Below are 57,671 nucleotides of genomic sequence, written 5' to 3' on the forward strand. Positions count from 1 at the left end.
CTGGGTTGAGAACGGTGAAATTCAGTATCCGGTCAGTGAAATCACCATTGCAGGAAATCTGAAAGATATGTGGCGTAATATCGTGACCGTCGGTGACGATATCGAAACCCGCAGCAATATCCAGTGTGGTTCCGTGCTGCTGCCAGAGATGAAAATCGCCGGGCAGTAACGGTGTGATATACCGGATCATTCAAGATGCAGCTTGAAGTAGAACGGGTATAGAAGGGCGCCCATGAGGCGCCTTTTCCTTGTGCTTAAATAATAAAAAAGGAAGTGAGCAATGCGTAAAAAACTGTTAGCAATGCTGGCTGTCTCAGCGCTGGCGATGAGCTCCGTGTCGGCGTTCGCGGCGGACCTGGGCGAAGATATGGATACCCTTGCAGAAAACCTGCAGGTGGTGCAGAAAACCTCCGATGCTGGCGAACTGAAAGCCGCGCTGACCAAAATGCGCACTGCTGCCGTCGATGCGAAGCAAGACACGCCGCCGAAGCTGGAAGGTAAAGCCGCGGACAGCGCCGAAATGAACGATTACCGCCACGGTCTGGATATCCTGATTGGCCAGATCGACGGTGCGCTGAAGCTGGCGAACGAAGGGAAGGTGAAAGAGGCGCAGGCCGCCGCGGAAGAGTTTAAAACGACCCGCAACACCTACCATAAGAAGTACCGCTAAGTTCTGTTTCAGGAGGCATCCATCGATGTCTCCTGCACCTCTCTCGCTGTAAAACCCCATCGACCTCACACTTTTCCCTTTTTCTTTTATGGTTATCCCGGCCGCCGCTGCTTGTCGCGCTGGAATTTTCTTGTGATAGCCATCACGTGATTTCGCCGAAAACGCGCCGATAAGGGCAATTTTGTGCAATCGATCACGCTCTCCGTCCGCCTTTCCACTTCGAAGTGGAAAACAACTCGCTACAAACTCCAGCCCCTCGGCGCTAGTTTTATCCCCAGAGACATCAACGGGGTAACACAAGTGAATAACGGAGCGGTAATAAACGACGTAGGGGAGCAGGCGACGCAAACTGAGCTGCTGGCTGAGAAGATGCTGCAGCAGGTTTATGCACTGTTAAGTCGTCGCAATATCATCCCCAACGCCGTCCAGGAGCAGATGCTGACTTCCCACGTCCGGGCAATGGCCCACCGGTCGATTAGCGGCGAGCCGCTGCCGGAAGTGGATGCCAGTCTGTTTGAAGAGATTTCAGAAGATTCAATGATGCTTGCTCGCGAAGTGGTCGCGGAATTTGGCAACCTGCCAGAAGAAGAGTCCTGGCTGCTGTCAGTCCACTTCGAAGTCGCAAAAGACAACCTGTAAGGAGTAAAAAATGGAACAAATTACTATCGTAATCGGCGATCGTCTGGGAAAAGGACAAAAAGTCGCTGCAGGTGCAGAAAAAGCCGGCGCACGTGCCGTGGTGGTTCCGGGCGTTGCTGCGGATATGAAGCTGGGTGACGTGATGAAAGCCGAGAATGCCACCTTTGGCATCTCCTTCTGCGGCAGCGGTGGCGCAGGGGCGATTACCGCGCAAAACAAGCATGGCTATAAAGCGAAATATGGCATGCGTTCCGTGGATGAAGGCGTGACCGCCATCAACGAAGGCTACAACGTACTGGGTTTCGGCTTTATGGATAAAGAAGAGCTGGGCGAGCGCCTGGTAGAAGCCTGGAAAAAGAAATACGGCGCGTGAGCATGAAAGAACAATTCACCACCACGGTGAGCGTCAAGGGCAAAGGCGAAAGCAAAACGCGCGCCTTTGCCGATGCCCTGAACCATGTACAAGCAGCGGTGATGGGCACCTCACCGCAGATCTTACTGCGTATTGAGCCACAGGATGTGAAGGTTGTTCATGCGCGTGAAGCGGTGCGTAAAGAAGCATTTCTGTTCTTCTTTTTGCGCCGTGAACGACGGACCTACAGCGTGGAGCTGGAGGTCACCGTCACCGTGACGGCCATTAATGTTGATCAAGTGGATTTTGTCACGCAAACCTGAAACTCATCATAGGGTTAAACTATGTTCCTGATAATTTTAATAAAATCGCTCATTATCGGCGGCCTGGTCGGCGTCGGTGTGGGCGCCGGAGCGGCACGCATGTTTCATGCGCCTACCACGCAGGGGATGGGGGCGTTTCGTACCTTGGGCGAGCTGAATTCCTGTGAGGGCGATCCGGCTTCCCATTTCTCCTTTGGTCTGGGCTTCTTCTTTAACGCCTGGGCATCGTCCGTCGCAGCGGGTGCTTTCACCCAGGACGTTGACCACCGCATTATCCCGCACTGGGGCGCCTCAGCCCTGATGCTCAAAAATCGCAACGTGGCAGAAACTCTGCACGATCCGAAGAAAATGGCCATTGCCTGCGGCTTTATCGGCATGGTGGTGGTGGCATTCCTTAACTCCACGGCCTCCGCAGTACCGGAAGCGTTACAGGTTACGGCGGTAAAAGTGCTGGTGCCTGCGGCCAACCTGCTGGTGAACATCATCATGCCGGTTATCTTCTGGTTAGCCGCAATCGATGCCGGTAAGAAATCAGGCTTCTGGGCCACTATTTTCGGCGGCGCCGCGCAACTGATTATGGGTAACGCCGTACCGGGTCTGGTACTGGGCATTCTGATCGGTAAAGGCGTTGAAGACGCCGGCTGGAACCGCGTCACCAAAATCATGATGACGGCCATTATCGCCCTGTTCGTGCTGAGTGGCTTCTTCCGTGGATTCGACATGAAGATGATTGAGTCCTTCCACATGACCGTGCCGAACTGGCTGGATCTGCTGCATAGCGCGCTGAGCGGCAAATAAGGGGATAACGCATGGAACAGAATAAAGGTTTTTGGTACGCGGATTGGTCATTCCCGATCTTTGTCGGCCTGCTCTCTTCCGGCGTGTTCGCCGGGACCCACATGTACTACCTCTACGGTATCGGCGCGTTTAACGAAGTCGCCTTCGTGGCGATGCTGAAATCCGGGATCGACACCGGCGTGTACGGTGCGGTGGCGGCGTTTGGCGCGAGCTTCCTGTTCGCTCGTATCATCGAAGGTTCGCTGGTCGGTATTCTTGATATCGGCGGGGCGATCCAGACCGGGGTCGGCCTCGGCGTGCCGGCGCTGCTGCTGGGCGCGGGTATTATTTTCCCGGTAGCGAACTTCGCCGCTTCCCTGGCAACCGGCCTGATTATCGGCCTGGCGATTGGCTACATCATCATCCTGGCGCGTAAGTTCACGGTTAACCAGAGCAACTCGACCTACGGCGCCGACGTCATGATGGGCGCGGGTAACGCCTCTGGCCGCTTCCTCGGGCCGTTGATTATCCTCAGCGCGATGACCGCCTCTATTCCTATCGGCATCGGTTCTCTGCTCGGGGCGCTGCTGTTTTACATCTGGCAGAAGCCGATTACCGGCGGCGCGATCCTCGGGGCGATGATTTTAGGTTCCATCTTCCCGGTTGCGCTTTGATATTCACGGGCGCTCAGGCGCCCGCCTTAACAGGAGATACGTATGTTTGATTTACTCCTGCGCCGTGCGCGCCTCGTCGACGATACCCTGACCGATATTGCCATCCAGGACGGAAAAATTGCCGCGCTGGGCGAGATTAACGCGCCATCGCACAAAACCATCGAGCTGCAGGGGCGTTACTATGTCAGCGCCGGCTGGATTGATTCCCACGTCCACTGCTACCCGAACTCACCGATTTATCACGACCAGCCGGATAGCGTCGGCGTGGCCTGCGGCGTCACCACCGTGATCGATGCCGGCAGCACCGGCGCGGACGATGTTGATGACTTTTATCAGCTGACCCGCGAGGCGGCGACCGAGGTCTATGCGCTGCTCAATATCTCCCGTGTCGGACTGATTGCCCAGAATGAACTGGCCAACATGGCCAACATCGATGCCGAGGCGGTACAGCAGGCGGTCAAACGCCATCCGGATTTTATCGTTGGCCTGAAAGCGCGCATGAGCAGCAGCGTGGTCGGCGAAAACGGCATTACCCCGCTTGAGCGGGCGAAAACTATTCAGCAGGAAAACGGCGATCTGCCGCTGATGGTGCATATCGGCAATAACCCACCGAACCTCGATGAGATTGCCGACCTGCTGAGCGCAGGCGACATCATTACCCACTGCTATAACGGCAAACCGAACCGCATCCTGGCGCCTTCCGGCGAGCTGCGCGCTTCGATCACCCGCGCGCTACAGCGCGGCGTACGACTGGATGTCGGCCACGGTACCGCCAGCTTCAGCTTCGAGGTGGCGCGTCGGGCCATTGCGATGGGGATCCTGCCGCATACCATCAGTTCCGATATTTACTGTCGTAACCGCATCGACGGCCCGGTCCGCTCGCTGGCGCTGGTGATGTCGAAGTTTCTCGCCATCGGCATGTCGCTGCCGCAGGTCATTGACTGCGTGACCGCCGGGGCCGCAGACGGGCTGCGCCTGAAGCACAAAGGGCGGCTGGCAGTCGGTTTTGATGCCGATTTAACGCTGTTTACCGTCGAGCATGCGCCAACGCTGCTGGTCGACGCGGAAAAAGAGAGCCTGCAGGCTGACAATATTCTGGTGCCGCTTGCCGCGATTCGCGCAGGCAAGGGCTATCTGACCGAACAAGGGAGTGCGGAAAATGCCTTCAATTTTTGAGAAATACAATTTAAAACAAGTCATTAATACATCCGGTCGCATGACGGCGCTGGGCGTTTCCACGCCGCGCCCTGAGGTGGTGGATGCGGTGATGAGCGGCATGAATCACTACTTCGAAATGAAAGACCTGGTGAACAAGACCGGCGAATACATTGCGAATCTGCTGGAAGTGGAAGGCGCTACCGTCGTCTCCTGCGCCTCAGCGGGGATTGCCCAGTCGGTTGCGGCGGTGCTGGTGAAAAACAGCGCCTGGCTGCTGGAAAACCTGCACGTCACGCCGATCGAAAACAATGAAATCGTGCTGCCGAAAGGCCACAACGTTAACTTCGGCGCGCCGGTCGGCTCGATGGTGGCGCTGGGGGGCGGCAAGCTGGTGGAAGCGGGCTACGCCAACGAATGTTCCGCCGACCAGCTGGCGGCGGCGATCACTCCGCGCACGGCGGCGATTCTGTACATTAAATCGCACCACTGCGTACAGAAAAGCATGCTCAGCGTCGAACAGGCGGTAGTGGTGGCGCGTAAACATAACCTGCCGTTGATCGTCGATGCAGCCGCGGAAGAAGATCTGCAATGCTACTACCGCGCCGGCGCTGACCTGGTGATTTACAGCGGCGCGAAAGCGATTGAAGGGCCGACCAGCGGTCTGGTGGTCGGCAAAACCCAGTACGTCGAGTGGGTGAAACGCCAGTCGGCGGGCATTGGCCGGGCGATGAAAGTGGGTAAAGAGGGGATCCTCGGCCTGACCTGCGCCATCGAACACTACCTGACGGCGCGTAAAGAGAGCGGTGATGAGATGGTGGCCAAGATGACGCCGTTTATTAACCAGCTCAATACCCTTGAGGGGGTGACCGGCTGCGTGGTCTGGGACAGCGCCGGGCGTGACATCGCCCGTACCGAAATTAAATTTGATGAGGCCGTCACCGGCATCGCTACCGGCGAACTGGTGGAGGCATTAAAGCAGGGTGAATACGCTATCTACTTCCGTGGCTACAAAGCTAACGAAGGGATTATTGAAGCCGATGTCCGCAGCGTGAACGCGCAGCAGCTGGAGATTGTCGCTCGTCGCATCGCCGAGGTTCTGAACAAGGAGAAAAAAGCATGAAACTGACCCCAAATTTTTACCGTGACCGCGTCTGCCTGAACGTCCTGGCGGGCAGCAAAGAGAACGCACGTGAGATTTACGAGGCGGCAGAAGGTCACGTCCTGGTGGGGGTGCTCTCCAAGAACTATCCTGACGTGGCGAGTGCGGTGGCGGATATGCGCGAATATGCGCAGCTTATCGATAACGCGCTGTCGGTCGGTCTGGGGGCGGGAGATCCGAACCAGTCGGCGATGGTCAGTGAAATTTCACGCCAGGTGCAGCCGCAGCACGTGAACCAGGTCTTTACCGGGGTCGCAACCAGCCGTGCGCTGCTGGGGCAGAATGATACCGTGGTCAACGGTCTGGTCTCGCCGACCGGCACGCCGGGTATGGTTAAGATCTCAACCGGCCCGCTGAGCAGCAAGGCGCCAGACGGTATCGTGCCGCTGGAAACCGCCATCGCGCTGTTGAAAGATATGGGCGGCAGCTCGATCAAATACTTCCCGATGGGCGGCCTGAAGCATCGCGATGAGTTTCTGGCAGTGGCGCAGGCCTGTGCCCGCCATGATTTCTGGCTGGAGCCGACCGGCGGGATCGACCTAGAGAACTACAGCGAAATTCTGCAGATTGCGCTGGACGCCGGGGTCAGTAAAATTATCCCGCACATTTATAGCTCTATTATTGATAAAGAAAGCGGTCATACCCGCCCGGCGGACGTTCGCCAGCTGCTGGAGATGACTAAAGCGCTCGTTAAGTAGGATTGTCATCCTCGCCGCGCGCACGTACCGATCGCAAAACGTGCGCGTGGAAACAGCTTATTGCACCCTCAAGGAGTCGTTATGCCAACCGCTCGTCACCTGCTTGCTGCATCACTTTCCCTGCTGGCTACCACCGCCTGTGCGCAAACCCATTATGCCTGGGTAGGTACCTATAATCCCAACGGGGAGGGGCTGTACCGGTTTACCGTCGACAGTAAAACCGGCGCGCTCCGTGATAAAGCGCTGGTCAGTTCGTTGCAGAACGTCGCGCAGCTCGCCGTGTCGCGGGATGGTAAAACCCTGTATGCCGCCAGTGAAGTCGAAAAGGGCGTGGTGCAGGCGTGGCGAGTTGAATCCAATGGCGAACTGACCGATCTCAATCAGGTCTCTTCGGCGGGGGCCGGGCCGGTGTATCTGTCGCTGACGCCGGACGGTCGCCATCTGCTGGTGGCGAACTACGTTAGCGGCTCGGTTGCGGTGTTGCCGGTGAAAGACGATGGCAGCCTGGGCGAGGCGGTGGATAGCCACCAGGACGAAGGTCCGGCCGGAGCAGAAAGCCCGGCGGCGGCCGTTGAGGGCAGCTTCGCCATTAGCGATCATAACGGTCCTCACGCTCATATGATCGCCGCCGATCCGAGTGGGCAGTATGTGTTTTCCACCGATCTGGGGCTGGATCGTATCTATCAGTACCGGCTGGATAACCGCAGCGGCACTCTGACGCCGAACGATCCGCCGTTTATTGCCGCATCGTCGGAAGGCGCCGGACCACGTCACTTTGTCTTTACACCGAAGGGCGACGGCCTGTGGCTGATTAACGAAGAAGCCTCGACGCTGACCTTCTATCATCTTGATAAGAAAAGCGGGCTGCTGCGTGAGGGCAAAACCATCTCCGCGCTGCCGAAGGAGTACAAAGGCACCAGTTTCGCCGCGGGCCTGGTACTCAGCCCTGACGGTAAGCAGCTGTATGTCGCCAACCGTCTGCATAACAGTATTGCCCACTTTAGCGTGCTGGCCGACGGCAGCCTGAGCCATCAGGAAGATATCTGGACCCGTGGCGACTACCCCCGCACGTTGACGCTGGATAATCAGGGGCAATGGCTGTACGTCATGAACCAACGCAGTGATAATATTACCCGTTTTAGCGTTGCGGCCAGGAGCGGCAAACTGACTTTTGCCCCGGAATACACCCCGGTAGGCAGCCCGTCACAGATGGTGATATCCGCTCAACCGTGAGCCGTAAAGAGAAGGAACTGACATGCGATTTCCCAACCAACGTTTAGTGCAACTGTTTACCTTGCTGCAAAACGAAACGCTGCCCCAGGATGAACTGGCGCAGCGGCTGTCGGTTTCTACCCGTACCGTTCGCGCCGATATCACCGCGCTGAACGCGCTATTAGAGCATTACGGCGCGCAATTTATTTTGACCCGCGGCAGCGGCTATCAACTGAAAATCGACGATCCGTCGCGCTACCAGACCCTGGAGGCGAGCGCGCCAAAGCCGCAGCATATCCCGCGCACCGCCCAGGATCGCATCAACTTTCTGCTGGTGCGCTTTTTGACCTCGGCGTTCTCTATCAAGCTTGAAGACCTGGCGGACGAGTGGTTCGTCAGTCGCGCGACCCTGCAAAACGACATGGTCGAGGTGCGCGAGCGTTTTCAGCGCTATCAGCTGGCCCTGGAGACGCGCCCGCGTCACGGCATGCGCTTGTTCGGCAGCGAAGTGTCGATTCGCGCCTGCCTGACCGATCTGCTGTGGCAGCAGGTGCAGCAGGGCGGGTTGAATCCGCTGATGGGGGAAGAGGCGTTAAATTCGGATGTCCAGGAACAGCTGGGGGGCGTGTTGCAGGAGATCCTGACCCGCCACCATGTTCGCCTGACCGATGAAGGGGAGCGCTTTATCCGGCTGTACAGCGCGGTGGTAGTCCATCGCGTGAGCCAGGGCTATCCGTTGGCCGAGTTTAGCGCCGAAGACGTGGCGCAGAACGTGCGGGATGCCGCACGGGATCTGGCTGCGGTCCTGCAGCAGCAGGCGGGGAAAACCCTCTCGCTGGCGGAAGAAGAGTGGCTGTGCGTCCACCTCGCCGCCCGTCAGGTCCAGGACGTCGATCCGGGCACCATCAGCGCCGACGATGGCGAAGCGCTGGTGAACTACATCCTGAACTACATCAACAGCCAGTATAACTACAACCTGCTGGACGACGCCCAGCTGCATGCCGACCTGCTGACCCACATTAAGACCATGATCACCCGGGTGCGCTACCAGATAATGATCCCCAACCCGCTGCTCGATAACATTAAGCAGCACTATCCGATGTCGTGGGATATGACCCTCGCGGCGGTGAGCAGCTGGGGCAAATATACCCCCTATACCATTAGCGAAAACGAAATTGGCTTCCTGGTGCTGCACGTCGGCGTCGGGCTGGAGCGTCATTACAACATCGGTTATCAGCGCCAGCCGCGGGTGCTGCTGGTGTGTGATACCAGCAATGCGATGGTGCGGATGATCGAGGCGATTTTGCAGCGTAAGTATCCGCAGCTTGAGATTGCCGCCACGCTGTCGCAGCGGGAATATGAGCAGCTGGAGAGCATCGCGGAAGATTTCGTGGTCTCTACCGTGTGGATTGGCGAAAAAGATAAGCCGGTAGTGACGATTGCGCCGTTCCCGACGGATTATCAACTGGACCAAATCGGCAAGCTGGTGCTGGTGGACCGGACTCGCCCCTGGGTGCTGAATAAGTATTTCGATGAGGCTCATTTTCGGGTGATCGACGCGCCTGTCGACCAGCAGACGCTGTTTGCCGAACTGTGCCAACAGCTACAGCAAGAAGGTTTTGTCGATGCCGGGTTCCATGATTCGGTGGTGGAGCGTGAAGCGATCGTCAGCACCATGCTGGGGGACGGCATTGCGCTGCCTCACGCCCTTGGTCTGCTGGCGCAAAAAACCGTGGTCTATACCGTGATTGCGCCGAACGGCATCGCCTGGGGCGATGAAACCGCGCATATCGTCTTTTTGCTGGCGATCAGCAAGAGCGAGTATGAAGAGGCGATGGCGATCTATGATATTTTCGTGACCTTCCTGCGCGAACGCGCCATGGCCCGTCTTGCCACCACCCGCAGTTTTGACGAGTTTAAAACGGTGGCGATGGAGTGCGTCAGCCGCTTTTAACTCAGCGCAGGTGGTGAACCACCTGATTGCTGCTGCCGCGCCAGATCAGCGCCGGGTCTTTTAAATCCTGCACAAACTTGCCGTCGATCAGCACGTTAATTAAATCCACTACCGCCATCTGCGCGTCGTCCAGCTCCGCCAGTTTGTAGCCGGTCCAGATCCAGATATCTTTCCCTTTGCACTCCGCGTGAATGCGCTTCACCAGTTTCAGAATGTGCGGCACGTTCTGCGGGTGCAGCGGATCGCCGCCGGAGAGCGACAGGCCCTGGCGGGTGATACGAGTGTCGTTGAGGTCGGCGATGATTCGGTCTTCCATTTCCTGGGTGAAAGGCTGTCCGGAGTTCAGCCGCCAGGTGCTTTTGTTGTAGCAGCCGGGGCATTCATGGACGCAGCCGGAGACAAACAGGGTGCAGCGTGTTCCAGGCCCGTTGACGATATCTACGGGGTAGTACTGGTGATAATTCATTTTCGCTTCTCAATTAACGCCATTACTGCGTTGGCTGCGCTCACTCACCCGGGTCACTTACTACAGTAAGCTCCCCGGGACTCTTTCGTTTGCCGCCTTGTTCTGACGCCAATTGCTTTGCGAAAAACGTAGGCCTGTTCGTTTCTCATTTGACGCTGCAGCGGCGTTGGCTGCGCTCACTCGCCCGGGTCACTTACTATAGTAAGCTCCCGGGACTGACTCGTTTGCCGCCTTGCTACAACGCCAACTGATTTGAGGAAACCTGTGCTGGTGCGTTGTAGCCCGGACAGGCCGCTGGCGGCGCTATCCGGGGGGACGGTGGCGAGATTAGCCGAGTTGACCGTTGCCGAGGTGTTTGACGCGGCGTTTCACCTCTTCCTGCTTACCGGCGTTGAACGGACGGGCGTCCGGGCTGCCGAGGTAACCGCACACGCGACGGGTCACCGACACGCGGGCGGCGTCGTGGTTGCCGCATTTCGGGCAGGTAAAGCCTTTACTGGTACATTCGAACTCACCGGTAAAACCGCACTCGTAGCATTCGTCGATCGGCGTGTTGGTGCCGTAATACGGCACGTGTTGATAGCTGTAATCCCACACGTCTTCCAGCGCTTTCAGGTTGTGCTGAATGTTCGGGTACTCGCCGTAGCAGATGAAGCCGCCGTTGGCGATTGGCGGGTAGGCCGCTTCGAAGTCGATCTTATCGTACGGGTTCACCTTCTTCTCGACGTCGAGGTGGAAGCTGTTGGTGTAGTAGCCTTTGTCCGTTACGCCCGGGATCACGCCAAATTCGGCGGTATCCAGACGACAGAAGCGATCGCAGAGGTTTTCGCTCGGCGTGCTGTAGAGGCTGAAACCATACCCGGTTTCGTCTTTCCATTGGTCCACGGCATCACGCAGACGCTGTACGATGGCAACACCTTTGGCACGCAGCGCTTCGCTGTCGTACATGTGGGTGTCGCCCGCCAGCGCGTTAATGGTTTCGTGAATGCCGATGTAGCCCAGAGAGATCGACGCGCGGCCGTTTTTGAAGATTTCAGAGACGTCGTCATCGGCCTTCAGGCGCACGCCGCAGGCCCCTTCCATATACAGAATCGGTGCCACGCGCGCTTTGACGCCTTCGAGGCGCGCAATACGCGTCATCAGCGCTTTACGCGCCAGCTGCAGGCGCTCGTCCAGCAGCGTCCAGAATGCTGCTTCATCGCCTTTGGCTTCCAGGGCAATGCGCGGCAGGTTGAGGCTGATTACCCCGATGTTGTTACGCCCATCGTGAACTTCTTCGCCGTTTTCGTTTTCCCACACGCCGAGGAAGCTGCGGCAGCCCATCGGGGTTTTAAACGAACCGGTTACCTTCACCACCTGATCGTAGTTGAGGATATCCGGGTACATGCGCTTGCTTGCGCACTCCAGCGCCAGCTGCTTGATGTCATAGTTGGCATCGCCGAACTTGTGGTTCAGGCCGTCGCGAATCGCAAAGACCAGTTTCGGGAACACCGCCGTTTTGCGGTTTTTACCGAGGCCGGCGATACGATTACGCAGAATCGACTGCTGAATCAGGCGGGATTCCCAGCTGGTGCCCAGACCAAAGCCAAAGGTGACGAACGGCGTCTGCCCATTGGCGGTATGCAGGGTATTCACTTCGTATTCCAGCGACTGGAAGGCGTCGTAACACTCTTTTTCGGTGCGAGAATGGGCGTAACCTTCGGCATCCGGGATCTGCCACTCTTCGGCAATTTTACGATGCTTATTGAAGCTCTCGGCGACGAACGGCGCGAGCACTTCATCAATACGGTTAATGGTGGTGCCGCCATAAATATGGCTGGCGACCTGGGCAATAATCTGCGCCGTGACGGCGGTGGCGGTAGAGATAGACTTCGGCGGTTCGATCTCGGCGTTACCCATCTTAAAGCCGTGGGTCAGCATGCCTTTCAGGTCGATCAGCATACAGTTGAACATCGGGAAGAACGGCGAATAGTCGAGATCGTGATAGTGAATCACGCCACGCTCGTGAGCCATGACTACGTCGTGCGGCAGCAGGTGCTGACGGGCGTAATGTTTGGCGACGATACCGGCCAGCAGGTCGCGCTGGGTCGGGATGACTTTACTGTCTTTGTTCGCGTTTTCGTTGAGTAACGCCGAGTTGGTCTGCTCAACCAGTCCACGAATCTCCTGGTTCAGACGGCCGCGCTTTTCACGTTGGCTATCGCGGTCATGGCGATATTCAATGTAGGCGCGCGCCAGCTGCTTGTACGGACCGGCCATCAGCTGGTTCTCAACGGCGGTCTGGATCTCGTTGATATCAACCTGGGCGCGGCCCTGCATTTGCTGGCTAACGACTTCTGCGACGGTGGCGCAATAGTCTGCGTCATCGACTCCCGCTGCTTTAGCTGCACGCAGAATTGCTTCATTAATGCGCTCTGACTTGAACGGCACTTTACAGCCATCGCGTTTCATCACATGCGGTGTCATGATCACTCCATACTTTATAGAACAGGTTATCCACAGAGGCGGAAAGTTTGCCGAAGTCACTGGGGCTATACCTGCCGCCGTGTTGCTCCGGTTCCGGCCCTTTTTATCCACATCCCATCACCGCCAGAGTTCGATGGGCTATGGTGACATAATAGACGATTGATACCATATGTAGGGCCGGCACGCATTTTAAGTTCTATATGTAGTGATTTGCATCAAAGATGTTTGCTATTTTATTGATGCAGGACAAAGTAAAAAGACGAGAGTACGCAGGCTGGGCACCCGCGCGGAATGTAAATTTATCTGACTAAAAAATAAGCGGAAATTGGCGGGAAGAAGGCAAAAACGCTGGCACCGGCCAGCGTCATGTGATTCGCCCCTGTCCGGGCTGCGGGAACGGCCCCCGTAGCCCGGTTGAGCGCAGTGCAAGCCGGGGAAAGGTTACTCCTGCAACCACCAGATGGCTTCAAACGGACGTAGCGTCATGGCCGCAGGGCGGCTGGCTGCCTCCGGGTAGTTGCTCATCAGCACCTGCCAGTCGCCCTCCATCTCGCGGTGATGCCAGCTCTGGAATTCGCGACTCAGGTTGGCGGCGACGACCAGGGTTTTGCCCTGCCACTGGCGGCGATAGCACCACAGCGCAGGATGTTCCGCCAGGAGATCCTGATAATCTCCCCAGATCAGCACCGGCGTGGTCTTGCGTAACGTAATCAGCTGCTGGTAGGTGTAAAACACGGAGTCCGGGTCTGCCAGCGCCGCTTCGGCATTGATGGTCTGATAGTTATCGCACAGGGAAATCCACGGCTCGCCGGTGGTAAAGCCGCCCTGGGCGCGGCGATCCCACTGCATCGGCGTGCGGCTGTTATCGCGCGATTTACTGGCGAGGATCGCCAGCAGCTCGTCCGGCGCCTGTCCCTGCGCCGAGCGTTCAATAAACATGTTGTGGCTTTCCACGTCGCGATACGCGTTGATGTCCGAGAAGTGGGGGTTGGTCATGCCAATCTCTTCACCCTGATAGATATACGGGGTGCCCTGCATGCCGTGTAGTACCATCGCCAGCATTTTCGCCGCCGGAACCCGGTATTCACCTTCATCGCCGAAGCGCGACACGATGCGCGGCTGATCGTGGTTACACCAGAACAGCGCATTCCATGCCCGGTTGTGCATCCCCTGTTGCCAGTGGCTGAACAGCGCTTTGAGTGCCACGTAGTCAGGACGTGCCAGGGACCACTTTTCGCCGCCGGGATAATCGACCTTCAGGTGGTGGAAGTTAAAGGTCATCGACAGCTCGCGGCCGTCCTGCGCCGCATACTGCTGGCAATGTTCCAGCGAAGTGGAGGACATCTCGCCCACCGTCATCAACTGACGCGGGGTGAAGACATCGCGGCTCATCTCCTGCAGGAACTCATGAACCCGTGGGCCGTCGGTATAAAAACGGCGTCCGTCGCCCTGGTCATCCGTCGGGAAGGTCTGATCTTTTGAAATCAGGTTAACCACATCAAGGCGCAGGCCGTCGACGCCGCGGTCGGCCCAGAATTCGCACACCTTTTTGAGCTCTTCCCGTACCGCCGGGTTTTCCCAGTTGAGATCGGCCTGCTCCGTGGCGAACAGATGCAGATAGTACTGCCCGCTCTCGGCGTGCCACTGCCAGGCGTTGCCGCCAAATTTCGAGCGCCAGTTGTTAGGTGGGGCGGTGGGCTCGCCATCGCGCCAGATGTAAAACTGGCGGTAGGGGCTCTCTTTGTTTAACGACTCGCGAAACCAGGCGTGTGCGGTTGAGGTATGGTTGAGGACCATATCCAGCACGATGCGGATCCCGCGCGCTTTGGCCTCGGCCACCAGTTCGTCGAAATCATCCAGGGTGCCGTAGGTGGGATCGATGGCGGTGTAGTTCGCGACATCGTAGCCGTTATCCACCTGCGGTGAGACGTAGAATGGCGTCAGCCAGATAGCGTCCACGCCGAGGGTTTGCAGATAGTCGAGGCGAGAGGTGACCCCGCGCAGATCGCCGGTGCCGCTGCCGGTCGTGTCCTGGAAACTCTTCGGATAAATTTGGTAAATAACGCCGTTTTGCCACCAGTGGGGAAGGGTATTCATATCGCTTTCCTGCTACAACGAAGGGGCGCTAGCGCGCCCCGAAAGATAAAATCAGACAATCTGTAAGGTGCCCTGACGGAATTTACGCTGGTACACGATCGTGGTGAGCGTAATCGGCACCACCACCGCGATGACCATCGCTAACCCGAAGACCTGCCAGTAAGTTGGCTGGATGGAGAGGATCCCCGGCAGCCCGCCGACGCCGATACCGTTCGCCATCACGCCGTTCAGGCCACACAGCAGCCCGGCAAGGCCGGAGCCGATCATCGCGCAGAGCATCGGGAAGCGGTATTTCAGGTTGATCCCGTACATGGCCGGTTCCGTGACCCCAAGGTAGGCCGAGATAGCGGCCGGCACCGAAATTTCACGCTCGTTCTGTTTGCGGCTGGCGATGATAATGCCGACGACCGCCGATGCCTGGGCGATGTTAGACAGGGCAATCAACGGCCACACCGGGGTGCCGCCCATGCTCTGAATCATCTGCATATCGATAGCCAGCGTCGTCTGATGGACCCCGGTAATCACCAGCGGGGCATACAGGAAGCCGAACAGGGCGGCGCCAATCGGCGCAAAGCTGCCGGTCATCAGGTGACGCACCGCGAAGGCCACGCCGTCGCCGATCATGCGGCCAAACGGGCCGATAAAGGCATGGGCAAGGAAGACCGCCAGAATCAGCGAACATACCGGCACCACCACCAGATAGAGGTAGTCAGGGACGATACGTTTGAGGCGAGTTTCGATGAAGCCCAGCGCCAGGCCAGCCAGCAGCGCCGGGATAACCTGCGCCTGGTAGCCGACTTTCGCAATGGTAAACAGACCGAAGTTCCACACTTCCGGCACCTGCTGACCCAGCATATAGGCGTTCATCAACTGCGGAGAAACAAGGGTTACGCCGAGCACGATGCCGAGGATCGGCGTTCCGCCCATTTTCTTCACCGCTGACCAGCAGATACCGACCGGCAGGTAGAAGAAGATGGCTTCGCCAATCAGCCACAGGAAGTCATAAATGGTTTGCAGCGACGGGTGCATTTGCGCCAGCGTCTGCCCGTTGCTCATCGGCAGATCGCCGATCACGTTACGGAAGCCGAGGATCAGGCCGCCGCTGATCAGCGCCGGCAGCAGCGGGAAGAAGATCTCGGCAAAATGCGAGATCAGCTGCTCGTGCCACTTCATATTTTGTCGCGCAGCCTGTTTAGCCTGCTCTTTATCAGCAGATGCCTGGCCGGTGGTCGCCAGCAGCGCCTTGTAGTAATCGTCCACTTCCGTGCCAATCACCACCTGGAACTGCCCGGCGTTGGTGAAGCAGCCCTTCACCATGCGCAGCTGTTCGATCTCTTTGGGTTTGGCAATGGCCGGATTGTTCAGCACAAAGCGCAGACGGGTAATGCAGTGGCTGACGGTAGCAATGTTATCGCGCCCGCCCACCAGTTCGATCAATTTATCGATGTCCTGCTGATTTACTTTACTCATTATGAGGCCTCAAAACAGAGGGAAGAGATTGCGTAATGACCTGAGACGAATCCTAACGGGTCCGTGGGAATTTCAAAATGGGAACGTTCCCTAAACGCAGCAAGGATCACATAAATCCATCCTCAGGGCTTAAATAAGCGCGGCGGGAATCACGATCTGGCGGGGTTCTGTCTGGCCGGCGATCTGCGCGATCAACTGCTGGGCAGCCTGGCGCCCGGCTTCGGCGTAGCCTGGGTTGACGGTGACAATCTCCGGGTGAAGAAACTTCATCAGCGGCGTGCTGCCGACGCTGGCAACCTGCAGGTGGGCAATCTGCTGCTCCTGTAAATACTTACTGGCGCCAAGGGCGAGGGTGTCGGTGGCGCACAGCAGCGCGCTGGTCTCCGGCGTCAGCACGCTGGAGACATTGTCGTAGCCCTGTTTCATCGCCAGGCCCGGCAGGGCGGCGGACGGGGTGAGCTGGTGCTGCGCGCAGAAATCGAGATAAGCCTGATGGCGGCGCTGCCCGGTGGTGACGTCACTATGGGGCACCCCGAGAAAACTGATGTGGCGATGCCCGCTGTCGTACAGGCGCTGCATCAGCAGGTTGACCGCGCCGTTATCGTCGTAGCAGACCGAGGCGAAACCCGGCGCGTCGCGCGCCAGCAGCACCATCGATTCGCGCCAGGGCGTCAGCATCTCTTCGGTGATGCCGGTAAAACCAAACAGCACCACGCCATCGATATTGCGGCGGGCGAGGATCCTCAGATGCTCCCCGACCAGCGCCGGAGAAAACTGGCTTTCCATCATAATCGGATCGAAACCCTGCTCGTAGAAGGCCGGCAGCATGGTCTGTACGGCCAGGTTTTCCGACAGCGAATCAAGACGGGTGACGATAATGGCCACCACTTTGTCGCTTTGACCACGCATCGCCCGGGCGGAACGGGAAGGCGAGAAACCGTGCTGCAGCATCACCGCTTCGACCCGTTCACGGGTGCGTTCGTTTACGCCGCTTTCATTGTTGAGCACGCGGGATACCGTCGATTTCCCGACGCCGCTTAAGCGCGCGATATCTTTAATGGTCAGCCGGTTTTGCATGCAGGGTTCTCGTGGTCATCCGATTTAGTGAGCCTAATGCTACTCAACCAAACCGCAATGAGCAAAGTCTGGTTTACGTCTGGTTTAGTTACGCGGGGTTATTATTGGCGACAGCGGGTTCAACTTGCCCGCTGGTTGCGCTATAGTCTGCGCCGTTTTTCCTCACTTACCGGAGATTTTATGGACCCCGATCCCACTCCTCATCCTCGATGGAGTAACTCTCTTTTCCGGTAAGCCTGCTTAGCACTGCTTTACCGGAAGCGTAAAGCAGTGACGTCCTTGATGTCCCTGCCATAAAAAAATAATACCTGACAGGTAGCGTTTTGTTGCGCCTGTCAGTTGTGCTGCGTTCGCTTGTGCGAGCGCGGAGGGACTGTTTATGTTGAAAAATATGACCCGGCAGCTGTTTGCTCAGCTCAGCCGCCATTTGCCACGCCGACTGGTTCAGCGTGACCCGTTACCGGACGCTCGCCATCTGGCCAGTACGCCGATTCCTGACTCGCTAGGCAAGCACTGCCTGAACGTGGCGGCGATGGACGACAATGAACTCTGGCGCGCCTTCGACAGCCACCCGGAAGGGCTGAACGCTAGCGAAGTTGCAGAGAAAATAGCTCGCTTCGGCGACAACCAGATCCCGGCGCAGAAGCCGTCGCCATGGTGGGTGCATCTGTGGACCTGCTATCGCAACCCCTTCAACCTGCTGCTCACCGTGTTGGGGATCGTCTCTTATGCAACGGAAGATCTGTTTGCTGCCGGCGTGATTGCGCTGATGGTGGGGATCTCCACGTTACTCAACTTTGTTCAGGAAGCCCGCTCGACTAAAGCGGCGGATGCCCTCAAGGCGATGGTCAGCAATACCGCGACGGTGCTGCGGGTGGTCAACGAGCAGGGGGAAAGCCGCTGGTGCGAGCTGCCTATCGACCAGCTGGTGCCGGGCGATATCGTCAAGCTGTCGGCGGGAGATATGATCCCCGCGGACCTGCGTATCCTCCAGGCGCGGGATCTGTTCGTCGCCCAGGCCTCGCTGACCGGTGAATCGCTGCCGGTCGAAAAAGTGGTGCACAGCCGCGACCCACAGCAAAGCAACCCGCTGGAGTGCGACACCCTGTGCTTTATGGGCACCAACGTGGTGAGCGGCACGGCGCAGGCGATCGTCTTTGCGACCGGCGGCAACACCTGGTTTGGTCAGCTGGCCGGACGGGTCAGCGAGCAGGAGAGCGAGCCGAATGCCTTCCAGAAAGGCATCAGCCGCGTCAGCATGCTGCTGATCCGCTTTATGCTGGTGATGGCGCCGGTGGTGTTGCTGATTAACGGCTTTACCAAGGGCGACTGGTGGGAAGCGGCGCTGTTTGCGCTGTCGGTGGCGGTCGGCCTGACGCCGGAAATGCTGCCGATGATTGTCACCTCGACCCTGGCGCGCGGGGCGGTGAAGCTCTCGAAACAGAAAGTCATCGTCAAGCACCTCGATGCTATCCAGAATTTCGGCGCGATGGACATCCTGTGTACCGATAAAACCGGCACCCTGACGCAGGACAAAATCGTGCTGGAGAACCACACCGACGTCTCCGGCAAAGTCAGCGAGCGGGTACTGCACAGCGCCTGGCTGAATAGCCACTATCAGACCGGGTTGAAAAATCTGCTCGATACGGCGGTGCTGGAAGGGGTTGAACTCGACGCGGCGCGTCAGCTTTCCGAACGCTGGCAGAAAGTGGATGAGATCCCGTTCGACTTTGAGCGTCGCCGCATGTCGGTGGTCGTGAGTGAGCAGGAAGGGGTACATCAGCTGATTTGCAAAGGCGCGCTGCAGGAGATCCTTAATGTGTCGACCCAGGTGCGCTACAACGGCGATATCGTGCCGCTGGACGACACCATGCTGCGCCGCATCAAACGCGTGACCGATACGCTCAACCGCCAGGGGCTGCGAGTGGTGGCGGTAGCGACCCGCTATCTGCCGGCCCGCGAAGGCGACTACCAGCGGGCCGATGAGTCTGACCTGATTCTCGAAGGCTACATCGCCTTCCTCGATCCGCCGAAAGAGACCACCGCGCCGGCTCTGAAAGCGCTGAAGGCCAGCGGGATTACCGTCAAAATCCTCACCGGGGATAGCGAACTGGTCGCGGCGAAAGTGTGCCATGAAGTGGGGCTGGACCCCGGCGAAGTGGTCATCGGCAGCCAGATTGAAGCGCTGAGCGATGACGAGCTGGCCCAACTGGCAAAACGCACCACGCTGTTCGCCCGTCTTGCGCCATTGCATAAAGAGCGCATCGTGACGCTGTTGAAGCGCGAAGGGCATGTGGTCGGCTTTATGGGCGATGGCATCAACGATGCTCCGGCGCTGCGCGCGGCGGATATCGGCATCTCCGTGGATGGCGCGGTGGATATTGCCCGGGAAGCGGCGGATATTATTCTGCTGGAAAAAAGCCTGATGGTATTGGAAGAGGGGGTGATCGAAGGCCGCCGTACTTTCGCCAACATGCTGAAATACATCAAAATGACCGCCAGTTCGAACTTCGGTAACGTCTTCAGCGTGCTGGTGGCGAGCGCCTTTCTGCCGTTCCTGCCGATGCTGCCGTTGCACTTACTGATCCAGAACCTGCTGTACGATGTATCCCAGGTGGCGATCCCGTTTGATAACGTCGATGATGAGCAGATCCGCAAGCCGCAGCGCTGGAACCCTGCGGAACTGGGGCGCTTCATGGTCTTCTTCGGCCCGATCAGCTCGATTTTCGATATTCTGACCTTCTGCCTGATGTGGTGGGTGTTCCACGCCAACGTGCCGGAAGCGCAGACGCTGTTCCAGTCCGGCTGGTTTATTGAAGGGCTGCTGTCGCAAACGCTGATTGTGCATATGATCCGTACGCGGCGGATTCCGTTTATCCAGAGCCGCGCCGCGTGGCCGCTGTTTGCTATGACCCTGGTAGTGATGGTGGTGGGCATCGCGCTGCCGTTCTCACCGCTGGCGGGCTATTTACAGCTGCAGGCGCTGCCGCTGAGCTACTTCCCGTGGCTGATTGCTATTCTGGTTGGCTATATGACGTTGACCCAGATGGTGAAAGGTTTCTATAGCCGACGCTACGGCTGGCAATAATCTCAAATAATGGCTGCTGCGGCAGCCATTTCTCTTTTCGCTCCTGCAAAAATAATCTCCGCAACGCGTTGTGTTTTATTTTTTTTGAAATGATAAAGGTGTGAGAGATCACAACTATTGTTCTCTTTCAGACATTATTTTTTCCGTAAAATGACCTTCGTTGCAAAAATGAAACAGCGTGCTGAAAATCTCACGGTTATTCCTTCTTTTGTGAACATAATCATCGTAATAATTTGTTACAGGGGCTAACCTGCCCTGGCATCACCAATAACAAGATTCTTCCTGCTGCTTTTCATTCAGACCGTCATTGTTCCTGTAAACCGTTTGCTATTAGCGTTTATATATCTCTGGAGAAGGTAAATGAAACTGAGAAAAACTCTTTTAAGTCTGGGCGTGGGGTGTGGACTCCTGCTGACCTCGCAGATAACCGCGGCACAAACGCTGCGTGCGGCCGACGTTCATCCTGCTGATTATCCTAACGTCGTGGCGGTAAAACACATGGGGGAAAAACTCAGTGCCGCCACCGACGGACGGCTGGATATTAAAACGTTCCCCGGCGGCGTACTGGGCGATGAAAAGCAGATGATTGAGCAGGCGCAGCTCGGCGCGATCGATATTATTCGCGTGTCGATGGCGCCAGTAGCGGCGATTTTACCGGAAATCAACGTCTTCACCTTGCCGTATGTCTTCCGCGATGAAGACCATATGCACCACGTGCTGGACGGCATGATCGGCCAGGAAATTGGCGACCGACTGACCGCGAACAGCAAGTCACGGCTGGTGTTCCTTGGCTGGATGGACGCCGGGACGCGCAACCTGATTACCAAAGATCCGGTCGCCAAACCGGAAGATTTAAAAGGGATGAAAATCCGCGTACAGACCAGCCCGGTGGCGCTGGATACCTTAAAAGCGATGGGGGCCAACGCGGTGGCGATGGGGACCAGCGAGGTCTTCAGCGGCATGCAAACCGGGGTGATTGACGGCACGGAAAATAACCCGCCAACCTTTGTGGCGCATAACTACCTGCCGGTAGCCAAGAATTATACCTGGAGTAAGCATTTCATTATTCCTGAGCTTTTTCTGTTCTCTAAACCAAAGTGGGACAAGCTGAAGAAAGAGGATCAGGAATTAATTATCAAACTGGCGAAAGAAGCCCAGGCCGAGCAACGCAAGCTGTGGGAAGCCTATAACACCAAATCGCTGGAAACCATGAAACAGCAGGGCGTTAAGTTTTATGACATTGACACCGACTATTTCTATAAAGCAACACAATCAGTGCGGGATAAATACGGTAAAGACCATCAGGATTTGATCAAGCAAATTCAGGATGTGCAGTAATTAATCAGGCGGATGGATTATTCCATCCGCCCTGAACTGATTATTCAGTCGAGGTAATGGTGATGGGTGAATATTATTCATCGGTAATGGACATACTTTATCGAATTTCTATGTGGATTGCCGGGCTGGCGCTGCTGGTGATGGTGGCGGTGATCCCGGTTGGCATATTTGCGCGCTACGTGATGAACAGCGCGCTGTCATGGCCTGAACCGATAGCCATATTGTGCATGGTGACGTTCACCTTTATCGGTGCGGCTGTGAGCTACCGCGCCGGTTCACATATCGCCGTCAGCATGGTGACCGACCGCCTGGGCGATAGCGCCCGTCGTTTCTGCTCTGTCGTGGCCGATCTTATCCTGATGGCCATCTGTATTTTCATCCTCTGGTACGGCTCCTCACTGTGTATCGAACTGTGGGAACAACCGGTCGCGGAATTCCCGCTGCTCACCGCCGGAGAAAACTACCTGCCGCTCCCGATTGGCTCGGCGATCACGCTGCTGTTCATCATCGAAAAGATCTGCCGCGGCGACCAGTATCAACGTCCCATCGTCATGCTGGGTTCAACCAGTTGATCGTCGATCCGACTGCATAGAGGAATACAGATGGATGCCTTTATTCTCGTTTTTACGCTGGCGATCATGCTGGCGATTGGGGTGCCGGTAGCGTACGCCGTGGGGATCAGCGCGATCGTTGGCGCCTGGTATATTGATATCCCGCTGGAGGCGGTGATGATCCAGCTGACCAACGGCGTGAACAAGTTCTCGCTGCTGGCGATCCCGTTCTTTATCCTCGCCGGGGCGATCATGGCCGAAGGGGGGATTGCGCGGCGGCTGGTGAACTTTGCCTACATTTTTGTCGGGTTTATTCGCGGCGGCCTGTCGCTGGTGAATATTGTTGCCTCGACCTTTTTTGGCGCGATTTCCGGGTCATCGGTGGCGGATACCGCCTCTATCGGTTCGGTGATGATCCCGGAGATGGATAAAAAAGGCTACCCGCGCGACTTTGCGGCGGCGGTGACCGCCAGCGGTTCGGTCCAGGCGATCCTGACGCCGCCGAGCCATAACTCGGTGATTTACTCGCTGGCTACCGGGGGGACGGTGTCGATTGCCGCACTGTTTATCGCCGGGATCCTGCCGGGACTGTTGCTCAGTTTTGCCCTGATGGTGATGTGCGTCGGCTTTGCCCACAAGCGCGGCTACCCGAAAGGCGAGCGGGTGCCGTTTCGCCAGGCGTTGACGATCTTTGTCGATACGCTGTGGGGCCTGATGACGGTAGTGATCATCATGGGCGGGATCCTCTCCGGTATTTTCACCGCCACGGAATCGGCGGCGATTGCCTGCCTGTGGGCCTTCTTTGTCACCATGTTTATCTACCGTGACTACAAATGGTCCGAGCTGCCAAAGCTGATGTATCGCACGGTGAAGACCGTCACGATCGTGATGATCCTGATCGGTTTTGCCGCCGCCTTTGGCGCCATCATGACCTACATGCAGCTGCCGATGCGCATCACCGAAGCCTTTACCAGCATCTCGGATAACAAGTACGTCATTCTGATGTGCATTAACATTATGCTGCTGCTGGTCGGTACGCTGATGGACATGGCTCCGCTGATTCTGATCCTGACGCCGGTGCTGCTGCCGGTGACCAACGCGCTGGGTATCGACCCGGTCCACTTCGGGATGATCATGCTGGTCAACCTTGGGATTGGCCTGATCACGCCGCCGGTCGGTTCGGTGCTGTTTGTGGCCAGTGCGGTGAGTAAGCAGAAGATAGAGCAGGTGGTGAAGGCGATGCTGCCGTTTTATGCGGTGCTGTTCCTGGTGCTGCTGCTGGTGACCTATGTTCCGGCGATCTCGCTGTTCCTGCCGAAACTGTTTGGCGTGATGTAATGCGTGAGAAGGGGTAAATGTATCCGGCCTGAGCAAACAATGCAGGCCGGATAAGCCATCAGGCTATCCGGCTGTGATGCAGAGATTAGCGGCGAATAGCGATCGCTTCGATCTCGATTTTCACGTCTTTCGGCAGACGAGCAACTTCAACGCAGGAACGGGCCGGGAAGGTGGCCTGGTGTTCGGTGAAGAACGCTTCATACGCAGCATTCACGGTGGCAAAGTCGTTCAGATCTTTAACGAAGACGGTAGTTTTCACAATATCGCCCACTTTCAGGCCCGCGGCTTCAACGATAGCCTTCACGTTGTCCAGAGACTGACGCGCCTGAGCAGCGACATCTTCCGGCACGCTACCGGTTTTCGGGTCGACGGGGATCTGGCCGGAAGTGATAATCATGCTTCCCAGATCAACACCCTGAACGTATGGGCCGATTGCTGCTGGTGCATTTTCCGTCGCGATAGTTTTAGACATGAGTTCTCCTTAATAACAGCATTATATACCCTTCATCCTGCGAGTTGCCTCGTCGCGGCAGGGGCGAATGGTCCGTGCTGCCGGCAAAGACGCAGCTTGCAGCATTGCGCGTATGGAACCCGGCCATTATAGGGAGCCGGGTAGCCAATACCAACCTCAATTAGTTGGCCAGAACCACATAATGTGAAAACTCTTTTTCACAATATTTGCACTTCAGCGCGATATCATTTTCACGTTTTTTGACCGCGAAGCTTGAGGATACCGGCTCGGCGTGGCTGATGCAGTTGCTGTTGGGGCAGACCAGCACGTTGTTAATCCGGTCCGGCAGGTTAGGGCGTAATTTGCCTACCACTTCATAATCATCGATACGGTTAACCGTGGCATGCGGGGCATACAGCGCCAGCTGGTTTACCTGCTCTTCGGTCAGGAAGGTATTCTCGATTTTCACCAGGTCTTTGCGGCCCATTTCGCCTGACGGCAGATTCAGGCCGATGGTGATGCGCTGATCCGTTTCGGTCAGCTTAAACAGCGTCAGCAGCTTAAAACCAACCTGCGCAGGGATGTGGTCGATAACGGTGCCACGTTTGATGGCTTCTACTTGCAGTTTATTATCGTGTGTCATGGTCGTTTCCCCTTACAGAGCCAGCTCGCTATTGAGTACCAGTGCCAGTAATGCCTGGCGGGCGAAGATGCCATTCCCGGCCTGCTGGAAGTACCAGGCGTGCGGCGTTTTATCAACATCGGTGGTGATTTCATCAATGCGCGGCAGCGGGTGCAGCACTTTCATATTTTCGCGGGCGTCTTCGAGGTCGGCGGCGCGCAGGACAAACTGCGCCTTCACGTTGGCGTATTCGGACGGGTCGAGACGCTCTTTCTGTACGCGGGTCATGTAGAGAATATCCACGTCCTCCATCACTTCATCAATGGCGCTATGCACGCTCCAGGCAATCCCTTTCTCATCCAGCATATCGAGGATGTACTGCGGCATGGCTAACGCATCCGGAGCGATAAAGTAGAAGCGGTTGCCGTTAAACTTCGCCAGCGCCTGGGTCAGGGAGTGGACGGTGCGGCCATATTTGAGGTCGCCGACCATCGCGACGTTGAGATTTTCCAGGCGGCCCTGGGTTTCCTGAATGGTGAACAGATCGAGCAGGGTTTGCGTCGGGTGCTGGTTGGCGCCATCGCCGGCGTTGAGGACCGGAATGCCGCCGGAAAACTCGGTCGCCAGCCGTGAGGCCCCTTCCTGCGGATGTCGCATCACGATGGCGTCGACATAGGTGCTGATGACCGAAATGGTGTCGGCCAGGGTTTCCCCTTTTTTGCCCAGCGAGGTGTTGCTGCTGTCAGAGAACCCTACCACGCTGGCGCCCAGGCGGTGCATCGAGGTTTCAAACGACAGGCGGGTACGGGTGGAGGCTTCAAAGAAGCAGCTGGCGATAACCTTATGCTTCAGCAGTTCCGGCTGTGGGTTTGCTTTGAGTTTTGCAGCGGTCGCCAGCACCAGTTCGAGGTCTTCTCGGCTGAGATCGTTTATGGAAATGATATGTTTTTGATATAGCGGGTTAGCCATGTTTATCTCCTGACGCCTGGGCAAAAAAAAAGCCCCTTAAATAAGGGGCTTCGAGAATTCATTGAGCAACGGAAAGAAAAACGCTACGCCAGCGCCTGTGTACAGACGCGGTAAGACAGAATGTCGTACGCAGTAGACCATGCTTCCTCCCGGCAAATCGACCGACATTATATGCAGCTCAAATTTCGGATCAAGTGATTAGTCCACAAACAAGAAAACGATTGCCTCAGGAAGCCTGCGCCAGCGCAAAAAACCATAAAAAAGAAGTGGTATGGCAGTGCGAAGGGGCGTATAAAAACAAAAATGAAAAGCTGTTTTATATTTTGGGGAATATTATGATCGTTGGTCACATCCATCATTTGCAAACCTGGCTGCCGGACGCGCTGCGTCAGGCGATTGAGCATGTTAAAGCGCACGTCAGCGAGGAGACGCTGCCGGGAAAATACGATATTGACGGCAACAATGTGTTTTACCTGGTCTCGGAAGACACCACCGAGCCATTTGCTGCCCGCCGGGCGGAGTACCATGCTCGCTATCTGGATATCCAGATTGTCCTGCGTGGTCAGGAGGCGATGACCTTCAGCACGCAGCCTGCCGGCACGCCGGACACCGACTGGCTGGAAGGGAAAGACATTGCGTTTCTCGCCGCCGGCGAGCAGGAGAAAACCGTGATTCTCAGCGAGGGTGACTTTGTGGTGTTTTACCCGGGCGAAGTTCACAAACCACTGTGCGCCGCGGGCGAACCGGCCAAAGTGCGTAAAGTGGTTGTGAAGGTGCGGATGGCGTAACGGCGCAGTCCGGGATCTCCCCGGTGGCGCTACGCTGACCGGGCTACAGTTCGTGCGGTTTGGTAGCCCGGACAGGTGCGTCAGCACCGCCTCCGGGTTCTCCCCGGTGGCGCTTCGCGCCGCCATCCGGGGATATGTTTCGTTATTTACTCAGCGTTGCCACCATCACCGCTTTAATGGTGTGCATGCGGTTTTCCGCCTGATCGAAGACGATACTGGCGGGCGATTCAAAGACCTCGTCGGTCACTTCCATGCCGCCATGCAGGCCGTACTCTTCGGCCATCTGTTGGCCCAGGGTGGTTTGATCGTCATGGAACGCCGGCAGACAATGCAGGAACTTAACCTGCGGGTTGCCGGTCAGTGCCATCATTTCGCTATTCACCTGATAGGCACGCAGCAGCGCGATGCGCTCCGCCCACTTCTCTTTGGCTTCACCCATAGAAACCCAGACGTCGGTATAAATAAAGTCCGCGCCCTTCACGCCAGCGGCGATATCTTCGGTCAGGGTGATGTTGCCGCCGTGCTTCTGCGCCAGCGCCGTGCACTCTGCCACCAGATTCTCTTCCGGCCAGCAGTCCGCCGGGGCCACCAGGCGCAGATCCAGCCCGGTCAGCGCGGCGGCTTCAAGCATGGAGTTCCCCATGTTGTTGCGGGCATCACCGGCATACACCAGCGTCATTTCGTTAAAGGCTTTGCCCGGAAGATGCTCCTGCATGGTCAGCAAATCGGCCAGCAGCTGGGTTGGGTGGAACTCGTTAGTCAGGCCATTCCACACCGGGACGCCGGCATAGCTGGCTAGCGTCTCGACGATCTCCTGACCATGACCGCGATACTGAATACCGTCATACATCCGTCCCAGCACGCGAGCCGTATCTTTAATCGATTCTTTATGGCCAATCTGGCTGCCGCTTGGCCCGAGATAGGTCACGCGGGCGCCCTGGTCAAATGCGGCAACTTCGAAAGAGCATCGTGTACGGGTAGAGTCTTTTTCGAAGATGAGCGCGATGTTTTTTCCAGCAAGGTGTTGGATTTCAATGCCGTTTTTTTTATCGGTTTTCAGTCTGGCGGCCAGCGCCAGTAGGGCAGTGATTTCTGCAGGGGTAAAATCGAGCAACTTTAGAAAATGTTTGTGATAAAACGCGGACATGGTTCCCTCGCTGGCTTAAGCCACTTATTGAATTAAAATTCAATTTATATGTATGAATATTCATTTGCAACCCCGTTTCACAAATCTTTTGCACAAAGGTGGAGGCAATCACGGCGGTATGTGACAATAGAAGTATCTGTCGCACATTATGAGGAACAAGCCATGGCAAACCCGGAACTACTGGAAGAACAGCGCGAAGAAACGCGTCTGATTATCGAAGAACTGCTCGAAGACGGCAGCGACCCTGATGCGCTGTACACCATCGAGCATCATCTCTCCGCCGACGACTTTGAAACTCTGGAGAAAGTGGCAGTAGAAGCTTTCAAAATGGGCTACGAAGTGACCGAGCCGGAAGAGCTGGAAGTCGAAGAAGGCGAAGTGGTTATCTGCTGCGATATCCTGAGCGAAAGTGCCTTAAAAGTAGAACTGATTGATGCCCAGGTGGAGCAGCTGCTGAACCTGGCAGAGAAATTCGGCGTTGAATATGACGGTTGGGGAACCTACTACGAAGACCCTAACGGCGAAGACGGTGACGAAGAAGACGACGAAGATCTCGTCGATGAAGACGACGACGGCGTTCGTCACTAAGCAAGCCTGCACGTCATCCTTCAGGCACTTCTCTGTTGGCGATACTCAGAAACCCCGGCGACATAGCGACTATGCCGTCGGGGTTTTTCGCCTTAATGCACCTGAGCGATCCTGCGCATTGTTGGATACGGTGACGACCGATGACCGTTGGCGTATAGCAAGGAACTTTAATGGACTACCCGCAAATACTCGCCCCTGTACTCAATTTTCTCCACTGCCCGACGCCGCAGGCATGGATTGATGAAGCCCGTAAGCCGGAAAATCTGCCGCTGCTGCTGACCGACCACATGGTCTGCGAGCTTAAAGCGGCGCAGAACGCGCTGCTGCTGGTGCGCAAATATGTCGCCGATAAAAGCGGGGCCGACGAACTGCTGGCCTGCCTGAAGCCGTATGAAGACTTTACCTACCGCTGGGGGCCCGAGCCGGATTTCGCTGCGCTGCATAAACAGATCAACAAAAGCACGATGCCGCAGACCGACGACCCCTGGGGGCGTCAGCTGGTGGACAGTATGGTGCTGCTGATTAAAGAGGAGCTGCATCACTTCTGGCAGGTGCGGGAGATGATGCTGGCCCACGATATCCCCTACGTCAAAATGACCGCCAGTAACTACGCGCGCGGATTACGCAGGGAGGTGCGTTCCCACGAACCGGTGATGCTTATCGATAAGCTGATTTGCGGAGCCTATATCGAGGCGCGCTCCTGTGAGCGCTTTGCGGCACTGGCGCCGTGGCTGAATGACGATCTGCAGAAGTTCTATCTGTCGCTGCTGCGCTCCGAAGCGCGGCATTATCAGGATTACCTGGATCTAGCGCAGCAGATTGCCGATGAGGATATCAGCGAGCGGATCCGCCAGCTTGGCGAAGCCGAGGCGGCGCTTATTCTCGCGCCAGAAGCCGAGTTGCGTTTCCACAGCGGCGTCCCGGTCAGCGCCTGAGAGAGGATAATCCCGGAGGCGGTGCTCCGCACCTGTCCGGGCTACCAAACCGCACGCACCTGTAGCCCGGTCAGCGAAGCGCCACCGGGGAGATGCCGGAGGCGGAGCTCGGTACCAGTCCGGGTTACCAAATCGCACGAACCTGTAGCCCGGTCAGCGAAGCGCCACCGGGGAGATGCCGGAGGCGGCGCTCGGCATCAGTCCGGGTTACCAAATCGCACGAACCTGTAGCCCGGTCAGCGAAGCACCACCGGGGAGGATCACGGCGCTGAGAAGCTACAGCGCTTTGAGCATCCGGACTTCGCAGTCCACATGGCCGGTACGGCCCAGCGGCGCGTCGATATGCAGGAAGCCGAGGTGTTCATACAACCCGACGGCTTCTTTCAAAAAGGCGGTGGTTTCCAGATAGCAGCGTTTGAAACCCTGCTCGCGGGCGTGTTCCAGCGCCAGCAGCGCCAGTTTCTTTGCCAGCCCCTGGCCACGGGCGGAGGTCATGAAATACATTTTCTGCAGCTCGCAGATATCCGCTTCACTATGGGCCAGCGGCGCTACGCCGCCACCGCCAACCACCCGGCCATCCTGTTCAACCACCCAATAGGCCGATCCCGGCTGGCTGTAAAGCTCAAACAGCTCATCCAGATTCGGATCGGCTACCGTATAGCCTTTATCTGCCGTCAGCCCATACTCCGCAGAAACCTGGCGGATAACCTGAGCAATAGCGGCATTATCTTCAGCGGTGATGCGGCGCAGCGACAATGTGGTGGTCGCGATCGTATTCATACGATGACTCATAGCAAAAAAATAGCGGATGGTGTTGTTAATAACACCCTGTACGGGGAAAGTGCAAGCGGGGAACGCGGATAAAAAAACGCCCCTTGCCGGATTGCGCAAGGGGCGGATGGATTACAGCGCGGCGATGACCGCCTGCTGTTCAATCAGTTTGCTTTTCGCTTCCGCGTAGCCTTCCAGTTTCTCGCGCTCTTTGGCGATAACCGCTTCCGGGGCACGGGCTACGAAACCTTCGTTGGAGAGCTTGCTTTCGATGCGGCTGATTTCACCTTCGATTTTCGCCACTTCCTTCGCCAGACGCGCCAGCTCATCTTCTTTGTTGATGAGACCCGCCATCGGGATCAGCAGCTCGGCGCCGTCGATAATCTTAGTGACCGAAACCGGACCTTTATCATCGGCAGACAGCACGGTGATGCTTTCCAGACGCGCCATCGACTGCAGGAAGCTCTGGTTGTCAGTCACGCGACGCTGAGCGTCAGCGCTACAGCCGCGCAGCAGCAGTTCCAGCGGTTTACCCGGAGCGATGTTCATTTCCGCACGGATATTACGCACGGCGACGATCGCCTGCTTCAGCCATTCGGTATCGGCCAGCGCCGCTTCATCGACCTGAGACGCATCGTACTGCGGGAACGGCTGCAGCATGATGGTGTCGGCGGTCACGCCGCAAATGACCTTCACGCGCTGCCAGATGGTTTCGGTGATGAACGGAATGATCGGGTGCGCCAGGCGCAGCAGTCCTTCCAGCACGGTCACCAGCGTGTTGCGGGTGCCGCGCAGTTCAGCGTCTGAACCACCGGTCATAACCGGCTTGGTCAGCTCCAGGTACCAGTCACAGAACTGGTTCCAGGTGAATTCATACAGAATGCCCGCGGCGATATCGAAGCGGTAGCTGTCCAGCGCCTCGCGGTAGTTCTTGATGGTCTGGTTGAATTCCGCAAGGATCCAGCGATCGGCCAGAGACAGCACCATGTCGCCGCCGTTAAAGCCGCAATCCTGATCTTCGGTGTTCATCAGCACGAAGCGGCTGGCGTTCCACAGCTTGTTACAGAAGTTGCGGTAACCTTCCAGGCGTTTCATGTCCCAGTTGATGTCACGGCCGGTAGAGGCCAGCGCCGCCAGGGTGAAGCGCAGGGCGTCGGTGCCGTGCGGCTCGATGCCGTTCGGGAACTGTTTCTCAGTGCGTTTGGCGATTTTCTCTGCCAGCTGCGGCTGCATCATGTTGCCGGTACGTTTTTCCAGCAGATCCGGCAGGGAGATACCGTCGACCATATCCAGCGGGTCAATGACGTTGCCCTTGGATTTGGACATCTTCTGGCCTTCGTCGTCACGAATCAGACCGGTCATGTAGACGGTATGGAACGGAACCTGCGGCTTGCCGTTTTCATCTTTGATGAAGTGCATGGTCATCATGATCATGCGGGCAATCCAGAAGAAGATGATGTCAAAGCCAGAGACCATCACGCTGGTCGGGTGGAACTGACGCAGAGCATCGGTGTTTTCCGGCCAGCCGAGGGTTGAGAACGTCCACAGCGCGGAGGAGAACCAGGTGTCGAGCACGTCTTCGTCCTGGCGCAGCGCGACGTCAGCGGACAGGTTGTTTTCCTGACGCACTTCGTCTTCGGTGCGGCCCACGTAGACGTTGCCTTCGTTGTCATACCACGCCGGGATGCGGTGACCCCACCACAGCTGACGGGAGATACACCAGTCCTGAATATCGCGCATCCAGGAGAAGTACATGTTTTCGTACTGCTTCGGCACGAACTGGATGTCGCCGTTCTCAACCGCTTCCACGGCCGGTTTAGCCAGCACGTCGGCACGCACGTACCACTGGTCGGTGAGCATCGGTTCGATAACCACGCCGCCACGGTCGCCGTACGGTACGGTCAGGTCGTGCGGTTTAATCTCTTCCAGCAGGCCCAGCGCGTCGATAGCGGCAACAACGGCTTTACGCGCGGCAAAGCGTTCCATTTTCTGGAACTCCGCCGGGATGGCGTTCGAGTAAACGTCGGACTCTTCGCCTTTGGTGTCATACACTTCCGCGCTTTCACGGATATCGCCGTCAAAGGTCAGAATGTTGATCATCGGAAGCTGATGACGACGACCGACTTCGTAGTCGTTAAAGTCATGCGCCGGGGTGATTTTCACGCAGCCGGTGCCTTTTTCCATATCGGCGTGTTCGTCGCCGACAATCGGAATGCGGCGGTCAACCAGCGGCAGCACGATGAATTTGCCAATCAGGTCTTTGTAACGCGGGTCTTCCGGGTTAACGGCCACGCCGGTATCACCCAGCAGGGTTTCCGGACGGGTGGTCGCCACCACCAGGTAATCTTTACCGTCTGCGGTTTTCGCGCCGTCGGCCAGCGGGTAGCGGATGTGCCACATTGAGCCTTTGGACTCACGGTTTTCCACTTCGAGGTCGGAAATCGCGGTGCGCAGTTTCGGGTCCCAGTTGACCAGGCGCTTGCCGCGGTAAATCAGGTCTTCTTTGTACAGGCGCACAAAGACTTCTTTCACCGCATTGGAGAGGCCTTCGTCCATGGTGAAGCGCTCGCGCTCCCAGTCCACGGAGTTGCCAAGGCGGCGCATCTGACGGGTAATGGTGCCGCCGGATTCGGCTTTCCACTGCCAGATTTTATCGATAAAGGCATCGCGACCGTAATCGTGGCGGGTTTTACCTTCTTCAGCAGCAATCTTACGCTCCACCACCATCTGGGTAGCGATACCCGCGTGGTCGGTACCTGCCTGCCACAGGGTATTTTTACCCTGCATGCGCTGGTAGCGAATCATGGTATCCATGATGGTTTGCTGGAAAGCATGACCCATATGCAAACTGCCGGTGACGTTCGGCGGCGGGATCATGATGCAGAAGCTTTCCTGGCTTTCATTACCATTCGGTTTGAAATAGCCCTGCTTTTCCCAGTGCTCGTAAAGCGGCTGTTCGATATCTTGTGGGTTGTATGTCTTTTCCATTATTTCCAGGTTGCCGTATTCAGGTTGAAACCAGCCATGCGGTACGCTTTGTAGCGTTCGCGCGCCAGTTGTTTCAGAGAATCTTCGTAAGGGACAAAGTCTACCACTTCTGTGAAAGCGGTGGCAAAATCTGCAAAATTAACCCGCAGACTGATCAGAATATCCCGCGGGCTGCTGTTGCGCTTTTGCGGCCAGGCAATTTCCACCGGTGCGCCGCCTCTGGGGCCTTCTCCCGCCAGATTATGCGGGACGAAGCTTTCCGGGGGACGCGCCCACAGCGCTTCATCGAGGCGAATGGCCTGCTGCTCATCTTCGCAGGCAATCAGCACACGTTTGCCGCTGCGCCAACGTTCTGCGGCAACGTCACACACCAGTTGTTCAACGGCGCTTAAGCCATCCTGTTGCGTATCATTGTCGAGCAGATAGAACGTTGCATTCTTCATAATCTATACCCATTGTCTTTCTGGCGGCCTCGTTGTTGGCTGCCCTCGCTCATCCCAGTCACCCCGTTATCTATGCTCCTGGGGATTCGTGCGGTTGCCGCCGTGACGTAACCCGAAATCCAGAGGGTATAGAATGTAATGGGGGCACTGAACCCGGCAAGCAAGGCCTGCCGGGTACGCTTGATTTTACTCTTCGCCAGTAAACCCGGCGCGGTTGAGCAGGAACTGCGACAGCAGGGCGACCGGACGACCGGTGGCGCCTTTGGCTTTACCGGAACGCCATGCGGTACCGGCGATATCCAGGTGCGCCCAGTTGTACTTACGGGCGAAGCGCGACAGGAAGCAGCCGGCGGTGATGGCACCGCCAGGACGCCCGCCGATATTCGCCATATCCGCGAAGTTCGACTCCAGCTGATCGTGGAACTCGTCGCTCAGCGGCAGACGCCACGCGCGGTCACCCGCCAGTTCAGAGGCGCCAATCAGTTCGTGGGCCAGCGGATTGTGGTTCGACATCAGGCCGGTGATGTGATGGCCCAGCGCAATCACGCAGGCGCCGGTCAGCGTTGCCACGTCGACTACCGCTTCCGGTTCGAAACGTTCAACGTAGGTCAGCACGTCGCACAGCACCAGGCGGCCTTCTGCATCGGTGTTTAACACTTCAACCGTCTGGCCGGACATGGTGGTCAGGACGTCGCCCGGACGATAGGCGCGCCCGCCAGGCATGTTTTCACAGCCGGCCAGCACCCCAATCACGTTCAGCGGCAGCTGCAGCTCAGCGACCATGCGCATCACGCCGTAAACCGCTGCGGCGCCGCACATGTCGTACTTCATCTCATCCATGCCTTCGGCAGGCTTGATGGAGATGCCGCCGGAGTCAAAGGTCAACCCTTTGCCGACCAGCACGATTGGCCGCGCATCTTCCGACGGGTTGCCTTTGTATTCGATAACCGACATCAGCGACTCGTTCTGCGAACCGTTGCCGACCGCCAGATAGGAGTTCATGCCCAGCTCGCGCATCTGCTGTTCGCCAATCACGCGGGTGACGACATTTTTACTGTAGGTATCGGCCAACTGACGAGCCTGAGAAGCCAGGTAAGCTGCGTTACAGATGTTCGGCGGCATATTGCCGAGATCTTTCGCCGCTTTGATGCCGGCGGCAATTGCCAGGCCGTGCTGGATAGCGCGCTCGCCGCTGGTCAGCTCGCGACGGGTCGGAACGTTGAAGACCATTTTACGCAGCGGGCGACGTGGCTCGCTTTTGTTGGTTTTCAGCTGATCGAAGCTGTACAGCGTCTCTTTGGCGGTCTCAACGGCCTGGCGTACTTTCCAGTAGTTGTTGCGGCCTTTGACGTGCAGCTCGGTCAGGAAACAGACCGCTTCCATCGAACCGGTATCATTCAGCGTATTTATCGTTTTCTGAATGACTTGTTTATACTGACGTTCATCCAGCTCACGTTCTTTGCCACAGCCAATCAACAGAATGCGCTCTGACAGAATGTTGGGCACATGGTGCAGCAGCAGCGTCTGGCCAGGTTTACCCTCCAGTTCACCGCGACGCAGCAGCGCGCTGATATAACCGTCACTGATTTTATCGAGTTGTTCGGCAATCGGGGAGAGGCGGCGCGGCTCAAAAACGCCGACTACGATACAGGCACTCCGCTGTTTCTCCGGGCTACCGCTTTTTACACTGAACTCCATGCACTACGCTCCTGAATCTTAAAGACAACGACGGTGGCTACGGATAGAATTGAAAGCTTTCGTAACTCATGTCCGCTGTTGCGGTGACTTCGTGTTAATCTTAACGTTATTACGGCTTTGGTTCGTCAGAAAAAAAACCTGATACGCGGAACCAATGAGTCATTTAATCTTAGCGATGATTTCGAAGACCAAAGAGAATAAATGACGTTTAAGCCATGAAACAAGCAATTTTCCAGCAACTATGCTCTAAATTATTCGCGTTGCAGGAAGGCGGCAAGGCCGTGAACCCTCAGGAACATAGCTAACTATGTGACTGAGGTGAGCGGATGCAGCCAACGCACCTGGAACGTGAAGAATAACAAGCAAAGACGGGTTTTTACGGGCGTATTTATAGTGATAATCATAAGATATCTGGTTCGTGAGACGCTGAAAAGCCAGTTGGCGATCCTGTTCATCCTGCTACTCATTTTCTTTTGCCAGAAACTGGTCAGGATCCTCGGCGCGGCGGTAGATGGCGACATCCCGACAAATCTGGTGCTCTCCCTGTTAGGGCTGGGCGTACCGGAAATGGCGCAGCTTATTCTGCCCCTGAGTCTGTTCCTCGGGCTGCTAATGACGCTGGGCAAACTGTATACCGAAAGTGAAATCACGGTGATGCACGCCTGCGGCCTGAGCAAGGCCGTGCTGGTCAAAGCGGCGATGATCCTCGCGCTGTTTACCGGTGCCGTGGCGGCCGTCAACGTGATGTGGGCCGGCCCCTGGTCGTCCCGCCATCAGGATGAAGTACTGGCAGAAGCCAAAGCTAACCCCGGCATGGCCGCGCTGGCCCAGGGCCAGTTCCAGCAGGCCAGCGATGGCAGCGCCGTGCTGTTTATTGAAAGCGTGAACGGCAATCGCTTCCATGATGTATTCCTTGCGCAGCTGAAGCCGAAAGGCAATGCGCGTCCTTCCGTCGTCGTGGCGGACACCGGCGAACTGTCGCAGAAGAAAGACGGTTCGCAGGTGGTGACCATGAATCAGGGTACCCGCTTTGAAGGCACGGCGATGCTGCGTGACTTCCGCATTACCGACTTCAAAAATTACCAGGCAATTATCGGCCATCAGGCGGTCTCCTCGGACCCCAGCGATACTGAACAGATGGACATGCTGACGCTGTGGAAAACCGATACTGACCGCGCCCGCGCGGAGCTGCACTGGCGCTTCACGCTGGTGGCGACGGTGTTCATTATGGCGCTGATGGTGGTCCCGCTGAGCGTGGTGAACCCACGTCAGGGACGGGTACTGTCAATGCTGCCGGCGATGCTGCTGTACCTGGTCTTCTTCCTGCTGCAAACCTCGATTAAGTCCAACGGCGGTAAAGGTAAAATCGACCCGATGATCTGGATGTGGGGTATCAACCTGCTCTATTTCGCGCTGGCCGTGCTGCTGAACCTGTGGGATACGGTGCCGATGCGCCGCTTCCGTGCCCGTTTTAACAAAGGAGCGGCGTGATGCAGGCGTTTGGCGTACTCGACCGTTATATCGGTAGGACGATTTTCAACACCATCATGATGACGCTGTTCATGCTGGTGTCGCTGTCGGGCATTATCAAATTTGTCGATCAGCTGAAAAAGGCCGGCCAGGGCAGCTATGATGCGCTCGGTGCCGGGCTGTATACCATTCTTAGCGTACCGAAAGACGTGCAGATTTTCTTCCCGATGGCGGCGCTGCTTGGCGCACTGCTGGGGCTCGGGATGCTGGCACAGCGTAGCGAACTGGTGGTGATGCAGGCCTCCGGTTTCACCCGTTTACAGGTGGCGCTGGCGGTGATGAAAACCGCGATTCCGCTGGTATTGCTGACGATGGCGATCGGTGAATGGGTCGCGCCGCAGGGCGAACAGATGGCGCGTAACTACCGTGCGCAGCAGATGTATGGTGGGTCGTTGCTGTCCACCCAGCAGGGGCTGTGGGCGAAAGACGGTCATAACTTCGTTTATATTGAGCGGGTGAAAGGCAACGATGAGCTGGGCGGCGTGAGTATTTACGCGTTTAACGATCAGCGTCGTTTGCAGACCGTCCGCTATGCGGCCTCGGCGAAATTCGATAACGACAATAAAGTCTGGCGCCTGTCGCAGGTCGATGAGTCAAACCTCACCGACCCGAAACAGATAACCGGATCGCAGATGGTTAGCGGAACCTGGAAAACCAAGCTGACGCCCGACAAGCTGGGCGTGGTGGCACTGGATCCGGATGCGCTGTCGATCAGCGGCCTGCACAACTACGTGACCTATCTGAAGTCCAGCGGCCAGGACCCGGGGCGTTATCAGCTCAATATGTGGAGCAAAATCTTCCAGCCGCTGTCGGTAGCGGTGATGATGCTGATGGCCCTGTCGTTTATCTTCGGCCCGCTGCGTAGCGTGGCGATGGGGGTGAGGGTGGTCACCGGGATCAGCTTTGGCTTTATCTTCTACGTGCTGGACCAGATTTTTGGCCCGCTGACGCTGGTTTACGGCATCCCGCCGATTATCGGTGCGCTGCTGCCAAGCGCCAGCTTCTTCCTGATCAGCCTCTGGCTGATGATGAAAAAGAGCTAGCACGACGTCCCCCGCACGGTCATCGCGCGGGGGACGATACTACCGTTTTCGCCCGCCCAGTAAACTTCCCAGCATACCTCTGACAATCTGATTGGTTACCTGGCGCACCGCGCTTTTCGCCGCGGTCTGCACGATGCCGTCCCGCTTGCCGCCTCGTGGCCCGGTGGTGCCGAACAGAATATCTTTCAGCCCGCCGAGCAGACCGTCGTCATCGCTGGCCGTCTGGCCTTTGGCCGGGGGCGCCGCCTGTTGATCCACGGTGGCCTGAACCCCTTTTTGCAGCATTTCAAACGCCGATTCACGGTCGATCTCTTCTTCGTATTTACCGTACAGCGCGGAGTGGTTAATCAGGCCGTTGCGCTCGTCGTCGGTCACCGGCCCCATTCGTGAGCACGGGGCGATAACCATGGCGCGTTCGACCACCGACGGGCTGCCTTTCTCATCGAGGAAGGAGATCAGCGCTTCGCCGGTGCCCAGCTCCTGAATCGCCTGCTCGGTGCTGAAGGCCGGGTTGGCGCGCATGGTCTGCGCCGCGGTTTTCACCGCTTTCTGATCTTTCGGCGTAAAGGCGCGCAGGGCGTGCTGAACGCGGTTACCCAGCTGACCCAGGACCGCGTCGGGAATATCTGACGGGTTCTGCGAGACGAAGTAGACCCCCACGGCTTTGGAGCGAATCAGGCGGATCACCTGTTCGATTTTATCCAGCAGCACCTGCGGGGCATCGTTAAACAGCAGATGCGCTTCATCGAAGAAAAAGACCAGTTTGGGCTTATCGAGATCGCCGGCTTCCGGCAGACGCTCGTAGAGTTCAGAGAGCATCCACAGCAGGCTGGCGGCGTAGAGCTTCGGCATCTGATACAGCTTCTCGGCGCTGAGGATATTAATCACCCCTTTGCCATTTTCATCGAGGCGCATCCAGTCCTGGATATCGAGCATCGGCTCACCGAAAAAGTGTTCCGCCCCCTGCTGCTCCAGGGTCAGCAGGCCGCGCTGAATGGCGCCGACCGAGGCGCTGCTGATGTTGCCGTACTGGTTCTGAAAAGCTTTGGCGTTATCGCCGATATACTGGGTAATGGCGCGTAAATCTTTGAAATCGAGCAGCAACAGGCCGCGATCGTCGGCGATGCGGAAGATGATATTCAGCACCCCGGACTGGACTTCGTTGAGGTTCAGCAGGCGCGCCAGCAGCAGCGGCCCGAGATCCGACACCGTGGCCCGTACCGGGTGGCCTTTCTCGCCGAAAATATCCCATACCACCACCGGGTTGGCGTGCGGCTGCCAGTCGCTGACGCCGATTTTCTCCAGCCGCGCCTGCAGCTTCTCCGACGCCTGGCCGGCTTCGGCAATCCCGGTCAGGTCGCCTTTAACATCGGCCATAAAGACCGGGACGCCAATCTCTGAGAAGGATTCCGCCAGCTTTTGCAACGTGACGGTTTTACCGGTGCCGGTGGCGCCGGTAATCAGGCCGTGACGGTTGGCCATTCCTGGTAACAGATGCAGCTGGGTTTCCCGGGTGCGGGCAATCAGCAGGGGTGAGCTCATGTTCGATTCCTCCATTTATCCTGCGTCGATTATAGGCAACCTGGCCGCAAACCGACGTGAGAAATCTCCCCTCTGACAGAATACGCCGCGCTTTTCCTCAGCCGCAGTGCTGTTGGATCAGGGCGATGCTGCGATCCGTTTCGCGGCGGATATCCGCGTCGTTCCACGAGGCCAGCTCCGGCGCAAAAGGCTCGAACGCGTACACGCCCTGGTAGCCGCGCGCTTCCAGCTGCTTGATTTGCTCGCAGGTCTGCAGCTTGTCGTGGGTCGTCAGCATGATCCGCTGAGCGTCGGTAAGGTTCTCCCGCGGGCGAGAGTCCTCCACGCCGGAAAGGTGCACCAGGCCAATTTCCGCGACATCCAGTTGGGCAAACTCAGCCTCCGCCTGCGGGTAAAGATGGTGATGGAAGGTATCGATCAGCAGCTTAAACGGCACCTGCGCATCGCGGATCAGCGCCTGTGCCTGGGCGGCGGAACGCAGCGAGCTTTGCGGGAAGCCCAGAGGCTCCACCAGCCCCTGCACACCGTAAAAAGCAAACAGGGGGGACAGCTGGTGCAGCGCGTTCAGCGTCTCGCTGGCGGACACCTCGCGGCCATCATTCAGCGGACACAGCACCAGCGATTTTGCGCCGATGGCGCGGGCCTCTTGCAGCAAGGATTCGGTGAGGTTGCGCACCTGTTCCGTGCAGCAGTTGAAAGGATAAACGGCGTTGATGGTCAGGATCTCAATATGGTAACGCTCGGCCAGCTCGCGCACCTGCTGATGGCTCAGATCGTCGGTCACGCGGCCTGAGGGCAAATCATTGCGTAGCTCGACCTTATTCAGTCCAAGGCTGTTCACCAGACGGAAAAACGCCTCGATGCTCAGGGAAGGGGCGATCTTACGATTCAGACAAAAACGCTGCAGTGCGATAGCCATGTGGCTCTCCTGGAAACGGTAGGGTGGGTTCGTTCGATTGCCTCTAAGTCAAAACATTTATTTCAAAATTATCAATAACTGAAATGGTGATTCTTTGAGCTGCTTCGCAATTAATCGTGCTTTCAGCCTCCGCCGGCCCTCCGGCACAGCTGGCGCGCCGACTGAAGCGCATCGATCGCGCTTTCCGCTGAAAACTGAAGCCCTGAGGATGGGAAATGCGACAGTCATCACCAAAATAGAATTTCATTTCACATCATCATTGAAATATACATTTCATTTTACTACGGTTATATCACTGCAAAATCGGAGACGGGCCGCAACGTTGGCCTACCAACACTATGAGGCGAGAACATGACGATCACAGGAAACTTTATTGGCGGGAAAACCGTCACCAGCAGCAGCAATGAAACGATGCCGGTTTACGATCCGGCGACGGGGAAAGTGGTTCGCGAAGTCACGCTGTCGACCGCGCAGGAAGTTTCTGACGCCATTCAGGTGGCCCGTGAGGCGTTTGAAAGCTGGTCGCGCACCACGCCGCTGCGCCGCGCCCGGGTTTTGTTCAACTTTAAAATGCTGCTGGAACAACATGCGGAAGAGCTGGCGGGGATCATCGTCAGCGAGCACGGTAAAGTGTGGTCGGACGCGCTGGGTGAACTGACGCGCGGCCTGGAAGTGGTCGAATTTGCCTGCGGGATCCCGCACCTGATTAAGGGCGAGTACTCCTCAGACGTTGGCACCGGGGTCGACAGCTATTCGCTGATGCAGCCGCTGGGCGTGGTGGCGGGCATTACGCCATTTAACTTCCCGGCGATGGTGCCGATGTGGATGTTCCCGCTGGCGCTGGCCTGCGGCAACAGCTTCGTATTGAAGCCACCGGCGCTGGCGCCAACCGCAGCGGTACGCATGGCGGAACTGCTGAAAGAGGCCGGTCTGCCGGACGGCGTCTTTAACGTGGTGCACTGCAGCAACGATGACGCCGAACAGCTGTATACCGATCCGCGCATTGCGGCGGTGAGCTTCGTTGGCTCTTCCGGCGTGGCCGAATATATCTACAAAACCGCCAGCGCGCACGGCAAGCGGGTGCAGGCGTTTGGCGCGGCGAAAAACCACGCCATCGTGATGCCGGATGCGGACCTGGATGCCACGGTCAACGCCATCATGGGCGGCGCGTTTGGCTCTGCGGGCGAGCGCTGCATGGCGCTGCCGGTTGTCGTCGCGGTGGGCGATGAAACGGCAGACAAACTGATTGCGCGCCTGAAACCGCTGGTGGAAGCGCTGAAGGTCGGGCCGGGCTGCCTGCGCGGTAAAGACGAGAATGAAATGGGGCCGGTGGTTTCCGACACCCATCAGAAAAAAGTGCTGGGCTATATCGATAAAGGCGCCAGTGAAGGGGCTAAACTGGTGGTCGACGGGCGTAAGCTGCGGGTGGCCGGTCATGAAGACGGTTACTATGTCGGCGGGACGCTGTTCGATAACGTCACGCCGGAAATGACCATCTGGCGCGAAGAGATTTTCGGGCCGGTGTTGGGCATAGTCCGGGTCGCGGACTACCACAGCGCGCTGGCGCTGGTGAACAGCCACGAATTTGGCAACGGCAGCGCCGTTTTCACCAGCAACGGCCACACCGCGCGGGAATTCGTGCATGATGTGCAGGCCGGGATGGTCGGCGTCAACGTGCCGGTGCCGGTACCGATGGCGTTCCACAGCTTTGGCGGCTGGAAACGCTCGGTGTTTGGCGCCCTGAACGTCCACGGGCCTGACGGCGTGCGCTTCTACACCCGTATGAAAACCGCCACCGTGCGTTGGCCGGAAGGGCAGCAGACCGTATCTGAATTCAGCATGCCGACGTTAGGCTAATCGGCGAAGGAGAGCGCCATGTCGTTACTGGCTAAATCACGCAAAGAGGGGCAGATCCAGCACATTACGCCGCAAAGCGCCGGCTGGCGCTATATCGGGTTCGATGTGTGGATGCTGAAAAAAGGGGAAACCATCCAGCTGGAGAGCGGCGATCGCGAGCTGTGCCTGGTGCTGGTGGCCGGGCTGGCCTCGGTCAAAACGACGAAGGCCGATTTCCCCAACCTGGGACAGCGAATGTCGCCGTTTGAGCGCACGCCGCCGTGGTCGGTGTATGTGCCGCCGCAGGACAAGGTAGAGGTGACGGCAGACTCCGATCTCGAGCTGGCGGTCTGCAGCGCCCCGGGTAAAGGGACGCTGCCGGCGCGGGTGATTCGCCCGCAGGATGTCGGCGTCGAGCATCGTGGTAAAGGCCGCAACCAGCGCCGCGTGCACAATATCCTGCCGGATAATGCGCAGGCCGATTGCCTGCTGGTGGTGGAAGTCTACACCGACGAGGGGGCCACCAGTTCGTGGCCGTCCCATAAGCACGATACCGCGCAGCCGGGCAAAGAGACGCAGCTGGAAGAGACCTATTACCACCGTTTCGATCCGCCGCAGGGGTTTGCATTCCAGCGGGTGTATACCGACGATCGTAGCCTGGACGCCTGCATGGCGCCGTCTAACCACGATGTGGTGATGGTACCGCGCGGCTATCATCCGGTCGCCGCGATTGCCGGGTATGACAGCTATTACCTCAACGTCATGGCCGGGCCGGAACGCAAATGGCTGTTCACCTGGGAAGAGGATCACGCGTGGATTAACAGTCCCGATTATCCCCGCCACGACTGACGCAACATAGAAGTAAACATAGATGTAAACATGGATGTAAAAAGGCCGCTAAACCTGGTTTAGCGGCCTTTTTTGTCTGGGGCAACCGGATGTGCTGTAGCCCGGATAAGGCGCGTGCGCCGCCATCCGGGAGGGCAGGTCAGGCGAGGTTCTGCTGAGCCTGAGGCTCTTTGCTGCTGTTCAGCGCCAGCGACACGGCGAGGGTCTGAGCCAGGCACAGGGAAGCGACCTGCGAGCGGAAACCGTCCACCTGCGCTTCACGCACCACGAAACAGACATCGCTGAAGGCCGCGAGCGGGCTGACCTGGCTGTCGGTAATGGCGATTTGCCGGGCTTTACGCTGGGCGCCCAGCTCCACCAGCTCAACCACTTCGCGGGCATACGGCGAGAAGCTGACGGCAATCACAACGTCCTTCGGTCCCACCAGGCTCAGCTGTTCGGTGAACATCCCGCCAAGGCCGTCGATCAGGAAGGCCTTACGATCAAGGTGGCGCAGCGCATAGGTCAGATAGGAAGCGACGCTAAAGGAGCGGCGCAGGCCAATCACATAAATGTTCTCGGCTTCCGCCAGCAGGGCCACCGCCCGCTCAAGATCGTCCCCGGAGGTCTGCATCGCCAGCTGCTGCAGCGCCTGGGTGTTCACCATGGTAAACATATTGAGGATTTCCGTCGGCGTTTCCGGCGGGGAGGTTTCATCGTTGGTGGTCTGACGGAACAGGCGAGCGCGCTCGGTATAGTTGGCGGTCTCTTCCATCAGATGCTGGCGGAACATCTGCTTCATTTCGTTAAAGCCGCTGAAGCCGAACGCATTAGCGAAACGGATCAACGTTGACGGCGGGACATCCGCCTGCTGAGCAATGGACGCGACGGTATCGAACGCGACGCTATTGCTGTTATCCAGAATATAGCGTGCCACCTGCTTTAAGCGTTTGCTTAAGGTATCGTAGCGACGCCGAATTTCATCCTGCAGGATGGTCAGTTGGGTCGGATTATTGGCCATAGATTGCGCTCTGATAAAATGAAAGGAATATAACTTCCAGTGTACCAAATGAAGCGAATTTTTCATTTATTGCGATGAAATACGCGATTCATTTCACGAACAAACAGCAAAAAGCCCGCCCGAAGTGGGCGGGCCGGTGGGATCAGCGTTAGCCGCGGGCTTCGCGCCAGTAGCCGATAAGCGTCAGATAGTTACGTTTCACTTCGTCGATCAGCGCCTCATCGCTCAGCTCACCCTGCATCCAGCGGCGCGAAGGCTGACCAAAGATGGTGCGGCCGACGGCAAACCCTTTGATGATCGGATGGCTGGCAGCCTCGGCAAAACCGGCGCGCAGGCGGTCCGGCGGCGCATCCAGGCCGAGCAGCAGGATCCCGCGACACCAGCTGTCTTCCCGGGCGATCAGCGCGCTGATCTGCTCCCAGCAGGCGCTGGAAAGCGGCGGCAGCTTCCACCAGTCCGGCTGAATACCGAGCTGATAAAAATGTTCCAACATGGTGTAGTAATGACGCTCGTCTTTTTCCGGGCCGTTTTCCGGGAGGATCACTTCCAGCAGCAGTTCATGCCCGGACTTGTTGCAGGCCTGCCAGACTTCCAGCAGCAGCGCATCCTGTTCCGCCCGCAGCGAGGCCGGGTCCGCCGGGTGATAGAACACCAGGCATTTCACCACCTGCTCCAGCGGCCAGTCGATCAGCTGAGACCCGATGCTGCCGTGTTCAAGGCGCAGCGGGCGAGATCCCGGCAGCTCGATAGGACGGCCAATCCACCATCCTTTACCGGTAATGGCGTTCAGCGCCCGCTGACCGTAGGTGCCGTCAGCGAGGATCCCGCTGCGCTGGTCAAGCCCGGCTTCCTGCGCCGCGGCTTCGGCGGCGGATAACAGCAGGAGTTTGAGCGGGGAAATACAGGACTCATCTCGTCCGGTTTCCCGGGCCAGATCCGCCAGCTGCTTGCGATGATCAAAGGCAAAAATACACAGTTCCGGCCATGCCTGACGGCGGCTGGTGACCCGGTGCAGGTGGTTCAGACGCGCATCGGTGTCCGGACGCGACACCGACTCCGCGCGTTGCAGATAGTCATCCAGCTCGACTTTAGTCGGCATCGCCGGCGCGCAACCGTGGCGTGAAACCACCAGCGCACCGCAGGCGTTTGCATAGCGGCAGGCCTGCTCCCAGCCTTCATCATTCAGCCAGCCGCGCAGCAGACCGGACATAAATGCATCCCCGGCGCCCAGCACGTTGAGCACCTCAACCCGCACGCCCTGCTGGAGCGGCACGCTGTCCCAGCTATCGGGAATATCGCCTTCCAGCACCACGCAGCCCATCGGACCGCGTTTGCACACCAGGGTGGCGTTGGTGGCGTGGCGGACGTTTTTCAGCGCCGTCAGGGTATCGGTACTGCCCCCGGCAATATGAAACTCTTCTTCTGTACCGACCACTAAATCGAACAGATGTAGCACTTCCTGCAGCTGACTGGTGACCGGATCGGATTCAATGAAACGCGTTTCACCGTCCCCCAGCGAGGTCAGCCCCCACAGCACCGGGCGGTAATCGATATCCAGCGCGGTGCGCAGACCGTGGCGACGGGCGTATTCCAGCGCTTTCAGCACGGCGGCACGGGTATTGGCGTGCGAAAGATGGGTGCCGGTCACCGCCAGCGCGCGGGAAGAGGCAATGTACTCCTCATGAATATCCTCAGGCGCCAGCGCCATGTCGGCGCAATTATCACGGTAAAAAATGAGCGGGAAGGTCTCCTGGTCTTTAATTCCCAGCATTACCAGCGCGGTAAGGCGCTGTTTATCGGTGATCAGGTATTCGGTATCAACCCCGGCCCGGCTGAGCGTTTCACGCAAAAAACGACCATTGTGCTCATCACCTACGCGCGCCAGCATGGCGGATTTTAACCCCTGAATGGCGGTGCCATAGGCGACATTACCGGAAGACCCGCCCAGATATTTAGAGAAACTGGCAACATCTTCTAGCCTTGCACCAATCTGCTGGGCATAGAGGTCGACAGCCACCCGGCCAATACAGATGACGTCGAGCCGCTTTACTGCTGCATTCATAGCTAGGATTTCCTTTTGCATATCTGCTGTACGGAGGGGTCGGATACCGACAAGGTCTCCACAAACAGCCTGAGGGTGAACGGTTGTTCTTAGTTTGAGAAATAAATATTTCATTTGCAAACTTGTTCGAAATTAAAAAACCAAAAGTGTGAAGGATCTACCACTCTGCCGCGCCAGCCCGCGTTCAGCAACGGATCGCCGGTGGTCACGGCGTCAGCAGGTGGGTGGTCTGATGAGAGAACGCTTTATATCTGATTTTTAACAGGATATTGGCGTGGCAGGCCGCCTGGCAAGGCCGCTGAAGGGGGAGCGACGGCCGGTGAAACGGCTGAAACGCAGAGAGAGTTTGATCCCTCTCGCAAAATGAAATATTTTTTCTGTATTCCTATTTAATGAAAAAAATGTTTGCCTATAATCCAAAAGTATTCCAGTGGACGTTAACGATCTCCCAACAACCGTGCAAACCGTGCGGCGCGGGAAACGCGGCGAACCCACAGACAAAAGCTGAACAATAAGGATTGTGCAAGATGGGCAAACTGAGGCTGACAATGGCGCAGGCGCTGGTGAAGTTCCTTGATAACCAGTATCTGGAAGTGGATGGCGTAGAGCATAAATTTGTTAAAGGGATTTTTGCCATCTTTGGTCACGGCAATGTACTGGGGTTAGGCCAGGCACTGGAACAAGACAGCGGTGAGATGCGGGTTTTCCAGGGGCGTAACGAACAGGGCATGGCGCATGCCGCCACCGGTTTTGCCCGCCAGTCTCTGCGTCGCCAGATTATCGCCTGTACCGCGTCCGTTGGCCCCGGTGCGGCGAATATGCTTACCGCCGCCGCGACGGCAACCGCCAACCGGATCCCGCTGCTGCTGCTGCCCGGCGACGTCTTTGCCACCCGCCAGCCGGACCCGGTTCTGCAACAGGTTGAGCAGAGCTACGACCTGAGCATCAGCACCAATGACGCCTTCCGGGCGGTCAGCAAATACTGGGACCGCATTACGCGCCCGGAACAGCTGATGAGCGCCTGCATTAACGCCATGCGCGTCCTCACCGACCCGGCGGAAACCGGCGCGGTGACGCTGTGCCTGCCGCAGGACGTCCAGGGCGAAGCCTGGGATTACCCGGAAACCTTCTTCGCGCGGCGCGTGCACCGGCTCGATCGTCGCCCGGTCAGCGCGGCGCATCTGGCGGACGCCATCGCCGCCATCAAAGCCAGCCGCAAGCCGCTGATTATCTGCGGCGGCGGGGTGAAATACGCTGGTGCCGGTGACGCGCTGTCCCGCTTTGCCGAGCATTACCAGATTCCGTTTGCCGAAACCCAGGCCGGGAAAGGCACGGTGGTGTCATCCCATCCGCTGAACGTCGGCGGCGTCGGGGAGACCGGCTGCCTGGCCGCCAACCTGCTGGCGAAAGAGGCCGATTTAGTCATCGGCATCGGCACCCGCTTTAGTGATTTCACCACCTCTTCAAAATGGCTTTTCCAGCACCCCAACGTGCGTTATCTGAACGTCAACGTCAGCAACTTCGATGCCTGGAAGCTCGACGGTATTCCGCTGCTGGCCGATGCCCGTGAAGCGCTCACCGCGCTGGACGATGCGCTGGCTGACGCCGACTGGCAGGCCGGATGGGGCGCGCAGATCGCCAGCGTTCAGAGCAGCCAGTTGAAAGAGACGCAGCGCGTTTATCAGGCGCAGTGGCAGGAGAGTGGGTTTGTGCCGGAAGTCGACGATCGTCTCGATCGCGAGGCGGTCTATCGCGAATTTCGCCAGATTACCGATTCCACGCTGACCCAGAGCAGCGTGCTGGGAGTGCTCAATGAGACGCTGCCGGCAGAGGCCGTGATTGTGGCGGCGGCGGGCAGCCTGCCCGGCGATTTACAACGGGTGTGGCGCAACCGGGCCACCAACACCTATCACGTGGAGTACGGCTATTCGTGTATGGGTTATGAGGTGAACGCCGCGCTCGGCGTCAAGCTGGCGCAGCCGCAAACGGAAGTGTACTCGCTGGTCGGCGACGGCTCTTTCATGATGCTGCACTCCGAGCTGGTCACCTCCTTACAGGAAGGGGCGAAGATCAACGTGGTGCTGCTCGATAACATGGCCAACGGCTGTATCAATAACCTGCAGATTGGCCACGGTATGGGCAGCTTCGGCACCGAATTCCGCTATCGCTCGGCGCAGACCGGGCAGCTACAGGGCGGGCTGATCCCGATCGATTTCGCCACTATCGCGGCAGGCTACGGCTGCAAAACCTGGCGCGTCACCACGCTGGATGAACTGCGGCACGCGCTGGATGCCGCGCGCCGCGAAACGGTCAGTACCCTGATTGATATTAAAGTGCTGCCGAAAACCATGGTGCACTCGTACGGCAGCTGGTGGAACGTCGGTATCGCCCAGACGGCATTGTCCGAACGTATTCGCAAAGTGGCTGAAATGATTAATGAAAAACGCGCCGAGGCGCGAGATTACTAACCTATAACGCTTACCTTGAACCCTACAGAATCACGGAGAAAACCACTATGTCACTCAAATTAGGTGTCATCGGCGCTGGCGCCATCGGTAAAGAACATATCCGTCGTTGCACCCAGGTCTTACAGGGTGCCACCGTGGTGGCGGTGTCGGACATTAATGCAGAAAGCGCGCGTGCGGCAGTGGCGTTGCCGGGAGTACAGGCGGAGATCTACACCGACGGTCATGACGTGATTAACGCCAGCGATGTCGATGCGATCCTGGTGACCTCCTGGGACCCGACGCACGAAGAGTATACCCTCGCGGCGATCGCCGCCGGCAAACCGGTCTTCTGTGAGAAGCCGCTGGCGATGAGCGCGGAAGGCTGCCGCCGCATCGTTGACGCTGAAATGAAAGCGGGCCGCCGCCTGGTGCAGGTGGGCTTTATGCGTCCTTATGATGAAGGCTATCTGGCGCTGAAAAAAGTCATTGATGATGGAGATATCGGCGCGCCGCTGATGCTGCGCTGCGCGCACCGTAACCAGTCGGTGGGCGAGAATTACACCACCGATATGGCGATCACCAACACCCTGATCCACGAGCTGGACGTGCTGCGCTGGCTGCTGGATGACGACTATCTGTCGGTACAGGTGCGCTTCCCGCGCTCCACGTCCCATACCCACCCGCGTCTGAGAGACCCGCAGATTGTCTCGTTCGAAACGCGCAAAGGCACCCTGATCGATGTTGAAGTGTTTGTGAACTGCCAGTACGGCTACGACATCCAGTGTGAAGTGGTTGGTGAAACGGGTATTGCCCGTCTGCCGGAGCCGTCAGCGGTACAGATGCGTAAGAGCGCCAATCTGTCGACCGCCATTCTCGTCGACTGGAAAGACCGCTTTATTAAAGCCTACGACGTGGAACTGCAGGCCTTTATCAATGACGTGAAGGCCGGTCAGCTGCAGGGGCCTTCGGCGTGGGACGGCTATGCGGCCTCGGTGGCGGCCGATGCCTGCATGCAGGCCCAGGAGAACAGCGGGCCGGTAGCGGTCGCGTTGCCTGAGTGCCCGGCGTTCTACCAGCGCTAATCGCTTTCTTGTTTTCGGAACGTCTTTGAACAGGTAACGACGATGAAAATTGCTTTCGACGTTGATGTGATTCGGGATCTCGGGATTACCCGTATGGTCCAGCAGGTCGCGGAGTGGGGCTATCAGTACATTGAGCAGTCGCCCCATCCGCAGATTAACCCGTTCTACAAGCACCCGCGTGCCAGCCGCGAAACCATCGCCGAATATAAGCAGGCGCTGCGCGACAACGGCGTGGAGATCTCCTCGTTTATCTGCGTTTACCGCTGGTCCGGTCCGGACGAACAGCGCCGTCAGGCGGCGGTAAAAAACTGGAAACGGTTGATCGAAGTGGCGGTGGAAATGGGCGTGCAGGTGATCAACACCGAATTTTCCGGCGATCCGAATCAGCCGGAAATCTGTGAAGAGATGTTCTATCGCTCGATGGATGAGCTGCTGCCTGTGATTGAACGCGAAGGTATCCGGCTGGAGATCCAGGCCCATCCGTGGGACTTCTGTGAAGAGCACAATGAAACCGTCGATATTGTGAAATCGTTCCGCAGCGAGAATGTGAAGTACGTTTACAGCGTTCCGCACACTTTCTTTTATGACAAAGGGAAAGGGGAGGTGGAGAAAATGTTGCGTTATGCCGGCAACGATCTCTCCCACGTGCTGATTGCTGACACCCGAAATCATACCCGGCACTGCCGCTATATCGTCAATCCACCGGGCGTGGATGCTGCGGTTCATCAACATGTTGGCGTGGGCGAAGGCGACGTTGATTTTGACGCGCTGTTCCGCACCCTGCGCGAGATGAACTTTGCTGAACAGACCTTCAAAGTCGGCGGCCCGCCGATTGTTGCCGCGTCGCTGTTTGGCTACCCGGAGAAGATGAAATACCAGGCGGTGGAAACCCGTGAACTCATCGAACGTGAATTGCTGCGTCGTTAAGACGCGGCAGCAGGAGCATGGAAATGAACAAAGATAATGTGAAACTGGCGATTGCCCCGATTGGCTGGACTAACGACGATATGCCCGAGTTGGGCAGCGAAAATACCTTCCAGCAGACGGTCAGTGAAATGGCGCTGGCCGGGTTTAGCGGAAGTGAAGTGGGCAGCAAATATCCGCGCGATCCGGCGGTTCTGAAGCCGATGCTCGATCTGCGCGGTATCCAGATCTGCAACGCCTGGTTCAGTACCTTTTTTGCCAACGGGCAGCGGGAAAAGACCATCGACGAGTTTGTGAATCACATGAACTTCCTCCATGCGATGGGGGCGAAGGTGATTGGCTGCTCCGAGCAAAGCGGCAGTATTCAGGGGCTGGAAAAGCCGATTCTGGGAGAGGTTAAACCTTGCTTCAGTGAAGAAGAGTGGCAGCGGGTTGCCGAGGGCTACAACACCCTGGGGCGTCTTGCCGCTGAAAAGGGGATGCAGGTCTGTCTGCACCACCATATGGGAACCGGTATTCAGACCACGGAAGAGATCGACAAGTTTATGTCGCTGGTGGATGACAAAGTATTCCTGCTGTACGACACCGGTCATGCCTGGTATTCCGAAGGTGGCGAAGCGCCGATGCTGGCGATCCTCGAGAAATACCTGCCACGCATCAACCACGTGCACCTGAAAGATGTACGTCCGGCGGTGATTGAGCAGGTGCGTCGTGAAGGGCTGTCATTCCTTGATGGGGTGAAAAAAGGCACCTTCACCGTGCCCGGCGACGGGGTGATCGACTTCCGTCCGGTATTTAAACTGCTGGATGATTTTGGCTACCGCGGCTGGATGGTGGTGGAAGCCGAGCAGGACCCGGCGCTGGCGAACCCGTTCGAATATGCGCTGAAGGCACGACAGTACATTCGTGAAACCGCAGGAATCTAATCGTTGATCCATTTTCAGGCCACACCCCGCTGTGGCCTGCTTTTTTTCCCATTCACGCTTATCACCACAATACCCGCGAATCAGACCGAGCCGATTTCCCCCGGTGGCGCTGCGCTGACCGGGCTACCAGCTCACCGCCGTCTGGGGCCTTGTAGCCCGGACAGGCGCTACGCGCCGCCTCCGGGGCTTACCACGGAACCCGCGAATCAGACCGAGCCGGTTTTCCCCCGGTGGCGCTGCGCTGACCGGGCTACTGGCTCACCGCCGTCTGGGACCTGTAGCCCGGACAGGCGCTACGCACCGCCTCCGGGATGACGCACTCCCCGGTGGCGCTGCGCTGACCGGGCTACTGGCTCACCACCGTCTGGGGGCTTGTAGCCCGGACAGGCGCCACGCGCCGCCTCCGGGGCTAACCACGGAACCCGCGAATCAGACCGAGCCGATTTCCCCCGGTGGCGCTGCGCTGACCGGGCTACTGGCTCACCGCCGTTGGGGCCTGTAGCCCGGACAGGCGCTACGCACCGCCTCCGGGATGACGCACTCCCCGGTGGCGCTGCGCTGACCGGGCTACTGGCTCACCGCCGTCTGGGGGCCTGTAGCCCGGACAGGCGCTACGCGCCGCCTCCGGGGCGTTTCTGATGGCTATAAATCATCTACGTTGCAGCATTCTGTGATCCAGCTTGAAAAATGCACACTTCCGGCTTTCAGCCCATTTACCTTCCCTTTGTCGGCGGCATAGTATGAATCTTATATAAAAGAACGATGTTCTATAATGTAGAACAAAATAATTTAGCAAGGAGATCTCATGCAGCAAACCGCGCAGTTCTCGGGGATCATTCCCCCTGTCTCCACCATTTTTAGCGCCGACGGCCAGTTCGATCCCCAGGGCACCGCCGCGCTGATCGACGATATGATCTCCGCCGGCGTGGATGGCCTGTTCTTTCTCGGCAGCGGCGGGGAGTTCTCGCAGCTCAACGCCGAAGAGCGTAAAGCCATCGCGGCATTTGCTATCGGCCACGTGGATCGCCGGGTGCCGGTACTGATCGGAACCGGCGGCACCAACGCCCGGGAGACGATTGAGCTCAGTCAGCACGCGCAGCAGGCGGGCGCCGACGGCATCGTGGTGATCAACCCATACTACTGGAAAGTCTCTGAGCAGAACCTGATCCACTACTTCCAGCAGGTGGCCGACAGCGTCACCCTGCCGGTGATCCTCTATAACTTCCCGGCATTGAGCGGCCAGGATCTGACGCCGGCGCTGGTCAAAACCCTCGCGGACTCGCGGCGCAATATTGTCGGCATCAAAGACACCATCGACTCCGTGGCGCATCTGCGCAGCATGATCCAGACGGTGAAAGCCGCGCATCCGCACTTCTCGGTGCTGTGCGGCTACGACGATCACCTGTTCAACACCCTGCTGCTTGGCGGCGACGGCGCTATCTCCGCCAGCGGCAACTTCGCCCCGCAGGTGTCGGTGAAGCTGCTGCAGGCGTTCCGCGACAGCGACCTGGCGCAGGCGGCTCAGTATCATCAGACGCTGCTGCAGATCCCCCAGATGTACCAGCTGGATACGCCGTTCGTGAATGTGATTAAAGAGGCGGTGGTGCTGTGCGGCCGGCCGATCTCGACGCATGTGCTGCCGCCGGCCTCGGCGCTGGACGACACCAAAAAAAGGCAGCTTAAAACCTTGCTGCAACAGCTCAGACTCTGCTGAACCGGAAAAATAAGATGGCGATTGAGACGATATTCACGGCGCAGGACGATGCTTTTTACGCGGTTATCACCCATGCCGCCGGTCCACAGGGGGCGCTGCCCCTGACTCCGCAAATGCTGATGGAGTCGCCGAGCGGTAATCTGTTCGGCATGACGCAAAACGCCGGGATGGGCTGGGACGCTAACAAGCTTACCGGCAAAGAGGTGCTGATCATCGGCACTCAGGGCGGTATCCGCGCCGGTGACGGGCGCCCGGTGGCGCTGGGTTACCACACCGGGCACTGGGAGATTGGCCTGCAAATGCAGGCGGCGGCAAAAGAGATCACCCGCAACGGTGGCATCCCGTTCGCCGCCTTCGTCAGCGACCCCTGCGATGGCCGCTCCCAGGGCACCCATGGCATGTTCGACTCGCTGCCGTACCGCAACGACGCGGCCATTGTGTTCCGCCGCCTGATCCGCTCGTTGCCAACGCGCCGGGCGGTGATCGGCGTGGCAACCTGCGACAAAGGCCTGCCGGCGACGATGATTGCCCTGGCGGCGATGCACGATTTGCCGACCATTCTGGTTCCCGGCGGCGCGACGCTGCCGCCAACCTTCGGGGAAGATGCCGGGAAAGTACAAACCATTGGCGCACGCTACGCCAACCACGAACTGTCGCTGCAGGAGGCTGCCGAGCTGGGCTGTCGGGCCTGCGCCTCGCCGGGAGGCGGTTGCCAGTTCTTAGGGACGGCGGGCACCTCGCAGGTGGTGGCGGAAGCCCTCGGGCTGGCGCTGCCGCACTCGGCGCTGGCGCCGTCGGGGCAGGACGTGTGGCTGGAAATCTCCCGCCAGTCCGCCAGAGCGGTGAGCGAACTGGATAACCGCGGCATCACCACCCGCGATATTCTGACCGACAAAGCGATTGAAAACGCGATGGTTATCCACGCGGCGTTTGGCGGCTCCACCAACCTGCTGCTGCATATTCCCGCCATCGCCCACGCGGCGGGCTGCACCATCCCGGACGTGGAGCACTGGACGCGCATCAACCGGAAAGTCCCACGGCTGGTCAGCGTGCTGCCGAACGGCCCGGACTACCACCCGACGGTGCGCGCTTTCCTCGCCGGTGGAGTGCCGGAAGTGATGCTGCATCTGCGCGATCTGGGGCTGCTGCATCTCGATGCGATGACGGTTACCGGGCAGACGGTCGGGGAAAATCTCGACTGGTGGCAGACCTCCGAGCGGCGTGAGAAATTCCGCCAGTGCCTGCGCGAGCAGGATGGCGTCGATCCGGATGATGTGATCCTCCCGCCGGCCCGCGCGCAGGCCCGAGGGCTGACCTCCACGGTGGCTTTCCCGGTCGGCAATATTGCGCCGGAAGGGTCGGTGATCAAAGCCACGGCCATTGACCCGTCGGTGGTGGGTGAAGATGGTGTTTATCGTCATACCGGGCGGGCGCGGGTGTTTGTGTCGGAAGCGCGGGCGATCAAGGCGATTAAAAACGGCGAGATCGAACAGGGCGATATCATGGTGGTGATCGGCGGCGGCCCGTCCGGCACCGGCATGGAAGAGACCTACCAGCTCACCTCGGCGCTGAAGCATGTGTCGTGGGGAAAAACGGTGTCGCTGATTACCGATGCCCGTTTTTCCGGGGTGTCGACCGGCGCCTGCTTTGGTCACGTCGCCCCGGAAGCGCTGGCGGGCGGGCCTATTGGCAAGCTGCGCGATAACGATGTGATTGAGATTGCGGTGGACAGGCTGGCGTTAACCGGCAGCGTGAACTTTATCGGCACCGCGCAGAAACGGCTGACGCCGCAAGAAGGGGCGCTGGAACTGGCGGCCCGCGCTGCGCATCCCGAACTGCATGCCCACGATTTTTTACCGGACGATACCCGTTTATGGGCGGCGTTACAGTCGGTCAGCGGCGGTACCTGGAAAGGCTGCATATATGATACCGATAAAATTATCGAGGTGATTAACGCCGGGAAAAAAGCCCTCGGCATTTAAATAAAATATCGCCCATTAGTCGTCTGCGGAAATATTCCGTGGGCGGCTTTGTGCTGCCTGAAATAAATATTTTTATGGATTTTAGTTATTTCATAACTTGTTAAAAATAAAAGCTTAACTATTTTATCCAGCCGCCATTTTATAACGATGGCAATCACAAAAACCAAAAAACATAATTCATAAATTAAAAATGGTCATTGCCGGAAAAATGCGCATCTTCTTACACTCTGTTAACACGAAAACGTGAACCATAAGCACACGAATGATGGGTGAATTCCTGATGTGGCAACAGAAATTTATTCCTGTTTCAGGACTCTGACGTTTGCTCTATTCCACTCTTTAGGGTTGGGGATAAATATGCAATTAACCATGAAAGATAAAATCGGCTACGGCCTGGGCGATACCGCCTGCGGCTTTGTCTGGCAGGCCACGATGTTCCTGCTGGCCTATTTCTATACCGATGTGTTTGGCCTCTCCGCGGGCATTATGGGCACGCTGTTTTTGGTTTCCCGGGTGCTGGATGCCGTGACCGATCCGCTGATGGGCCTGCTGGTGGACCGCACCCGTACCCGCCACGGTCAGTTTCGCCCGTTCCTGCTGTGGGGGGCGATCCCGTTTGGCATCGTCTGCATGCTGACCTTCTACACGCCGGACTTTTCCGCCCAGGGCAAGATTATCTATGCCTGCGTGACCTACATCCTGCTGACGCTGGTATACACCTTCGTCAACGTGCCGTATTGCGCGATGCCGGGAGTGATTACCGCCGATCCCAAAGAGCGTCATGCCTTGCAGTCGTGGCGCTTCTTCCTCGCCGCGGCGGGCTCGCTGGCGATTAGCGGGATTGCGCTGCCGCTGGTGGGCATCATCGGCAAAGGGGATGAGCAACTGGGCTACTTTGGCGCGATGTGCGTGCTGGGGCTGACTGGCGTGGTGCTGCTGTACGTGTGCTTCTTTACCACTAAAGAGCGCTACACCTTCGAGGTGCAGCCTGGTTCGTCGGTGGCGAAAGATCTCCGGTTGCTGTTCGGCAATACCCAGTGGCGCATTATGTGTGCCTTCAAAATGATGGCGACCTGTTCCAACGTGGTACGCGGCGGGGCGACGCTCTATTTCGTCAAGTATGTGATGGACCATCCGGAACTGGCGATGCAGTTTCTGCTGTACGGCAGCATTGCCACCATGTTCGGCTCGCTGGCCTCGTCGCGCCTGTTAGGCCGCTTCGACCGGGTGAAGGCGTTTAAAGCGATTATCGTGATTTACTCGCTGATCAGCCTGCTGATTTTCGTGGTGCCGGCCGAACATATTGCGCTGATTTTCGCCCTCAACATTGTGTTCCTGTTTGTCTTTAACACCACTACGCCGCTGCAGTGGCTGATGGCCTCCGACGTGGTGGATTACGAAGAGAGCCGCAGCGGACGACGCCTCGACGGGCTGGTGTTCTCGACCTACCTGTTCAGCCTGAAGATTGGCCTGGCGATCGGCGGCGCGGTGGTGGGCTGGATCCTGGCCTTCGTCAACTACTCCGCCAGCAATAGCGTGCAGCCGGTGGAGGTGCTCTCCACCATCAAAATTCTGTTCTGCGTGGTGCCGGTGGTGCTCTACGTCGGCATGTTCATCATGCTGTCACTCTACAAGCTGACCGATGCCCGCGTGGAGGCCATCAGCCAGCAGTTACGTAAGCATCGCTCGGTGCAGGAAGAGGGTATTCCTGCCAGCGCCGCCGCGACATCCAATTCCTAAGAAGGAGGTACTATGTACACGATTACCAATCCGATTCTGACCGGGTTTAACCCGGACCCGTCGATGTGTCGCCAGGGTGAGGATTACTACATCGCCACCTCTACCTTCGAGTGGTTTCCGGGGGGGCGCATTTATCATTCGCGAGATTTGAAACACTGGTCGCTGGTCAGCACCCCGCTGGATCGCGTGTCGCAGCTGGACATGAAGGGCAACCCGGACTCCGGCGGCATCTGGGCGCCGTGTCTGAGCTACGCCGACGGGCAGTTCTGGCTGCTGTATACCGATGTCAAAATCGTGGATTCACCGTGGAAAAACGGCCGCAACTTTCTGGTCACCGCCCCGTCCATTGAAGGGCCGTGGAGCGAGCCTGTCGCCATGGGCAACGGCGGTTTCGACCCGTCGCTGTTCCACGATACTGACGGGCGAAAATACTATATCTATCGCCCGTGGGGGCCGCGTCACCACAGCGATCCGCACTGTACCATCGTGATGCAGGAGTTCTTCCCGCAGACCCAGACGTTGTCGAAAACGCGGAAAACCCTGTTTACCGGTACGGCGCTGCGCTACACCGAAGGGGCCCATCTGTACCAGAAAGACGGCTGGTACTATCTGCTGGTCGCCGAGGGCGGCACCAGCTACGAGCATGCGGTGGTGGTGCTGCGGGCTAAAAACATCGACGGCCCGTATGAGCTGCACCCGGACGGCACGATGATGACCAGCTGGCATCTGCCGGAGAACCCGTTGCAGAAAAGCGGCCACGGTTCGCTGCTGGAGACCCACACTGGCGAATGGTATATGGCCTATCTCACCAGCCGTCCGCAGCGTTTGCCCGGCGTGCCGCTGCTGGCTTCCGGCGGGCGTGGCTACTGTTCGCTCGGGCGTGAAACGGGGATCGCGCGTATTGCCTGGCACGACGGCTGGCCGTCGGTGGAAGGGGGCAAACATGCGCAACTGACCGTGCCGGGGCCAAGGATGACCGAAAGCTGCGCCGTCGCCAGCGAGAACTGGCGGGATGACTTCAGCGGCCCGGCCCTCGATCCGCACCTGCAGACTCTGCGTATCCCGTTTGATGACACCTTAGGTTCGCTCAGCGCGCGTTCGGGCTTTTTGCGGCTGTATGGCAACGATTCGCTTAACTCCACCTTTACCCAGTCGACGGTGGCCCGGC

51 protein-coding genes (2 of these 51 running past the window's edge) are annotated in these 57,671 nt (G+C 57.8%); 32 read left to right on the top strand and 19 right to left on the bottom strand.

Annotated elements, in window-relative coordinates; genetic code table 11:
- The 12 genes from pmbA to EDF82_RS23615 all read left to right on the top strand — a co-directional run.
- Positions 1 to 169, top strand: partial view of a metalloprotease PmbA gene (gene pmbA, locus EDF82_RS23560; protein WP_123757889.1) — the 3' portion only. It extends 1,184 nt beyond the left edge of the window; the window shows 169 of its 1,353 coding nt (coding positions 1,185-1,353); its start codon lies beyond the left edge, outside the window; it ends in the stop codon at positions 167 to 169.
- Positions 170 to 280: 111 nt separating this feature from the next.
- A complete protein-coding gene (gene cybC / locus EDF82_RS23565; protein ID WP_123757890.1) occupies positions 281 to 670 on the top strand; it encodes a cytochrome b562 in 390 nt (129 codons plus the stop codon).
- A gap of 300 nt (positions 671 to 970) precedes the next feature.
- Entirely contained in the window at positions 971 to 1,309 is a 339-nt protein-coding gene (locus EDF82_RS23570; RefSeq protein WP_123757891.1) for a glycine dehydrogenase, read from the top strand.
- Positions 1,310 to 1,319: 10 nt separating this feature from the next.
- Entirely contained in the window at positions 1,320 to 1,682 is a 363-nt protein-coding gene (locus tag EDF82_RS23575) for an SFCGS family glycine-rich protein (RefSeq protein ID WP_123757892.1), read from the top strand.
- Between the two features lie 2 nt (positions 1,683 to 1,684).
- On the top strand, positions 1,685 to 1,984 hold the full coding sequence (locus EDF82_RS23580) for a DUF4312 family protein (protein WP_123757893.1): 300 nt from the start codon (positions 1,685 to 1,687) through the stop codon (positions 1,982 to 1,984).
- A gap of 21 nt (positions 1,985 to 2,005) precedes the next feature.
- Complete coding sequence (locus tag EDF82_RS23585; protein WP_123757894.1) at positions 2,006 to 2,782, top strand: DUF4311 domain-containing protein; 777 nt, start codon at positions 2,006 to 2,008, stop codon at positions 2,780 to 2,782.
- 11 nt (positions 2,783 to 2,793) lie between these two features.
- Entirely contained in the window at positions 2,794 to 3,435 is a 642-nt protein-coding gene (locus EDF82_RS23590; protein ID WP_123757895.1) for a DUF4310 family protein, read from the top strand.
- Positions 3,436 to 3,477: 42 nt separating this feature from the next.
- Positions 3,478 to 4,611, top strand: a complete 1,134-nt coding sequence (locus EDF82_RS23595; protein WP_123757896.1) for an amidohydrolase/deacetylase family metallohydrolase — start codon at positions 3,478 to 3,480, stop codon at positions 4,609 to 4,611.
- Entirely contained in the window at positions 4,595 to 5,713 is a 1,119-nt protein-coding gene (locus EDF82_RS23600) for a DgaE family pyridoxal phosphate-dependent ammonia lyase (RefSeq protein ID WP_123757897.1), read from the top strand. Before EDF82_RS23595 ends, EDF82_RS23600 begins: the two co-directional genes overlap by 17 nt.
- Entirely contained in the window at positions 5,710 to 6,450 is a 741-nt protein-coding gene (locus tag EDF82_RS23605) for a KDGP aldolase family protein (RefSeq protein WP_123757898.1), read from the top strand. Before EDF82_RS23600 ends, EDF82_RS23605 begins: the two co-directional genes overlap by 4 nt.
- An 81-nt stretch (positions 6,451 to 6,531) precedes the next feature.
- Positions 6,532 to 7,683, top strand: a complete 1,152-nt coding sequence (locus EDF82_RS23610; protein WP_123757899.1) for a lactonase family protein — start codon at positions 6,532 to 6,534, stop codon at positions 7,681 to 7,683.
- Positions 7,684 to 7,705: 22 nt separating this feature from the next.
- Positions 7,706 to 9,616: a transcription antiterminator gene (locus EDF82_RS23615; RefSeq protein ID WP_123757900.1), complete on the top strand. Its 1,911-nt coding sequence runs from the start codon at positions 7,706 to 7,708 to the stop codon at positions 9,614 to 9,616.
- 1 nt (position 9,617) lies between these two features.
- Here the strand turns inward: EDF82_RS23615 and nrdG are convergent, their stop codons facing one another.
- The 5 genes from nrdG to treR form a co-directional block, all read right to left on the bottom strand.
- Positions 9,618 to 10,082, bottom strand: coding sequence for an anaerobic ribonucleoside-triphosphate reductase-activating protein (nrdG, locus tag EDF82_RS23620; RefSeq protein ID WP_123757901.1), 465 nt, complete (start codon positions 10,080 to 10,082; stop codon positions 9,618 to 9,620).
- A gap of 327 nt (positions 10,083 to 10,409) precedes the next feature.
- Positions 10,410 to 12,548 (bottom strand): anaerobic ribonucleoside-triphosphate reductase, encoded by a 2,139-nt coding sequence (gene nrdD / locus EDF82_RS23625; RefSeq protein ID WP_123757902.1) that lies wholly within the window; start codon positions 12,546 to 12,548, stop codon positions 10,410 to 10,412.
- A gap of 441 nt (positions 12,549 to 12,989) precedes the next feature.
- A complete protein-coding gene (treC, locus tag EDF82_RS23630) occupies positions 12,990 to 14,645 on the bottom strand; it encodes an alpha,alpha-phosphotrehalase (protein ID WP_123757903.1) in 1,656 nt (551 codons plus the stop codon).
- Between the two features lie 51 nt (positions 14,646 to 14,696).
- Positions 14,697 to 16,115, bottom strand: coding sequence for a PTS trehalose transporter subunit IIBC (gene treB, locus EDF82_RS23635; RefSeq protein ID WP_123757904.1), 1,419 nt, complete (start codon positions 16,113 to 16,115; stop codon positions 14,697 to 14,699).
- Positions 16,116 to 16,244: 129 nt separating this feature from the next.
- Positions 16,245 to 17,192, bottom strand: a complete 948-nt coding sequence (treR, locus tag EDF82_RS23640) for a trehalose operon repressor TreR (RefSeq protein ID WP_123757905.1) — start codon at positions 17,190 to 17,192, stop codon at positions 16,245 to 16,247.
- Between the two features lie 180 nt (positions 17,193 to 17,372).
- On the opposite strand from treR, the gene mgtL reads away from it, so the two are divergent.
- From mgtL to EDF82_RS23665, 5 genes are all read left to right on the top strand, one after another.
- The gene (gene mgtL / locus EDF82_RS25695; RefSeq protein WP_227540168.1) at positions 17,373 to 17,426 is read left to right on the top strand and encodes a mgtA regulatory leader peptide MgtL; all 54 of its coding nucleotides are present in this window, start codon (positions 17,373 to 17,375) and stop codon (positions 17,424 to 17,426) included.
- Positions 17,427 to 17,571: 145 nt separating this feature from the next.
- Positions 17,572 to 20,280: a magnesium-translocating P-type ATPase gene (gene mgtA / locus EDF82_RS23650; RefSeq protein WP_123757906.1), complete on the top strand. Its 2,709-nt coding sequence runs from the start codon at positions 17,572 to 17,574 to the stop codon at positions 20,278 to 20,280.
- 360 nt (positions 20,281 to 20,640) lie between these two features.
- Complete coding sequence (locus EDF82_RS23655; RefSeq protein WP_123757907.1) at positions 20,641 to 21,618, top strand: TRAP transporter substrate-binding protein; 978 nt, start codon at positions 20,641 to 20,643, stop codon at positions 21,616 to 21,618.
- A gap of 62 nt (positions 21,619 to 21,680) precedes the next feature.
- A complete protein-coding gene (locus EDF82_RS23660) occupies positions 21,681 to 22,190 on the top strand; it encodes a TRAP transporter small permease (protein WP_123757908.1) in 510 nt (169 codons plus the stop codon).
- A 30-nt stretch (positions 22,191 to 22,220) separates the two neighbouring features.
- Positions 22,221 to 23,507, top strand: coding sequence for a TRAP transporter large permease (locus EDF82_RS23665; RefSeq protein ID WP_123757909.1), 1,287 nt, complete (start codon positions 22,221 to 22,223; stop codon positions 23,505 to 23,507).
- 85 nt (positions 23,508 to 23,592) lie between these two features.
- On the opposite strand, the gene ridA is transcribed toward EDF82_RS23665, so the two are convergent.
- The 5 genes from ridA to EDF82_RS23690 form a co-directional block, all read right to left on the bottom strand.
- Positions 23,593 to 23,979 (bottom strand): 2-iminobutanoate/2-iminopropanoate deaminase, encoded by a 387-nt coding sequence (gene ridA, locus EDF82_RS23670; protein ID WP_123757910.1) that lies wholly within the window; start codon positions 23,977 to 23,979, stop codon positions 23,593 to 23,595.
- Positions 23,980 to 24,139: 160 nt separating this feature from the next.
- Entirely contained in the window at positions 24,140 to 24,601 is a 462-nt protein-coding gene (gene pyrI, locus EDF82_RS23675) for an aspartate carbamoyltransferase regulatory subunit (protein ID WP_123757911.1), read from the bottom strand.
- Positions 24,602 to 24,613: 12 nt separating this feature from the next.
- Positions 24,614 to 25,549 (bottom strand): aspartate carbamoyltransferase, encoded by a 936-nt coding sequence (gene pyrB, locus EDF82_RS23680; RefSeq protein ID WP_123757912.1) that lies wholly within the window; start codon positions 25,547 to 25,549, stop codon positions 24,614 to 24,616.
- A gap of 2 nt (positions 25,550 to 25,551) precedes the next feature.
- Positions 25,552 to 25,611, bottom strand: a complete 60-nt coding sequence (locus EDF82_RS25700; RefSeq protein WP_112150686.1) for a pyrBI operon leader peptide — start codon at positions 25,609 to 25,611, stop codon at positions 25,552 to 25,554.
- Positions 25,586 to 25,690, bottom strand: a complete 105-nt coding sequence (locus EDF82_RS23690) for a pyrBI operon leader peptide (protein WP_123757913.1) — start codon at positions 25,688 to 25,690, stop codon at positions 25,586 to 25,588. The genes EDF82_RS25700 and EDF82_RS23690 overlap by 26 nt, the downstream gene beginning before the upstream one ends.
- A gap of 194 nt (positions 25,691 to 25,884) precedes the next feature.
- Here EDF82_RS23690 and EDF82_RS23695 point away from each other — a divergent pair, with 194 nt between their 5' ends.
- Positions 25,885 to 26,337, top strand: a complete 453-nt coding sequence (locus EDF82_RS23695; protein WP_123757982.1) for a YhcH/YjgK/YiaL family protein — start codon at positions 25,885 to 25,887, stop codon at positions 26,335 to 26,337.
- A 142-nt stretch (positions 26,338 to 26,479) separates the two neighbouring features.
- Here the strand turns inward: EDF82_RS23695 and argF are convergent, their stop codons facing one another.
- A complete protein-coding gene (gene argF / locus EDF82_RS23700; RefSeq protein ID WP_123757914.1) occupies positions 26,480 to 27,484 on the bottom strand; it encodes an ornithine carbamoyltransferase in 1,005 nt (334 codons plus the stop codon).
- 162 nt (positions 27,485 to 27,646) lie between these two features.
- Here argF and rraB point away from each other — a divergent pair, with 162 nt between their 5' ends.
- Both rraB and miaE read left to right on the top strand, forming a co-directional pair.
- Positions 27,647 to 28,072 (top strand): ribonuclease E inhibitor RraB, encoded by a 426-nt coding sequence (gene rraB / locus EDF82_RS23705; protein ID WP_123757915.1) that lies wholly within the window; start codon positions 27,647 to 27,649, stop codon positions 28,070 to 28,072.
- A gap of 170 nt (positions 28,073 to 28,242) precedes the next feature.
- Complete coding sequence (gene miaE / locus EDF82_RS23710) at positions 28,243 to 29,007, top strand: tRNA isopentenyl-2-thiomethyl-A-37 hydroxylase MiaE (protein ID WP_123757916.1); 765 nt, start codon at positions 28,243 to 28,245, stop codon at positions 29,005 to 29,007.
- Positions 29,008 to 29,283: 276 nt separating this feature from the next.
- On the opposite strand, the gene EDF82_RS23715 is transcribed toward miaE, so the two are convergent.
- From EDF82_RS23715 to pepA, 4 genes are all read right to left on the bottom strand, one after another.
- Complete coding sequence (locus tag EDF82_RS23715) at positions 29,284 to 29,787, bottom strand: GNAT family N-acetyltransferase (RefSeq protein ID WP_123757983.1); 504 nt, start codon at positions 29,785 to 29,787, stop codon at positions 29,284 to 29,286.
- A 123-nt stretch (positions 29,788 to 29,910) separates the two neighbouring features.
- Positions 29,911 to 32,766 carry a valine--tRNA ligase gene (locus EDF82_RS23720; protein WP_123757917.1) on the bottom strand — a complete coding sequence of 952 codons (2,856 nt, stop codon included), beginning with the start codon at positions 32,764 to 32,766 and terminating at the stop codon, positions 29,911 to 29,913.
- The gene (gene holC / locus EDF82_RS23725) at positions 32,766 to 33,209 is read right to left on the bottom strand and encodes a DNA polymerase III subunit chi (protein WP_123757918.1); all 444 of its coding nucleotides are present in this window, start codon (positions 33,207 to 33,209) and stop codon (positions 32,766 to 32,768) included. Before holC ends, EDF82_RS23720 begins: the two co-directional genes overlap by 1 nt.
- Positions 33,210 to 33,395: 186 nt before the next feature.
- The gene (gene pepA / locus EDF82_RS23730; protein WP_123757919.1) at positions 33,396 to 34,907 is read right to left on the bottom strand and encodes a leucyl aminopeptidase; all 1,512 of its coding nucleotides are present in this window, start codon (positions 34,905 to 34,907) and stop codon (positions 33,396 to 33,398) included.
- Between the two features lie 393 nt (positions 34,908 to 35,300).
- Between pepA and lptF the strand changes: the two genes are divergently transcribed.
- Together lptF and lptG are read left to right on the top strand one after the other, a co-directional pair.
- A complete protein-coding gene (lptF, locus tag EDF82_RS23735) occupies positions 35,301 to 36,398 on the top strand; it encodes an LPS export ABC transporter permease LptF (RefSeq protein ID WP_123757920.1) in 1,098 nt (365 codons plus the stop codon).
- Positions 36,398 to 37,480 (top strand): LPS export ABC transporter permease LptG, encoded by a 1,083-nt coding sequence (gene lptG, locus EDF82_RS23740; RefSeq protein WP_123757921.1) that lies wholly within the window; start codon positions 36,398 to 36,400, stop codon positions 37,478 to 37,480. The genes lptF and lptG overlap by 1 nt, the downstream gene beginning before the upstream one ends.
- Positions 37,481 to 37,519: 39 nt before the next feature.
- On the opposite strand, the gene EDF82_RS23745 is transcribed toward lptG, so the two are convergent.
- A complete protein-coding gene (locus tag EDF82_RS23745) occupies positions 37,520 to 39,022 on the bottom strand; it encodes a helicase HerA-like C-terminal domain-containing protein (protein ID WP_123757922.1) in 1,503 nt (500 codons plus the stop codon).
- 97 nt (positions 39,023 to 39,119) lie between these two features.
- Positions 39,120 to 39,941, bottom strand: a complete 822-nt coding sequence (locus EDF82_RS23750; protein ID WP_123757923.1) for a TIM barrel protein — start codon at positions 39,939 to 39,941, stop codon at positions 39,120 to 39,122.
- 351 nt (positions 39,942 to 40,292) lie between these two features.
- Here EDF82_RS23750 and EDF82_RS23755 point away from each other — a divergent pair, with 351 nt between their 5' ends.
- Positions 40,293 to 41,798, top strand: a complete 1,506-nt coding sequence (locus tag EDF82_RS23755) for a CoA-acylating methylmalonate-semialdehyde dehydrogenase (RefSeq protein ID WP_123757924.1) — start codon at positions 40,293 to 40,295, stop codon at positions 41,796 to 41,798.
- 18 nt (positions 41,799 to 41,816) lie between these two features.
- Positions 41,817 to 42,626: a 5-deoxy-glucuronate isomerase gene (iolB, locus tag EDF82_RS23760; protein WP_123757925.1), complete on the top strand. Its 810-nt coding sequence runs from the start codon at positions 41,817 to 41,819 to the stop codon at positions 42,624 to 42,626.
- 139 nt (positions 42,627 to 42,765) lie between these two features.
- Here iolB and EDF82_RS23765 read toward each other — a convergent pair whose 3' ends face one another.
- Positions 42,766 to 43,626, bottom strand: a complete 861-nt coding sequence (locus EDF82_RS23765; protein WP_123757926.1) for a MurR/RpiR family transcriptional regulator — start codon at positions 43,624 to 43,626, stop codon at positions 42,766 to 42,768.
- Between the two features lie 148 nt (positions 43,627 to 43,774).
- Positions 43,775 to 45,688 (bottom strand): 5-dehydro-2-deoxygluconokinase, encoded by a 1,914-nt coding sequence (gene iolC / locus EDF82_RS23770; protein ID WP_123757927.1) that lies wholly within the window; start codon positions 45,686 to 45,688, stop codon positions 43,775 to 43,777.
- A 527-nt stretch (positions 45,689 to 46,215) separates the two neighbouring features.
- Here iolC and iolD point away from each other — a divergent pair.
- From iolD to EDF82_RS23810, 8 genes are all read left to right on the top strand, one after another.
- On the top strand, positions 46,216 to 48,156 hold the full coding sequence (gene iolD, locus EDF82_RS23775; RefSeq protein WP_123757928.1) for a 3D-(3,5/4)-trihydroxycyclohexane-1,2-dione acylhydrolase (decyclizing): 1,941 nt from the start codon (positions 46,216 to 46,218) through the stop codon (positions 48,154 to 48,156).
- 47 nt (positions 48,157 to 48,203) lie between these two features.
- Entirely contained in the window at positions 48,204 to 49,217 is a 1,014-nt protein-coding gene (locus EDF82_RS23780) for a Gfo/Idh/MocA family protein (protein ID WP_123757929.1), read from the top strand.
- Positions 49,218 to 49,259: 42 nt separating this feature from the next.
- Positions 49,260 to 50,144, top strand: a complete 885-nt coding sequence (locus EDF82_RS23785; RefSeq protein ID WP_123757930.1) for a sugar phosphate isomerase/epimerase family protein — start codon at positions 49,260 to 49,262, stop codon at positions 50,142 to 50,144.
- 23 nt (positions 50,145 to 50,167) lie between these two features.
- Positions 50,168 to 51,067: a myo-inosose-2 dehydratase gene (gene iolE / locus EDF82_RS23790; protein WP_123757931.1), complete on the top strand. Its 900-nt coding sequence runs from the start codon at positions 50,168 to 50,170 to the stop codon at positions 51,065 to 51,067.
- Between the two features lie 805 nt (positions 51,068 to 51,872).
- Positions 51,873 to 52,781: a dihydrodipicolinate synthase family protein gene (locus EDF82_RS23795; RefSeq protein WP_123757932.1), complete on the top strand. Its 909-nt coding sequence runs from the start codon at positions 51,873 to 51,875 to the stop codon at positions 52,779 to 52,781.
- Positions 52,782 to 52,795: 14 nt separating this feature from the next.
- Positions 52,796 to 54,763 (top strand): YjhG/YagF family D-xylonate dehydratase, encoded by a 1,968-nt coding sequence (locus EDF82_RS23800; protein WP_123757933.1) that lies wholly within the window; start codon positions 52,796 to 52,798, stop codon positions 54,761 to 54,763.
- A 357-nt stretch (positions 54,764 to 55,120) separates the two neighbouring features.
- Positions 55,121 to 56,503, top strand: a complete 1,383-nt coding sequence (locus tag EDF82_RS23805) for a glycoside-pentoside-hexuronide (GPH):cation symporter (protein ID WP_123757934.1) — start codon at positions 55,121 to 55,123, stop codon at positions 56,501 to 56,503.
- Between the two features lie 12 nt (positions 56,504 to 56,515).
- Positions 56,516 to 57,671: the 5' portion of a glycoside hydrolase family 43 protein gene (locus EDF82_RS23810; RefSeq protein WP_123757935.1), read on the top strand. Its footprint extends 464 nt past the window's final position; the window shows 1,156 of its 1,620 coding nt (coding positions 1-1,156); its start codon is at positions 56,516 to 56,518; its stop codon lies beyond the right edge, outside the window.

This window comes from Klebsiella sp. BIGb0399 (assembly GCF_003752615.1).
Lineage (GTDB): Bacteria > Pseudomonadota > Gammaproteobacteria > Enterobacterales > Enterobacteriaceae > Klebsiella > Klebsiella lignicola.

Excerpts from the sequence above, each read along its gene's own strand:
- treB (WP_123757904.1), bottom strand. The coding sequence starts at position 16,115 with ATGAGTAAAGTAAATCAGCAGGACATCGATAAATTGATCGAACTGGTG.
- EDF82_RS23615 (WP_123757900.1), top strand. The coding sequence starts at position 7,706 with ATGCGATTTCCCAACCAACGTTTAGTGCAACTGTTTACCTTGCTGCAA.
- EDF82_RS23610 (WP_123757899.1), top strand. The coding sequence starts at position 6,532 with ATGCCAACCGCTCGTCACCTGCTTGCTGCATCACTTTCCCTGCTGGCT.
- EDF82_RS23665 (WP_123757909.1), top strand. The coding sequence starts at position 22,221 with ATGGATGCCTTTATTCTCGTTTTTACGCTGGCGATCATGCTGGCGATT.
- pyrI (WP_123757911.1), bottom strand. The coding sequence starts at position 24,601 with ATGACACACGATAATAAACTGCAAGTAGAAGCCATCAAACGTGGCACC.
- EDF82_RS23690 (WP_123757913.1), bottom strand. The coding sequence starts at position 25,690 with ATGGTCTACTGCGTACGACATTCTGTCTTACCGCGTCTGTACACAGGC.
- EDF82_RS23695 (WP_123757982.1), top strand. The coding sequence starts at position 25,885 with ATGATCGTTGGTCACATCCATCATTTGCAAACCTGGCTGCCGGACGCG.
- EDF82_RS23745 (WP_123757922.1), bottom strand. The coding sequence starts at position 39,022 with ATGAGCTCACCCCTGCTGATTGCCCGCACCCGGGAAACCCAGCTGCAT.
- EDF82_RS23595 (WP_123757896.1), top strand. The coding sequence starts at position 3,478 with ATGTTTGATTTACTCCTGCGCCGTGCGCGCCTCGTCGACGATACCCTG.
- EDF82_RS23660 (WP_123757908.1), top strand. The coding sequence starts at position 21,681 with ATGGGTGAATATTATTCATCGGTAATGGACATACTTTATCGAATTTCT.
- EDF82_RS23575 (WP_123757892.1), top strand. The coding sequence starts at position 1,320 with ATGGAACAAATTACTATCGTAATCGGCGATCGTCTGGGAAAAGGACAA.
- pyrB (WP_123757912.1), bottom strand. The coding sequence starts at position 25,549 with ATGGCTAACCCGCTATATCAAAAACATATCATTTCCATAAACGATCTC.
- nrdD (WP_123757902.1), bottom strand. The coding sequence starts at position 12,548 with ATGACACCGCATGTGATGAAACGCGATGGCTGTAAAGTGCCGTTCAAG.
- treR (WP_123757905.1), bottom strand. The coding sequence starts at position 17,192 with ATGCAAAACCGGCTGACCATTAAAGATATCGCGCGCTTAAGCGGCGTC.
- EDF82_RS23600 (WP_123757897.1), top strand. The coding sequence starts at position 4,595 with ATGCCTTCAATTTTTGAGAAATACAATTTAAAACAAGTCATTAATACA.
- nrdG (WP_123757901.1), bottom strand. The coding sequence starts at position 10,082 with ATGAATTATCACCAGTACTACCCCGTAGATATCGTCAACGGGCCTGGA.
- pepA (WP_123757919.1), bottom strand. The coding sequence starts at position 34,907 with ATGGAGTTCAGTGTAAAAAGCGGTAGCCCGGAGAAACAGCGGAGTGCC.
- EDF82_RS23715 (WP_123757983.1), bottom strand. The coding sequence starts at position 29,787 with ATGAATACGATCGCGACCACCACATTGTCGCTGCGCCGCATCACCGCT.
- EDF82_RS23785 (WP_123757930.1), top strand. The coding sequence starts at position 49,260 with ATGAAAATTGCTTTCGACGTTGATGTGATTCGGGATCTCGGGATTACC.
- EDF82_RS23720 (WP_123757917.1), bottom strand. The coding sequence starts at position 32,766 with ATGGAAAAGACATACAACCCACAAGATATCGAACAGCCGCTTTACGAG.
- EDF82_RS23750 (WP_123757923.1), bottom strand. The coding sequence starts at position 39,941 with ATGGCTATCGCACTGCAGCGTTTTTGTCTGAATCGTAAGATCGCCCCT.
- iolE (WP_123757931.1), top strand. The coding sequence starts at position 50,168 with ATGAACAAAGATAATGTGAAACTGGCGATTGCCCCGATTGGCTGGACT.
- EDF82_RS23805 (WP_123757934.1), top strand. The coding sequence starts at position 55,121 with ATGCAATTAACCATGAAAGATAAAATCGGCTACGGCCTGGGCGATACC.
- ridA (WP_123757910.1), bottom strand. The coding sequence starts at position 23,979 with ATGTCTAAAACTATCGCGACGGAAAATGCACCAGCAGCAATCGGCCCA.
- iolC (WP_123757927.1), bottom strand. The coding sequence starts at position 45,688 with ATGAATGCAGCAGTAAAGCGGCTCGACGTCATCTGTATTGGCCGGGTG.
- rraB (WP_123757915.1), top strand. The coding sequence starts at position 27,647 with ATGGCAAACCCGGAACTACTGGAAGAACAGCGCGAAGAAACGCGTCTG.
- treC (WP_123757903.1), bottom strand. The coding sequence starts at position 14,645 with ATGAATACCCTTCCCCACTGGTGGCAAAACGGCGTTATTTACCAAATT.
- EDF82_RS23585 (WP_123757894.1), top strand. The coding sequence starts at position 2,006 with ATGTTCCTGATAATTTTAATAAAATCGCTCATTATCGGCGGCCTGGTC.
- EDF82_RS23590 (WP_123757895.1), top strand. The coding sequence starts at position 2,794 with ATGGAACAGAATAAAGGTTTTTGGTACGCGGATTGGTCATTCCCGATC.
- mgtA (WP_123757906.1), top strand. The coding sequence starts at position 17,572 with ATGTTGAAAAATATGACCCGGCAGCTGTTTGCTCAGCTCAGCCGCCAT.
- EDF82_RS23765 (WP_123757926.1), bottom strand. The coding sequence starts at position 43,626 with ATGGCCAATAATCCGACCCAACTGACCATCCTGCAGGATGAAATTCGG.
- EDF82_RS23655 (WP_123757907.1), top strand. The coding sequence starts at position 20,641 with ATGAAACTGAGAAAAACTCTTTTAAGTCTGGGCGTGGGGTGTGGACTC.
- EDF82_RS23605 (WP_123757898.1), top strand. The coding sequence starts at position 5,710 with ATGAAACTGACCCCAAATTTTTACCGTGACCGCGTCTGCCTGAACGTC.
- iolB (WP_123757925.1), top strand. The coding sequence starts at position 41,817 with ATGTCGTTACTGGCTAAATCACGCAAAGAGGGGCAGATCCAGCACATT.
- cybC (WP_123757890.1), top strand. The coding sequence starts at position 281 with ATGCGTAAAAAACTGTTAGCAATGCTGGCTGTCTCAGCGCTGGCGATG.
- lptG (WP_123757921.1), top strand. The coding sequence starts at position 36,398 with ATGCAGGCGTTTGGCGTACTCGACCGTTATATCGGTAGGACGATTTTC.
- EDF82_RS23780 (WP_123757929.1), top strand. The coding sequence starts at position 48,204 with ATGTCACTCAAATTAGGTGTCATCGGCGCTGGCGCCATCGGTAAAGAA.
- EDF82_RS23800 (WP_123757933.1), top strand. The coding sequence starts at position 52,796 with ATGGCGATTGAGACGATATTCACGGCGCAGGACGATGCTTTTTACGCG.
- EDF82_RS23580 (WP_123757893.1), top strand. The coding sequence starts at position 1,685 with ATGAAAGAACAATTCACCACCACGGTGAGCGTCAAGGGCAAAGGCGAA.
- EDF82_RS23795 (WP_123757932.1), top strand. The coding sequence starts at position 51,873 with ATGCAGCAAACCGCGCAGTTCTCGGGGATCATTCCCCCTGTCTCCACC.
- miaE (WP_123757916.1), top strand. The coding sequence starts at position 28,243 with ATGGACTACCCGCAAATACTCGCCCCTGTACTCAATTTTCTCCACTGC.
- iolD (WP_123757928.1), top strand. The coding sequence starts at position 46,216 with ATGGGCAAACTGAGGCTGACAATGGCGCAGGCGCTGGTGAAGTTCCTT.
- holC (WP_123757918.1), bottom strand. The coding sequence starts at position 33,209 with ATGAAGAATGCAACGTTCTATCTGCTCGACAATGATACGCAACAGGAT.
- argF (WP_123757914.1), bottom strand. The coding sequence starts at position 27,484 with ATGTCCGCGTTTTATCACAAACATTTTCTAAAGTTGCTCGATTTTACC.
- EDF82_RS23755 (WP_123757924.1), top strand. The coding sequence starts at position 40,293 with ATGACGATCACAGGAAACTTTATTGGCGGGAAAACCGTCACCAGCAGC.